Raw genomic sequence first — 57,671 nt, forward strand, 5'->3', positions numbered from 1 at the left:
CCCATGGTAAAGCGATTGGGAACCAAAAACTGTATGGGTGTGTCGGGTCCACCCAACATCCGTAAACCTCGCAGACCTACCGCACAAGCTGTGGCTCCGTCGCAGTCATAGTCTGCAACGATCAGCATTGACTCTTTCTTCTCCAAAATATCGGCGAGCAATGTTGCTGTGCTCAAACAGTTTTTGAGTTTGGGAGGGGGGATGAGGTTTTTCAGTTCAAGAGATAGCTCTTCTGGGGACTCCAGTCCACGTGCTGCATATAACCTAGCCAGCAGTGGGTGGAGACCACTTTGTTCCAACCAGGTAGCGGTTCGCTCTGAGAAAGGGCGTCGTGTAAACACGCTCATGACTGAATAATCTCTTTCCAAGTCAGTGCTTCTGCCTTTTTCCAAAAACGCCAAGTTTTTTTGATTAGATTCTTAGCGGTAAACAAGCGCTCACGTTTTTTGCCCTTTGGAAAATCAATGATGAGTAATTCATGTAATTGATCATTACTTAAGGCTTCGCACAGGGTGGGCCAAATCAATTCTGCTTGATCAAGCCAAGCAAATGCCCCATGTAACTGATTTGGATTGATATCCTGTTGATAAGGAATATTTAAAAGTTTGGATAGTCCAGCCAGCAAAGGGTGAGACCCATAAATCTGCTTGATACTTTCAAATTCTGATGGCGCTTGCACGCTACTCAATTTTCCGATGCCGCTAATCCATAAGGAATTAATGCTAGGCAAACTACGTTGTTCCCGCTCTTCATTCACGGGATCAATATGCCAGAGCATCTGGATTTCATTTTGTAATTTACGCCAGCGTTTTGCGATTCCTTCTTCATGAAAGTCGCGCGGCATCCACCAGTCAATATTGCGCCCTAAGGATTGATCGACGCTATAACTGGTCAGACTTGCAAAAGGACCCGCCGGAATAAACCAGTAATACCGATTTTGAAACAGCATTGGATGCCCGAAGTCTTCCTCAATACAAGGGAGTGCAGCTTTGAGGAGTTGGCCAGATTCAGATTCTGTGAGATCGATCTGATTTTGGCCCATCAATATGAGGTGGTCACGGGTAGCATGTAGATAAACGGGCTGCAGGCAAGCAATGATCTGATGGGGATCTACTTCTAAAGACGATTGCCCTAGCAATAGCACTGGGGCAACGGGAACTAGGTCCCCTAGCAAAAAAACGTTCGTGCGGTAGACCTTGCGGGGGTTGATCGCCAATCAGTTGATCGTCCAGGGCATCTTCCCCTGAAAGCATCAGAGTAAAGCGGCTTGTAGAGTCCTTGGAGGGGGTGCCATTTTTCATCATCCCCCTAATTTTAGGTGGCATTTGACTATTCCATCGGTTTGTCCCAGCAATTGTCTAAACTGTCGTTATGTTGAGACTTCCTATAGAGCTAGAAATTGGCTTGCGATACACCCGTTCCAAGCGCCGCAAGGCGGTGGGTAAGCGCGACGGTTTCCTTTCATTTATCTCCGGAATATCTACCGCCGGCATTGCTTTGGGAGTTGCTTCTCTGATTGTGGTGTTATCGGTCATGAATGGTTTCCAAAAGGAAGTACGCGATCGCATGCTGTCTGTGCTCTCCCATGTAGAAATCACATCCCCTGATGGCTTACCTAATTGGCAACCGCTTGCTTTACAGGTTGCGGCGCAGCCACATGTAGTTGGTGTTGCGCCCATCGTCAGTTCCCAAGGATTACTCGCTCGTGACAATGTCATGCGAGGCGTTTCTATTCGCGGCATTTTGCCAAGCGAAGAGGGCAAGGTATCCGATCTTCCAAAGCAATTTATCGCTGGAAGCATCAATGATCTTCAGCCTGGAAGTTTTGGGGTTGCCTTGGGTGCACAGCTTGCAGCTATCGTTGGCGCTCATGTCGGTGATCGCATTAATTTGATAGTTCCTGAAAGTGATTTAACGCCTGCTGGTGCAATGCCCCGCATGCGTACCTTGCAAGTGGTGGGTATTGTTGATAGCGGTCATTATGAATATGATAGTTCGCTAGCCATCATGCATTGGAAAGACGCTGCAGCTTTGTTGCGCCTTTATGATCCTTCTGGCCTGCGTGTCAAAGTAGATGATATGCAACGTGCTCCTGAGGTTGCGAATGAGTTGGCAGCCGTTGTGCCACAGGCTTTATGGGTTAGTGATTGGTCCCGATCAAACCGCAATTGGTTTGCTGCGGTTCAAACCGAAAAGAAGATGATGTTCATCATCCTTACTTTAATTATTGCAGTGGCAGCATTCAATTTAGTCTCAACTCTCGTGATGACGGTGAATGAAAAGCAAGCGGATATTGCTATTTTGAGAACAATGGGGGCGAGCCCGGGATTGATTCAACGCATTTTCTTAGTGCAGGGTCTTGCTATTGGGTTGCTGGGTTCGCTCGCTGGTGTTGGACTGGGTTTATTAATCGCCTTAAACATTGATGTCATCGTTCCTACGATTGAAGCTATATTTCGAGTCAGATTCTTGCCTCGTGAGGTGTATTTCATTAGCGAATTGCCGTCTGACGTTCGCTTGGGTGATGTTATGACCGTGGGTCTGATGGCATTTGGCTTATCAGTGCTTGCCACTTCATATCCAAGTCGTCGTGCAGCGAAGGTTCAGCCTGCGGAGGCTTTGCGCTATGAGTAATCAAAGTACCAATCACGTATTAGTTGCTAGAGGTCTAGCTAAGACTTATGGCCAGGGCTCAACAGCAGTTGAAGTCCTCAAAGCAGTTGATTTAGATGTTGCTCCATCCGAGAAGTTGGCGATCGTCGGCTCTTCAGGCTCAGGTAAGAGCACCTTGCTGCATCTTTTAGGTGGCTTGGATACCCCAACTGCTGGTTCAGTTGATTTAGCAGGATTAAGACTCAATCAATTGCCTGTTACTAAGCTTGACCGTTTGCGCAATGAGAGTCTTGGCTTCATCTATCAGTTTCATCATCTCTTGGATGAATTTAGCGCTGTGGAAAACGTGGCCTTACTGTTGCGTATTCGTGGTTTAGGTAATGATGAATCCATGGAGCGCGCAAGCAAGATGCTCAAAGCAGTTGGTCTTGCAAAGCGCGAATTACATACCCCAGCGGAGTTATCGGGAGGGGAGCGTCAGCGTGTTGCTGTTGCTAGGGCTTTGGTAGGTAACCCAGCATGCGTACTAGCAGATGAGCCTACCGGCAATCTCGATACTGAGACAGCTGATAGTGTTTTTGATCTCATGCTAGATATTGCTCGTGAACAAGGTACGGCCTTTGTGATCGTGACTCATGACCCGGTGCGCGCTAAACGTTGTGATCGCATTTTGCACTTAGAGCGCGGAGTATTAAAGACCTTTTCACAGTGACTATGAGGAATCAGAGTCCGATGTGGATGGATACTCACTGTCACTTGGATGCGCCCGAGTTCTCCAGCTCGCTGCTATCTATCATTTCGGCTGCAAAAGAAAAAAATGTGCAAGCTATCTTGCTGCCCGCAGTAAAAGTAGCAGATATTTTGCATGTCAAAGATCTTGCTAGCGAATATGGCAATCAGATTCCTGGTCTGGTTTATACCCTCGGCATTCATCCCTTGTATACCAATCAAGCCCAAGAGTCAGATATTGACCTTTTAGATAAAAAGATTGAAGCCTCTTTAAATGACCTTCGTTTTGTTGGCGTTGGAGAAATTGGCCTGGATTACTTTGTTGAAGGTTTGGATCTGCGTCGGCAAGAATATTATTTTCATGCGCAATTAGATTTGGCACAAAAATATCAGTTGCCAGTTGTTTTGCATGTACGTCGTTCACAAGATGCGATTCTCAAGGCATTACGGCAACGCAATATCCCAGGTGGAATAGCCCACGCCTTTAATGGCAGCTTCCAGCAGGCAGAGCAGTTTATTGACTTAGGATTTAAGTTGGGATTTGGTGGGGCTGCAACGTATGGGCGGGCTTTGCAAATTCGTCGACTGCTAAAAGATCTTCCGCTGGACAGTATTGTTACTGAAACAGATGCGCCTGATATTCCACCTGCTTGGTTGCGGGAGGAGGGCATTGCATTGAATGAGCCATCTTTTTTGCCCCGTATAGCTGAGCAGTTAGCCCAAATTCGTGGAATTAGTCGCTCTGACTTTGCATCAGCAGTTTGGCAAAATGCGATGCAAGCTTTGCCTCGCTGGCAATCGCTCTGTGCTAGCGATATAACCCCAAGCCAAAACTCCTAAATCATTGCGCATAGCAATTGCGGCTTTTATCGCCGGGGGATCGCTCCTGTTCTTTTTGCCGCAGTTGCCAATCAATTGGATGTGGGTGAGTGGTTGTATCGGTGCAATATGCTTAACCCTCCTAATCCATCTATCTCCAGGCACCCTAGTTAAGCAAGTCTTGGTAGGCATTTTCTTATTTAATCTGGGTTTTGCTTGGAATGCAGCTTATACCGAACGCCGTCTTGCAAATCTATTGGCCCCAGAATTGGAGGGTAAGCCATTAACTATTATTGGTAGAGTGGCTGCTCTTCCTCAGGGTAGCTCTTTTGGCGCTAAGTTTGCATTTGAGCTTGATGAAGTTTTTTTAGGCAAAGAGAAATTAGCTCAGTTTCCAAGAAAAATCTATTTAAGTTGGCAACCTGCATGGCGAAATACGCAAGAAATTCCCGAGATTGTTCCGGGTCAGCGATGGAAATTCAAAACCAAATTAAAGCGGCCATACGGATCTCTCAATCCGCATACTTTTGATTTTGAACGCTGGTCCTTTCATCAAAACTATGGTGCGAGCGGTTCTGTTCAAGCTGGAGAGTTATTGAATCCTGGGGATATTGGTTTTACTGAGTTTGAACTGCGCATGGAATTAGCCCGATGGTCGCTTCGCCGAAAAATCAAATCGCTGTTACCTGAGAATGCTCGTTATGTTGGTGTGATGATTGCTTTGGTCATGGGCGATCAAAATGCCATTGATCAAGAGGATTGGCGCGTTTTTAACGCAACTGGAATAGGGCATCTCATTTCCATATCGGGTTTGCATGTCACGATGTTAGCTGGTGTTGGCGCAATGCTTGCGGCAGGTTTTTGGCGACGTCGTCACTGGCCTATTCTGATTCCTGTTAGTAAGTTTGCTGCAGCCGCTGGGTTTTTGACTGCGTTTATTTATGCATGGTTAGCGGGATTTCAGATTCCAGCCCAAAGAACTATGTATATGGTTGGAGTCGTTGCATTTGCGCTGTGGACTGGCCGAAATCCAAGATCATTTGATATTTGGTGGTGGGCTTTGGCATTTGTTTTGATTATTGATCCAATGGCGCCGTATACCCCGGGCTTTTGGCTTTCCTTTGGGGCGGTTGCTGCCATTCTGTATGCAATGGGGGATTCTGCTGGGCTACTAGGAATCCCCACCGGCAAGGAGTTGGATGTTGATTGGTGTCAGAGGATTAAGCAGGCTCTACGTGAAGCGTGTCGTGTTCAAGCGGTTGTCACTATTTCGCTATTGCCTTTTACTTTATTTTGGTTTTATCAAACATCTGTTGTGTCACCACTAGCAAATGCATTGGCAATTCCATTGGTAAGTTATGTCGTTACCCCACTTGCCATTGCAGGTGCTTTACTACCGGATTTTATTGGGCGCTTGTTGCTGACTCTTGCTCATGACTCAATGCAATATCTAGCCCTTGTCTTGGAATGGATGGCTGGTTGGAGTTGGGCGGTGATATGGTCTAGCCAGCCTGCTTGGTGGGTGATAGTAATTTCATGTATCGGCATTGTCTATTCCATTCGACCCGGGGTAATGCTGGATGATTGGTTCAAAAGACTGATTGCATTATTTCCCTTGGCGATCATGTTCATGCCAGCGTTTGGTTCAACAGCCAAGTCACTTAACTCAGGTGAGTTTAGGGCGACTATTTTGGATATTGGGCAAGGTACAGCGGTGTTAATTGAGACAGCGCATAAGAAATTGCTTTATGACACTGGTCCCATCCAAGGAAAAAAAGATGATGCAGGTAAACGCATCATTCTTCCTTATTTGCAAGGTAGAGGAATTGATCACATTGATCGAATGGTAATTAGCCATAGTGATAGCGATCATGTTGGCGGAGCTGTATCTTTGATACAGAATCTCCAATTTGATTCTATGATGGGGTCTTTGCCTACTCACAATTTTCTGTTAGAGAATTTACGAGCAAGAAAAATTCCAAGCATACCTTGTCGCTATGGGCAGAGCTGGAGCTGGGATGGAGTAGATTTCTTTGTCTGGCATCCACATGAAGAAACGTTATTTCAATCTGAATACCCGATGAAGCCAAATGAAATGAGTTGTGTGCTGGAGGTGCGGAATCAGCAGTCATCTCTATGGCTTACTGGTGATGTTGAAAGACTGGGGGAGGAAGAAATCATCGGCCGCCTTGATCAAGATGCTCTTCATGAAATCAGAGATAGAGAATTAATTTTGATGGCGCCACACCATGGCAGTAAGACTTCCTCATCTCAAGAGTTGTTATTTAGATTGAGCCCTAATTTTGCATTTGCGCAAAACGGATATCGCAATCGTTACGGACATCCGCATCCATCGGTAACTTCTCGGTATGAGAGCTTACATATCCCTTTTTATCAAACCCCTAAAACAGGTGCACAAATATGGACATTTAGAGCAAATGAAAAATCATCGACTCAATTTTGGCGACATGATATAAAACGTATATGGCACCGAAGTGCTGATTACTAATTCATCAATCTAATGATGTTGGTAACGAGAGGATTTGAAAATGAATAAGTTATTAACCCTTACTGCATTAACTACGGCAGTTCTTGTGGGTTGTGCGGGTGCTGATGTCCGGCCGATCGTAGATATGAAAGGCGTGAATGAGTCTGCGTATGAAAAAGATTTGCAGGAATGTCAGGCATACGCAAAAGATCAATCGGGCATGGGTTCAACAGCAGCTAAAGGTGCTGGGGCTGGTGCAGTAGTTGGCGGTCTTTTGGGGCTGGTCACCGGTGGAAATGCATCTGGTATTGCTCAGGCGGCTGGTGCGGGCGCTGTTATTGGCGGAGCAGGCGGCGCTTTTTCGGGAAATCAGTCCCAAGAGGCTGTAGTGAAGAGATGTTTGAGTGGCAGGGGTTACAGGGTTTTAAATTAACCCCCCAAGCAAGATGCGGGCAAAGACTAGGTGATCAAACTTTTTTTGATTGCCTAAAAAGCAAAAAGCCCTTAAAAATTGAGGGCTTAGAACAGAATTACTGGTTGCGGGGGCAGGATTTGAACCTACGACCTTCGGGTTATGAGCCCGACGAGCTGCCAGACTGCTCCACCCCGCGTCTCTGTCTCTGTCTGAATTCCGAAATTCTACCATTTTTTGGGGCTCTCTGTCGAGGTTTTCCTGCAAATAACGCTTAAATAGGCGGTTTTTTGCCATTTGACTGGCATTTATAGGGAGTAATATATTGCCTATTGCCACGCAATAACCCGCTAGGATCGATATATGTCTGTCAGTAATCCGGAGTTTTCTGAATCATCACTCTTAAGGCCGGTGGAGATTTCTCGCGAAGGTCATTCCCATAAAAAAAAGGGGGCTTCAATTGCGCTCATGTTTGCTGCCATTGGTGTGGTCTTTGGTGATATTGGCACCAGCCCACTGTATGCCCTTAAAGAATGTTTTAGCCCTGATCATGGCATTCCATTTTCTGCGGATGCTGTATATGGCGTTATCTCCATGGTGTTCTGGGCTTTTGCGATTGTAGTGTCGCTGAAATACGTATTGTTTGTGATGAGAGCAAACAATCATGGTGAGGGTGGTATTTTGGCTCTGATGGCACTTGCCTTGAGAACAGCGCCCACTGGTTCCAAGAGATCTTTATTAATCATCATGGCTGGCGTCTTTGGCGCATGCATGTTTTATGGTGATGCAATTATTACCCCGGCCATTTCGGTTCTTTCAGCGGTCGAGGGGTTAGAGGTAATCTCCCCAGATCTGACTCGTTATGTGATGCCGATCACAATTTTGATATTGGTTATCTTGTTTTTCATTCAAAAAACAGGAACTGATGTTGTGGGTAAGTTGTTTGGGCCCATCATGGTGATTTGGTTTGTTGTTATTGGTTTAATGGGTTTGCATCAGGTGGTTCAGAACCCAGCTATTTTTGGTGCGGTTAATCCCATGCACGCTATTCGTTTTATGGATGAGCATGCCCTACAAGGCTTTATTGTTCTAGGTGCCGTATTTTTAGTATTGACAGGAGCCGAAGCCTTATATGCTGATATGGGCCACTTTGGAATTAAACCAATTCGTATGGGTTGGTTTTTTATCGTGATGCCATGCTTGCTGTTGAATTATTTTGGCCAGGGTGCCATGTTCTTGAATAATCCAGAAACGATTAATAATCCCTTTTTCTTGATGGTTCCCGAGGGCTTCGTCTTTCCCTTGGTTATATTGGCTACTGCTGCCACAGTGATTGCTTCTCAGGCTGTCATTTCTGGTGCGTTCTCAATGACCAGTCAGGCCATCTTGCTCGGTTTTGTGCCACGTATGAAAGTGCGCCATACCTCTGATCGTGAGATTGGTCAGATTTATATGCCTTTCGTTAATTGGATGCTGTTGATTTTGGTAGTTGCTGTGGTGTTGGCGTTTAAGAAATCAGAAAACTTGGCCGCTGCATACGGCATTGCTGTAACTACCACGATGATTGTGACTACTTTCTTGGCTGCCATTGTGATGCGGGTTGTTTGGCATTGGAGTCGTTTGCTGGTGACCTTGTTGATTGGTGCTTTTTTGGCTGTTGACCTCGCCTTTTTGACCGCTAATCTTTTGAAAATCATGGAGGGCGGTTGGTTTCCTTTGCTGCTTGGCTCTGCCTGCTTTTTATTGCTCATGACTTGGTATCAGGGTCGCAAATTGCTGCGTCAAAACGCCGTCAATAATGGTATTGAACTCAAGGGCTTTATTGAAGCTTTAATGCAGCACCCACCTCATCGCGTAGAAGGTACGGCCATATTTTTAACTGCCCACGTCGATTATGTGCCGGTTTCTTTTTTTCATAACCTCAAGCACAACCATGTGCTGCATGAGAGAGTCTTTTTCCTCAAGGTCAGCATTTGGGATGTTCCTTATGTAAAGGATGAAGAGCGCATTACTTTCCGTGATCTCGGAAATGGCGTTTATGTGGTGCGTGCCGTATACGGCTTTAATGAAACGCCAGACATGGGTCAGATCATCGAACTATTACAGAAGGCGTCTGATTTGAAGTTTGACATGATGAACACTTCTTTCTTCCTTTCTCGAGACACGATTATTTCAACCGAGATTCCAGGGATGGCTATGTGGCGTGAGCGCATATTCTGTTGGATGTATCAAAATGCTGGTCGTCAATCTGACTTCTTCAAAATTCCAGCCAATCGATTAGTGGAATTAGGTGCGAAAGTCGAGATTTGAGAAAAGAACTTTGTCTTCGTGCGAAAATATTCGCAGGAATATTTTTATTGCTCAGTGCTTTCAGTGGGATTGTTTCGGCAACTCCTGCTGAGCAGGCTGAGTTAGATCAATTAAACAAAATTGAACAAGAGTTAGAGCTTCAGCGGGACTGGGCCAAGTATCGCTGGAATAAGGCGTTAACTGACTGCTACCAAAATTATTGGGTCAATAATTGTTTAAGTAATGCGAGAACTCAGTATCGTAAAGAAATTGATCCGATTACCGAGCAAGAACGCGCATTGCATGAAGTTCAGCGTGGCTTGCGAAAAAGTCTAAAAGATCAGGAGGATGTTAAGCGTGCGGCTGAGCGTGCATCACCTGAAAAAGCGGCTGAGCGTGCTAAAAATCAAAGTGACTTTGAAGAAAAGCAAAAAGCAGCAGCTGCTAGAGCGGCAGACCTGGAGCAGCGTCGCAAGGACGCGCCTAAGCGTGCTCAAGAAAATAAAGCTGGCACTCAGCTTGATTAATATACTCAATAATTTAATACTGAGATAGCTCTTGGCTAAAGTTAAAACGGTTTATATCTGCCAGTCCTGTGGCGGAACATCTGCTAAGTGGCAAGGGCAGTGCCCATCTTGTCAAGCCTGGAATACGATGGAAGAGGGTCTTCCAGAGACTATCTCCAACTCTCGTTTTCAGGGTCTGGCGCAATCTTTACCAAGACAAAAATTATCTGCGATTAGCGCCGAAGATTTGCCGCGCTTTAGTACGGGTGTTGAAGAGTTTGATCGCGTATTGGGTGGCGGTCTTGTTCCTGGTGGAGTAGTTTTGCTTGGTGGCGATCCGGGTATTGGTAAATCTACATTACTTCTACAAGCGCTTGCAGAGATGAGTACTGCCGGCATGAATGTTCTTTATAGCAGCGGCGAAGAATCTGCGGCACAAATTGCTCTGCGTGCTAAACGTATTGCGCTAGATGCGCCTCAGCTTGAAGTTCTAGCTGAAATCCAGCTGGAAAAACTGATTTCGATAATGGATACCGTTAAGCCTCAGGTTCTAGTAGTTGATTCGATTCAAACCTTGTACTCTGAGGTGTTAAGTTCTGCACCCGGATCAGTTGCCCAGGTGCGAGAGTGTGCGGCGCAGTTAACCCGTGCTGCCAAAGCCAGCGGTATTTGCGTATTGATGGTGGGTCATGTGACCAAAGATGGTCATTTGGCTGGGCCGCGCGTTTTAGAACATATTGTTGATACGGTTCTCTATTTTGAGGGGGATACCCACTCCTCTTTCCGTTTGGTGCGTTCCATTAAGAATCGTTTTGGAGCTGTCAATGAATTGGGCGTATTTGCGATGACCGAAAAAGGTCTTCGAGGAGTCACCAATCCATCGGCTATCTTTTTATCTCAGCACGAGCAGATGGTTCCGGGCGCGTGCGTGCTCGTGACTCAAGAGGGAAGCAGGCCATTATTGGTTGAGATTCAGGCTCTGGTGGATACTGCGCATGTTCCCAATCCACGGCGCCTCGCTGTTGGCTTAGAGCAGGCTCGCTTAGCAATGCTTTTAGCGGTTCTACACCGCCATGCTGGAGTCGCTTGTTTTGATCAAGATGTGTTTTTAAATGCGGTTGGTGGCGTCAAGATCTCCGAGCCAGCCGCTGACCTTGCCGTACTATTAGCGATTCAGTCATCGATTCGTAATCGTGCATTACCAAAAGAATTGATTGTGTTTGGTGAGGTTGGCTTAGCTGGTGAGATTCGTCCATGCCCAAGAGGCCAGGAGCGCTTAAAGGAGGCTGCCAAGTTGGGATTTACTGTAGCTATTATTCCAAAAGCCAATGCGCCTAAGACAAAAATCCCAGGACTCAAAGTCATCTCCGTTGAGCGCATCGATCAAGCAATCGCTGCAGCGGCAGAGTTGAGCTAAATTTTTTATCTCAAGTCTTCTGCTTGTATCAGCAGCACTTGCTCTTCCCCTGCGGATACTTCCATCCAGATTGCCGGTATTTGTGGAAACGCTTTTTTAAAGTTTTCGTACTCGTTGCCGATTTCTAATAATAGAGCACCACGTTCAGAGAGGTAATCTGGAGCATGGGCAATGATTTTGCGGATTATGTCCATGCCATCATCACCTCCCGCCAAAGCTAGAATAGGTTCGGCATGATATTCCGGTGACAGCGAGCTCATGGAGTGAGCGTTAACGTAGGGTGGATTGCAAATAATGAGGTCAAATAGATTTTCTTCATTGGGCTCTGGTAATGCCTCCCATAGATCACCATCAAGCAATTCTACTTGAGAGCTTAGTCCATGACGATCAACGTTACGAGCTGCAACTGCCAGCGCAGGCATGCTGATGTCGCATGCGCTCACGTGAATATCGGGGCATGACAGTGCGAGTAAGATTGCTAATGAGCCATTGCCTGTACATAAGTCGAGGGCTTTGCCATCAGCAGGTAGCCAAGGTTCTAATGAACCATCAACAATTAATTCAGCAATCCATGAACGCGGAACAATGCTTTGCTCGCTACAGAAAAATGGCACACCCATTAACCATGCTTCGCCCAAAATGTAGGCGAGTGGTTTACGAGAGCTTATTCTGGTTTGCGCTATGGCTATAGCTTGTTGATGCTGGTGATCGGATATTGAATCTTCCAAATGGTCGAGTGTTTCGGCGGGACTGAGATCGAGTTGCTTACTGACAATCCACAAAGCTTCGCTGTGCGCATCAATTGCGCCATGCCCATAATATAAATCGGCTGCATCTAGTTTTTGTGCAACTTCATCGATGCACTGATTGACGGTAAAGGCTTGAGAAGGCTCAGGGTCCATGATGGATTGGGTATGGTTTGATGAAATCGGTGGGCAGAATCTTAAGCAATCAATTGCTCAAGTGTATTGCGATAAATGTTTTTGAGTGGCTCAACGTCGTCAACGATCACGCACTCATCAATTTTGTGACTAGTAGCATTCAATGGCCCGAATTCCACAACTTCTTTGCAGATTTTGGCAATAAAGCGACCATCACTAGTGCCGCCAGTAGTCGATAGTTCTGTATCTATTTGTGTTTCAGCCTTGATCGATTGGCGCAGAGCACCTGCTAAGTCACCATCGCCAGTGATAAAGGGGTTGCCACCTAAAACCCAATCAATCTCAAAATCTAAACCAGCATTTTTCAAAATGGTTTCAAGACGCTCGCGCAATTGCTCTGGCTTGCTCTCTGTGGAGAAGCGAAAATTAAAGTCAATCGTGAGTTCGCCAGGAATCACATTGTTGGCACCAGTACCAGCATGAATATTCGAGATTTGAAAGCTAGTGGGCTGGAAGTATTGATTGCCTTTATCCCATTCTGTCTGTACCAAGGAAGCAATTGCGGGTGCAGATAAATGAATCGGATTTTTGCCCAGATGTGGATAGGCAATATGCGCCTGAATTCCTTTGATTCTGAGTTTTCCGGATAAAGATCCACGACGACCATTTTTGATCATGTCACCTAAGCGATCGACGGAAGTAGGTTCGCCAATGACGCAGTAATCCAAGCGCTGACCATGCTTTTGAAGGCGCTCACACATGATTAAGGTACCATCGTTCGCTGGACCTTCCTCATCGCTAGTGATTAAAAAAGCAATAGAGCCTTGATGATCTGGATGGCTGGCGATGAATTCTTCGGTGGCTACTACGAAGCCTGCTAATGAGGTCTTCATATCTGCAGCGCCGCGGCCATAAAGCATGCCATCACGAATCGTCGGTGTGAATGGATTGCTTGTCCACTTTTCTAGAGGGCCAGTTGGCACTACATCAGTGTGACCGGCGAACATGAGTACTTTGCCTTGGTCACCTGCAGAACCTTTTTTAATGGCCCAGAGATTGGTTACCTGAAAATTCTCAGGCCCACTAATAACACTCTCAGTATGAAAACCAATTGCCTGAAGCCTTTTTGCAATCAGATCTTGGCAGCCACCATCAGCCGGAGTAACGGAATGACAGGCTATGAGAGCTTTAGTTAGCTCAAGGGTGGCACTCATGATTTATGTTTTGTCTTAGTCGCGCAGCAGTTCGTTGATGGCAGTTTTTGCTCTAGTTTGAGCATCTACTTTTTTCACAATGATTGCAGCATACAAACTGTATTTACCGCACGCAGATGGAAGCGAGCCTGGAACTACCACTGAGCCAGCTGGAACTCGGCCGTAATGTACTTCACCAGTTTCACGATCGTAAATTTTGGTACTTTGACCGATGTATACGCCCATAGATAAAACAGCGTTTTCTTCAATCACTACGCCCTCCACAACCTCAGAACGGGCGCCAATGAAACAGTTATCTTCAATGATTACTGGACCAGCTTGAATTGGCTCGAGAACCCCGCCAATACCTACGCCGCCAGAAAGGTGAACATTTTTACCAATTTGTGCGCAAGAACCCACGGTTGCCCAAGTATCAACCATGGTGCCTTCACCTACATAGGCACCAATATTGACGTAGGAAGGCATTAAAACAGCGTTTTTGCCGATAAATGAGCCGCGGCGAGCTACAGCAGGGGGAACCACACGGAATCCACCTGCTGCAAAGTCAGCTGCGGTGTAATTCTCAAACTTACTTGGAACCTTGTCGTAGAACTGGGTATAGCCCCCAGCGCTCATTGGCTGGTTGTCCTCAAGGCGGAAAGAAAGCAAAACAGCCTTCTTAACCCATTGATTTACTTCCCACTTGCCAACGCTCTGGCGCTCTGCAACTCGAATAGTGCCAGCATTTAAGCCTTCTAAGACTGCATTTACAGCGTTTCTGATATCCCCAGGGACACTGTTTGGTGAGAGGTCTGCGCGGTTTTCCCAGGCTTGTTCAATGATGCTTTGTGGTGATTGGCTCATGCTTTTATGTTAACTATAAGATTGTTAAGGGATTTTGTCCCTGAAGGTAGATTTATCATTGTATCGATGGGGCAAAAACGCGTCTAAGGAGCCCCAAGCTTGCTATCATCTTCCCACTTTAGCTGTAAATTTTTTACCTTCTTATTTGAACCCTTTTTTCCCTGCAAAGTACGTCCCTGCAAAGTACGCCGTGCAACTGAAATCCATCAAACTTTCCGGCTTTAAGTCGTTCGTTGACCCAACTCACTTTGAAATGCCCGGCCAATTAATTGGCGTGGTGGGACCTAACGGTTGCGGAAAGTCGAACATTATTGACGCTGTTCGTTGGGTTTTGGGTGAATCTCGCGCTAGTGAGTTGCGTGGTGAATCCATGCAGGACGTTATTTTTAATGGTTCAGGTTTGCGCAAGCCATCTGGACGTGCCAGTGTAGAGCTCATTTTTGACAATTCAGAGGGTCGTGCACAAGGTCAGTGGAGTGCCTTTACTGAATTGGGTATTAAACGTGTTCTCACGCGTGATGGAAATTCTAGTTACTACGTCAACAATCAAGTAGTACGTCGCAAGGATATTCAAGATATTTTCTTGGGCACTGGTATGGGTCCAAGAGGTTACGCCATTATTGGTCAAGGTACGATCAATCGCATCTTAGAAGCGAAGCCTGAAGAGTTGCGGGTATTTCTGGAAGAAGCGGCTGGTGTCTCTAAATATAAAGAGCGTCGTAAAGAGACTGCAGCACGCTTAGAAGATACTGTAGAGAACTTAACGCGCGTTGAAGATATTCTGCGTGAGCTTGACCAACAGTTAACCCGCTTAGAAAAACAAGCTACGGTTGCTGAGCGTCATGCCGAGCTTTCAGCGCAAATGAAATCACAACAACAATTATTGTGGTTTGTGCGTCAGACTGAGGCTGGTAAAGAGCAGGAGCGTCATGCCAATGGTATTCGTGATACCCAGGTCAACCTGGAAGAGCAGACTGCAAAGCTGCGCCATGCTGAGTCAGAGCTTGAAACTATGCGTACTCAACAGTATGCTTTGCAAGACAAAGTTTCTGAAGCTCAAGGTGAGTTGTATCAAACCAATTCTGAAGTGAGCCAGGTTGAATCTCAGATTCATTATGTGCAAGAAGCGCGTCAACGTCTGCAACAACAAACTCAAGATCTGCAAGCTCAATTACAACGTTGGACGGTGCAAGAAACAGATGCTGCTCAAGCGCAACGTACTGCTGAATATGAGCTCAGCGAGGCTTCAGAAAAAGAACAAGCGTTGCTCATTGAATTGAATGGTTTGCAAGAGCAGATGCCTGCTCGCGAAGAAGATTATCAGTCTGCTACTCGCGACCTTAATCAAGCGCGTGATACACTAGCCTCTATTGACCAACGTTTGGCAAGTTTGGGTGAGCGTATTCGTGCAATGTCTGCGCAGTCAGATGAGCTCAAAGGTCGCGAGTCACGTTTGATTAATGAGCTTGATGGGATGCGAAGACCAGATGCAGAGGCATTGCAAATGGCTAACGATCGTCATGTGATGGCGCAACGTAAAGTTGAGGAAGCTAAGCAGCGCGCAGGCGAGACTCAGCAACGCGTTCCCGCTGCTGATGAGGCCCGTAATGCTGCTCAACAAAAGATTCAGACTGCTAATCAAGATTTGGCACAAACCGAAGCAAAATTAACTGCTTTGGCTGCCTTGCAGGCAAGCGTACAAGCTCAAGGCAAGATTGGCCCATGGCTTGAAAGCAAAGGCCTAAAAGAGAGCAAACGCCTTTGGCAAGAGCTAAAGGTAGAGAGTGGTTGGGAAGCAGCGCTGGAGTCTGTGTTGCGTGAGCGTTTGGCTGCAGTAACTGCAAAGAGTGTTCAAGAAACTTTAGCTTTGGCTAATGATGCTCCGCCAAGCCGCTTAGCCATTCTATTAACTGAAGAAATTACCCCTGCGCATACGTCAGCGCCAGCGGATTTCACTCCATTGCTCAGCCGCGTACAAAGTGCGGGCGCGGCAAGACTGACATTTGTATTGCAAGAGTGGTTAGACAATATCTATATTGCCTCTAGTCTCGAAGATGCTTTGCATCGTCGTGAAAAATTACCGGCTGGCGGTGCGTTTGTTACTCAACAAGGCTATTTAGTTAGTCGTGTTGGTGTTCAGTTGTATGCGGCTGACTCTGAGCAAGCAGGCATGTTGGCTCGCGCGCAAGAGATGGAAAGCTTGGAAAAGCAATTGCGCGCACAACAACTCATGCAAAGCGAATTGCAGGGTGAGTTAGACCAATGTGTTGCTAATTACCAAGCCGCTCATCAAGCAGCTGAGCAAGCGCGTTTGAATGCTGAGCATGCTGTTCAAGAAGCCCATGGTTTTGAAGTAGAGAGAATGCAGTTGACTCAAGCTGAAGAGCAATACAGTCAACGTGCCGCACAGATTCAGGGTGAGCTTGCCGAGTTGCGTCAGCAAAGTGAGCAACTGACTCAGACTCAAGAGCAGGCCACAAGAGAGCTGCAAGAATCAGAAGATTCCAAGCAAGGTTTGCAAGAGGCTTTGGCATTAGCTCAAGAAAAATTAGAGCTGGCTACTCAAGAGCGCGATCGCTTGCGTGAGTCATTGCGCGTTGCTGAAATGGCAGCCCAAGAAGCAGCATTTGCGACACGCTCATTGCAGCAACGTATTGCCGATTTGCAGCGCGATCAGAGTACGGCTCGCACTCAAATCATGGAAATTCAAGATAAGTATGATCTGGCAACTCAAGAGCTTGAGACTCTGAGTGACGAAGAAGCGCAAGATAAGTTGCAAGGTTTATTATTGGCTCGTAGTGCTAAAGAGGCTGCTCTCGCAAACGCTCGTACCGAACAAGATGCGCTGTTACATCAATTACGAGAAGCTGATGAGGCTCGTATGCAGGTTGAGCGTAGCTTGCAGCCAATGCGTGACAAGGTTGTTGATTTGCAATTACGTGAACAAGCTGCTCGTTTGAATTATGAGCAATTTGCTACTTTGTTGGCTGATGCTGAAGCTGATCTCACAGCGCTGGAAGCAAACTTTAGCCCCGACCTGAAAGTGGGCGCACTGCAAACTGAAGTTAATCGCTTGAATACTGAGATTCAGTCTTTAGGTCCAGTTAATATGGCTGCCTTGGATGAATTGGCTAGCTCACGTGAACGTAAGCAATTCTTAGATGCGCAATCTGCCGATTTGAATGAGGCAATGCAGACCCTGACTGATGCGATTGCGAAGATTGATGCAGAAACTCGCGATCTCTTGCAGGGCACCTTTGATCAAGTGAACGGCCACTTTGGAAAACTCTTCCCTGAGTTATTCGGCGGTGGTCATGCTGAGCTGGTAATGACTGGTGAAGAGATTTTAGATTCCGGTGTTCAGGTAATGGCTCAGCCTCCAGGCAAGAAGAACAGCAGTATCTACTTGCTCTCGGGTGGTGAAAAGGCTTTAACTGCAATTGCATTGGTCTTTTCACTCTTCCTTTTAAATCCAGCACCATTCTGCTTACTCGATGAGGTCGATGCACCATTAGATGATGCAAATACCTTGCGCTACGCTCAGCTAGTTGCCAAAATGTCAGATAAGACCCAGTTTTTATTTATCTCACACAACAAGATCACTATGGAAATTGCTCATCAGTTGATTGGTGTCACCATGCAAGAGCAGGGCGTCTCCCGCATTGTTGCGGTGGATATTTCATCGGCTGTATCGATGGTGGAGGCTGCTTAAGTGTACGTAGAACAAATCATGACGATGTTGGGTTTGTCTGATTTGCAATTTGCACTTGCTGCTATCGGTTTATTAATACTAGTGTTAGTGGCGGTAATGAATATTCGATATTCACGTGCTCGTCGCAAGGCAGTTGAGCAAAGTGAGTCCACCGCTTCGGATCGCTTTGGTCGCGAACCCAGTTTTGGTACAGGGTTTGCTGATAGCGATACGGCCGATCGCATTGAGCCAGGTTTTTCTCCTGCCGTAGTTGCAACCCCTGCCATTCCAGAAAAATTTGTGATTGACCCACGTATTGATTGCGTCATCACATTGCGTTTTGATGAAAGCATCAGCGGCACAGAAATCCTGAATGAGCTTAAAGATTGGGCTGATATTCAAGGTCAATCCGGTGCGCGTTGGATATGTGAAGGTCTTAACGCTGATGCAGACTCTGCAGAGGAATGGGAAGAGTTAAGACCTGAGGCTTCTTACTCTGAGCTGCAATTGGCCATTCAATTAGCAAGTCGTCGTGGTGCAATTGGTGTGTTAGAGCTCTCGGATTTCTGCTCGCGTGCCCAAGCTTTAGCTGATACTTTGGGTTCGCAGATTGATATGCTTAGCGTCAATACGATGCTCGATAGCGCGAAAGAGTTGGACGCGATGGCAGCTGAAAGCGATATTCAGCTCAGCATTAATGTTTCATTTGATGAACCATGCCCTTGGGGAAATTTTGATGCCTTAATGCGTCAACGCGGCTTTCGCTTGGCTCGCAATGGTCGTCACTATGAATTCTGTAGCAACGGCGAATTGATTTTTGTAAGTGCCGATTTAGATCCCAATAAGGCAGTAAGCCAGTTGACTTTGCTTTTAGAGGTTCCTTTGATTAATCAAGAAGAGCGCGCATTTGAAAGAATGTTGGCTGAGGGTGTTGAAATTGCGCATACTGGGCACGGTCGATTGGTCGATGACAACGGTATTAATCTCAGTGGAGCTGCGATTATTAGTATCCGTCAACATCTAGATACTCTTTATGCCAATCTTGAGAAATTTGGTGTTCCAGCTGGATCTTCTACAGCTAGCAGATTATTTAGCTAGGAAATTGCTTTGTCGTCTAATGGCCCGATAAATTTAGCGGAGCGTTATGCCTTCTTGCAGGGTGAGTTAGCCCGTCTCGAGCATGCTTACTATGTTTTAGATAACCCACTTTTGCCCGATATTGAGTACGATCGCTTGTATCGCGAGTTACTCGATATTGAGGCGGCCCATCCAGAATGGATCACTCCAGAGTCGCTCTCGCAAAGAGTGGGTGGTGCAGCCCTTAAAGAATTTGACTCCGTTGAGCATACTGTTCCCATGCTCTCCTTGAATAATGCATTTGAAGATGCGGAGCTGATTGCATTTGATCGACGTTGCCGCGAAGCGCTCCATGCTGATCATGTCACTTACGCTGGCGAATTGAAGTTTGACGGTTTAGCGATTTCATTGCGTTATGAAAATGGCTCTTTAGTAAGAGCAGCTACAAGGGGTGATGGTGCTAGCGGCGAGGACGTAACGGCAAATATCAAGACTATTCGATCAATTCCCTTGAAGCTGACAGGAAAAAATATTCCGCAAGTACTGGAGGTCCGCGGAGAAGTCTTTATGTACTTAAAAGATTTTGAGAAGATGAATCGACAGGCGGCTGAGCAGGGAGAGAAGGAGTTTGCCAACCCTCGTAATGCAGCGGCAGGAAGTTTGCGTCAACTTGATTTCAAGATCACCGCTAAAAGACCACTATCTTTCTTTGCTTATGGATTAGGTGCATTAGAGCCCCAGTCCTGGTTGCCCAAAACTCATGAAGAGCTGCTCAACACTTATGCACAGTTGGGGTTACCGGTTTGTTCAGAGCGCAGAGTTCTGCACTCTGTAGAAGAAATCCTCGCCTTCTATAACGAGATCGGTGCTAAGCGTGATTCTTTGCCTTATGACATTGATGGCGTTGTTTATAAGGTCAATTCATTTGCTGAGCAGGCTAAGTTGGGATTTGTATCGCGAGCTCCTCGATTTGCGCTGGCGCACAAATATCCCGCTCAAGAAGCACTAACAACAGTTTTAGGCATCGATGTACAAGTAGGGCGCACTGGCGCTATTACTCCAGTTGCACGGCTCTCTCCCGTTGAGGTCGGCGGGGTTACTGTCACCAATGCCACGCTTCATAACGAAGATGAAGTTAAGCGCAAAGATGTCCGTATTGGCGATACAGTATCGGTTCGCAGAGCTGGTGATGTGATCCCTGAGGTGGTCTCTGTGATCAAAGATCGCCGTCCAGCAGATGCTAAAGAATTTGTCATGCCAACCCGCTGTCCGGTATGTGAATCGCATATCGAGCGACTGGCTGATGAGGCGGTGGCGCGTTGTGGTGGTGGTTTGTTCTGCGGAGCACAGCGCAAGCAGGCCTTGATACATTTTGCACAGAGACGCGCTTTAGATATTGAAGGTCTTGGTGAAAAGATTGTCGACCAATTGGTGGATCAAAATTTAGTCAGAACCCCAGCAGACCTTTATCGCTTGGGTTTTACTGCACTTGCTAATTTGGAGCGCATGGGGGAAAAGTCTGCTGATAATTTGATTCAGGCGATTAATCAATCCCGCAATACCACTTTAGCTAGATTTATTTTTGCACTAGGTATTCGCCATGTTGGAGAAACTACGGCTAAAGACTTAGCAAATCACTATCAAACTATGCATGCCTTGATGGATGCCAGCATGGATGATTTACTGACGGTGAAAGATGTAGGCCCAGTAGTCGCTGACTCCATCACAAGTTTTATGCAAGAAGCCCATAACCGCGAAGTCATTGAGCAATTGCTTGCTTCGGGAATGCAGCTTGCTGTGGAAGAGAAAAATATTAGCGCAGCTGTCTCCGGAAAAACCTTTGTGCTTACGGGAACTTTTCCTACCATGACCCGCAATGAAGCTAAAGATCTGCTAGAAAAGGCCGGCGCTAAAGTGGCCGGTTCAGTTTCTAAGAAAACAGACTATGTTGTTGCTGGAGCAGATGCTGGAAGTAAGCTGACCAAAGCAGAAGAATTGGGTGTGCCTATCATCGATGAGGCTGGGATGTTAGTGCTGTTGAAGTGAGCTAGAGGCTACAAACTAGCTCTAGCTTCCTCTGGTTTTATTTCGTTGAGATTAGGCGCCAGAAAGAGTAGCCTCGATAAGGATTTTCTAGTCGGTTAGTTAATTGAAAACTACCCTTGGGTAGTTTTTGTATGAGTAGGATATTTCTTATAGTATTTTCAGGTGGAAATTTCAGGTGAAGGTATCTAGACTTTCCCTATTTGTTATATGAATTTTCTTAAATACATTATTGCTCAGCCTCGAAATACTAAATACTCAGAAGATTGTGATGCAATTCTCTCCCTAGAGAATCCTTTTGAGCGATCTATCAAAGAGGGTCACATTACTGCTAGCGGGCTGGTTATCAAAGATGGCAAGGTTCTCTTGGTATTTCACCCATATATTAGGCGCTGGATTCAGCCTGGAGGGCATGTAGACAACATGGAACCTCCCCATGAAGCGGCTATACGGGAAGTTTACGAAGAGACGGGTCTGCTTTGTGAAATCGCCTCAAAAGATCTGTGTCCAATCGATATCGATATTCACGAAATTCCTGCCAATCTTAAAAAAGGCGAGGGATCGCACATTCATATTGATCTGCTGTATCGGTTAACTGTCTTGAAACAGGAAAAGCCTATAGAGGATATTCGCTGCGCTTGGTTTTCTTTTGAAGATATTGAAAGCGAAAGAATACGGCGAGCATTGGCTAATTTAAGCCCCCAAAGCCTCTAAGAGCTCCGTCTCCAATTGAATCTGCAGCTTTGGATTTTTACCTAAGTTGGCCGCATCTAATAGCAGGATGTCCTCAACTCTCTCGCCAAGCGTATTAATTCTTGCGGTGTGAATAGAGACTTGATGCTTAGCTAGCACTCTGGAGATCGTATAGAGTAAGCCGGTGCGGTCGCTAGCAGATAAGGCGAGCGTGTAATACCGGCCACGATCATCTGGCACCATGTGAACGCGTGGCTGAATAGGGAAAGTGCGTGATTGTCTAGACAATCTTCCCATGCTTGGGTTTGGTAGCGGATCTGCATTAGTTAATGCGGCAGTTAATTCAAACTCTACTAGTTGAATGATGTCTCGATAGCTACCACCATCATCGACCAAGTTGCTGCCTGATACTTGGAAGGTATCAAGTGCGTAGCCATGACGAGTAGTATGAATACGTGCATCCCAGATGGAGAAACCATGTCTTTTAAAGTAGGCACAAATTCGAGCAAAAAGTTCTTCCTGGTCTTTAACGTAGACAGCAACTTGCAAGCCTTCGCCAATAGGGGAGAGGCGAGCACGGACAATTGGCTGTTCACTATTGACCTTATTAAATAAATGCCGTGTTAGCCAAGCGATATCGGCTGAATCTTGTCTTAAGAAAAAAGCGACATCTAGCTGTTTCCAAAGATCCTCATAAGAATCATCATTTATGCCGTACAGACGTAGTTTGGTTCGGGAATCCTCTTGGTGTTGTGCTAACTCAGATGAGGCATCTGGTTTTGCGCCACCTAACACTCTTAATGTTGCCCGGTATAGGTCCTCAAGTAACTTGCCTTTCCAGGCATTCCAAACTTTGGGGCTGGTACCGCGTACATCAGCAACGGTCAGCAAGTAGAGTGCAGTGAGGTGACGTTCATCTCCAACCTTTTGAGCAAATGCCCACACTACATCTGGATCGGTAATATCTTGCTTTTGAGCCACCTGACTCATATTGAGATGCTCCGCAACGAGCCACACCAAGAGTTCTGTATCTTTTTTATCTAGTCCGTGGTCTTTGGCAAACTTACGCATGTCTGCCTTACCTAGTTGTGAATGATCACCACCTCTTCCTTTGGCAATATCGTGAAATAGTGCGGCGATTACCAGTAACCAGGGTTTGTCAAAGTGCGCAATCAGGCTACTGCAAAATGGAAATTCATGGGTGTGCTCCACCACCATGAAGCGCCGAACATTGCGCAGGACCATCAGGATGTGTTGATCTACGGTATAGACGTGGAATAAGTCATGCTGCATTTGTCCCACGATCTTACGAAAGGCGGGTAAGTAGCGACCCAAAACGCTGCTGCGATTCATGAGCTGGAAGGCGCGACTCACTCCTTCAGGTTGCTTCAGTATTTCAATAAAAAGTGCTCTATTAATTGGGTTGGCACGCCACTTGGCATCCATCTTCTGGCGAGCGTTATAGAGCGCTCTAAAGATGGTGGCTGAGAGGCTCTTCACATTAGAAGTTTGTGCGAACACTAAGAAGGTTCGCAGAATTTGTTCTGGATGCTTTTGATACAGTTGTGGATCGGTAATATCCAGTACACCCTGTCTTTCAATGAAATGCTCATTACCTTCGCCTGGGATAGTGTGAGTTGTCCTAGACTCTTGAGGGAAGAGTAAGGCTTCTATATTTTGTAAGAGCACATCATTTAATTGGGTAACCGCTTTGGCTGCCCAGTAATAACGACGCATGATGGCTTCGCTTGCTTGGCGAGCAGAGTCGGTCTCAATACCCATAGATCTGGCCAGAGCCGCCTGCAAGTCAAAGGCGATCACATCTTGTCTGCGACCAGCGAGTAAATGCAAATTAGCTCGCAGTGTCTCTAGAAAACGTTGGTTGCGAGTTAGTTCCGTGAGTTCACGTTGGGTAACTAAACCTGCTTGGTTTAAGTCTCTGAAGGTATTCCCAAGCAATGCAGCCTTACTGACCCAGGAGATTACTTGTAGATCACGTAATCCACCGGGGCTCTCTTTACAGTTCGGCTCTAGAGAGTAAGGGGTGTTTTGATATTTATAGTGGCGTTGAATTTGCTCTGCCAGTTTTGCCTGAAAGAAGGCCTTGGGATCCATTGCAGCTTCAAAAGCAGTTGCAAATTCTTTAAAGAGAGGCTTCTTGCCGCAGATAAGACGTGCCTCTAGTAATGAGGTACGAACAGTAATGTCTTGCTCGGATTCGGAGATACACTCAGCAACAGTTCTGACCGATGAACCAATTTCAAGGCCGGTATCCCAGCAGCTAGCTACAAATTGCTCAACTTGTTTTGATAATGATTGGGCTTCTTTTTCATCTGCTGGCAGCAGAATCAAAATATCAATATCGGAATAGGGAAATAATTCCCCTCTACCAAAGCCACCAACTGCGGCTAGAGTAGCTTCATTACTTAATCCACAATCCATCCATAATTGCGTGAGTAATTGATCGGTGAGTTTGCTTAGTTGCTTGGTGAACTTGCCAACCACCTGAGTTTTTTTAAATTCTGCATAAGCCAGTTCGCGAGCAGCGCGTAGGCCAGCCGCATCAGTAATCTTATTGGCCGCCAGAGTGCTCATAGGTTTAGGCATCTACTGATGATGGTCGAAACGAAAGACCTTTAACGCAATCCGGAGGAGGGTTGCTACCTGCAGACCAAGTTAACACCTCAACCCCAGTGTCCGTTACCAAGAGGGTGTGTTCCCACTGCGCTGACAAACTGCGATCTTTGGTTTTGACCGTCCATTGATCTGGCATTGTTCGAATCTCGCGACGTCCAGCGTTAATCATCGGCTCAATCGTAAAGGTCATGCCTGCTTGTAGCTTTTCACCAGCGCCGGGACGACCATAGTGAAGGATTTGTGGATCTTGGTGAAATACTTTGCCAATACCGTGGCCACAGTATTCGCGCACAACAGAGTAACCAGCTTTTTCAGCATGCGTTTGAATGACGTAACCGATATCGCCCAGTGATGCACCTGGTTTTACTTGTGCAATTCCTAGCCACATACATTCAAAAGTAATTTGTGTCAGGCGTTTGGCCATCACTGAAACTTCTCCAACCATAAACATGCGACTGGTGTCACCGTAGTAACCGTCCGGGGTAATGACAGTGATATCTAAGTTGACTACATCACCATTTTTGAGAACTTTTTCACCGGGAATGCCGTGGCAAATCACATCATTGACAGATGTGCAGATGGACGCAGGAAAGGGTGGGTAGCCTGGCGGTTGGTAATTGAGTGGGGCAGGAATGGTCTTTTGTACATCCCGCATGTAATCATGACAGATACGGTCTAGTTCACCAGTTGTTACCCCAGCGACAACATGCGGGGCAACATGATCCAAAACTTCGCTGGCTAAGCGGCCAGCTTCGCGCATCCCTTGGATGTCTCCTTGGATGTCTTTTTCTGCGGTAAATACACTGTTCATTGCTTGATTATCAACGACTTGGGTCGCTTTGGCTGATCATATCTGCCTAATATTTAGGCAGAAAATTCATTTTTTGCCTATGCCTATTAGAGTTTATTGATGGTTCTATTCGCACTCCTTTTGTGAGGAGTTTAGGTGGCTAGATCATTGATATTTAAGCTATAATTTTGTTCTCAAGTCCATTTTGGTCTTGAAATCGCGAGTTGAGCCTTCCAGGGTGGCGCTTTTTAGCGCAGCTAGGACTCAGCTTTAGAACCAACCCTTAGGAGAAGTTATGTCAGTGACTATGCGTCAAATGCTGGAAGCCGGTTGCCATTTTGGCCACCAAACCCGCTTCTGGTCCCCAAAGATGGCCCCATTTATTTTCGGTCATCGCAACAAAATCCACATCATCAACTTGGAAAAAACATTGCCAATGTTTCAGGACGCCCTGAAATTTGCAAAGCAAGTTGCTGCGAATTGTGGCACGATTTTATTTGTTGGTACTAAGCGCCAATCACGCGAGATCATTGCTGAAGAAGCAACTCGTGCTGGTATGCCTTACATCGACAGCCGCTGGTTGGGCGGTACGCTCACCAACTTTAAAACTGTTAAAGGTTCATTGAAGCGTTTGAAGGATATGGAAGTTGCTAAAGAAGCTGGCGACTGGGAAAAGCTCTCCAAGAAAGAAGCTTTGACTAATGACCGTGATCTCGACAAATTGCAAAAAGCACTCGGTGGTATCAAGGACTTGAACGGCGTTCCTGATGCAATTTTCGTTGTGGACGTTGGCTATCACAAGATTGCTATTACTGAAGCAAACAAATTGGGTATTCCAGTGATTGCTGTTGTGGATACCAACCATTCACCAGAAGGTGTTGATTACATCATTCCTGGTAACGATGACTCCAGCAAGGCCGTCACTCTTTACGCTCGTGGTATTGCTGATGCAATCCTTGAAGGCCGTGCAAATGCAGTGCAGGAAGTACTGACTGCTGTTAAAGAAGGTGAAGAAGAGTTTGTTGAAGAAGGGAAAGCTGAATAATGGCCGCTATTACCGCTGCAATGGTTGGCGAACTCCGCGCCAAGACTGATGCTCCAATGATGGAGTGCAAAAAAGCATTAACCGAGGCTGATGGTGACATGGCTCGCGCAGAAGAAATTCTGCGTGTAAAGCTAGGCAGTAAAGCTGGCAAGGCTGCCTCACGTGTTACTGCCGAAGGGATCGTAGCTGTGTCTATTGATGGCAGCAACGGCGCTTTACTCGAAGTGAACTGTGAAACCGATTTCGTTTCTAAAAACGATGACTTCTTGGCATTTGCAAATGATTGCGTGAAGTTGGTTGCTGAAAAGAATCCGGCCGACGTCGCAGCTTTGCTCGCATTGCCTTTGAACGGTTCTACTGTTGATGAAGTGCGTAGCGCCTTGATCGGTAAGATTGGCGAAAACATCATGCCGCGTCGCTTTAAGCGTTTTGCTGGTAGCAATAAGTTGGTTTCATACCTCCACGGCACTCGTATTGGTGTAGTGGTTGAGTTTGAAGGCGATGAGACTGCCGCTAAAGACGTCGCGATGCACGTTGCTGCAATGAAACCAGTTGCTTTATCTACTGCCGATGTTCCTGCTGAATTTATCGCGATTGAGCGCAGTGTTGCTGTACAAAAAGCTGCTGAATCTGGCAAACCACCAGAAATCGTTGAGAAGATGGTGGAAGGTTCTATTCAGAAGTACCTCAAAGAGGTTTCTTTGTTGAACCAAACTTTTGTTAAAAACGACAAGCAAACTGTTGAGCAGATGCTCAAGGCGGCTAATACCTCAGTAAAAGGCTTCACCATGTTTGTAGTGGGTGAAGGCATTGAGAAGCGCCAGGATGACTTTGCTGCTGAAGTGGCTGCACAAGTTGCTGCCGCTTCTAAGGCTACAGCCTAAATAGCCAGTCTGGGGCTTGCCCCCCTATGGTTAGCAGCGCTCTTAAGGGCATAGAAACCTGGGTTTCTATGCCCTTTCCTTTGATATTGACCAAGCCCTTTATAATTTGATGCAGATATTAAAAAGCGCTTAAAGATCAATAAGCTATGTAAACAAATTACTTAGCAAATTACGGAAAAGAACCATATGCCAGGCTACAAACGCGTCCTCCTTAAATTATCTGGTGAAGCCCTGATGGGCGACGATGCTTTTGGCATCAATCCAGTCACAATCGACTCGATGGTTTCTGAAATCGCCCAAGTGGTGCATAGCGGAGTAGAGCTGGCCATTGTGATTGGAGGCGGCAATATCTTCCGTGGTGTGGCGGGTGGAGCTGCTGGAATGGATCGCGCCACTGCTGACTACATGGGTATGTTGGCTACGATGATGAATTCCTTAGCCTTGCAAGACGCATTACGTCAAAAAGGGATTGAAGCGCGAGTGCAATCTGCGCTGCGTATGGATCAAGTAGTTGAGCCGTATATTCGTCCGCGCGCCATTCGTGCGATGAGCGAGGGTAAGGTTGTGATTTTTGCGGCTGGTACGGGTAACCCATTTTTCACCACAGATACTGCCGCTGCTTTGCGTGGGGCGGAGATGGGTGTTGAAGTTATGCTCAAGGCAACTAAGGTTGATGGAATTTACAGTGCTGATCCAGTAAAGGATCCAAGCGCTACGCTGTACAAAACAATCACCTTTGACGAAGCATTAATTAAAAACTTACAAGTCATGGATGCTACTGCTTTCGCATTGTGTCGTGACCGCAAATTACCAATCAAAGTATTTTCAATACTCAAGCCTGGCGCTTTGATGCGCGTAGTGCAAGGTGAGCCTGAAGGTACTTTGGTGCACGTTTAATAGGAGGACAGATGTTTGCAGCAGAAATTAAAACCACTACCGATCAAAAGATGCAAAAGTCTCTTGAGTCTTTGAAATCCAATCTGGCAAAGATTCGATCTGGTCGCGCTAATCCAGGAATTTTGGAACATATTCAGGTTGAATATTACGGCAATCCAACACCATTGAGCCAGGTGGCCAGTCTAGGTTTGGCTGACGCTCGCACAATTAACGTTCAGCCATTTGAAAAGAATATGGTGGCCGCTGTTGAAAAAGCCATTCGAGATTCTGATCTAGGTTTAAATCCAGCCTCACAAGGTACTGTGATTCGCGTGCCAATGCCTGCACTAACTGAAGAACGTCGTCGCGAATTGACTAAAGTAGTGAAGAGCGAGGGTGAAGATGCCAAAATTGCGGTTCGCAATCTGCGTCGTGATGCCAATGAGCACTTGAAGCGTTTAACTAAAGATAAAGAAATCTCCGAGGATGAAGAGCGTCGTGCAACAGACGATATCCAAAAGATGACTGATAAGGCAGTGGTAGATATCGACAAGATCATTGCTGAAAAAGAAAAAGAGATCATGACGGTTTAAGGCCTGATTGAGTTTTATTTTTCATGACCCAACACCTTAGTTCTACCCAGGCAATTCCAGAGGTAAGTGCCATTCCTCGCCATGTGGCAATCATTATGGATGGTAATGGCCGTTGGGCAAGCAAGCGCATGATGCCTAGGGTCGCTGGCCACTCAGAGGGTTTGGGGGCAGTACGAAAAATTGTTCAAGAGTGCCGCCGTATTGGGGTCGAGTACTTAACTGTTTTCGCCTTTAGCTCCGAGAACTGGCGTCGCCCTCCTGAAGAGGTTGGCTTCTTGATGAAGTTATTTCTCAAGTCGCTCAAAGGTGAGGTATCTCGCTTAGCAGAAAATGATATTTCTCTGCGCTTGATTGGGGATCTAAGTCGTTTTGATTCCGCCATTCAAGAGATGGTGCAATTTTCAGAAGAAAAAACGGCGAGCTGCAAAGGTCTTACCTTTACGATTGCTGCTAACTATGGTGGGCGTTGGGATATTTTGCAGGCTATGCGCCGCTGCCTTGCTGCCAACCCCAATTTACAGCCTGATGATGTCACAGAAGATTTGCTGACACCGCATTTATCAATGGCTTATGCCCCAGAGCTTGATTTGTTTATTCGCACTGGTGGCGAGCAACGTATTAGTAATTTCTTGCTTTGGCAGTTAGCGTACACAGAGCTGTATTTTACGGATGTCTTGTGGCCTGACTTTGATGAGGCTGAGTTACATAAAGCCTTTACTTGGTTCAGTCAACGCGAGCGTCGTTTTGGTCGTACGAGTGCTCAGCTGGCCTCACAGACCGCTAGCGATGCTGCTTGATTTTTAAAGTTCCCTCCCAATGCTAAAAACTCGAATCATCACTGCCCTTGTGTTAATGGCAGTTCTTTTACCAATCTTGTTTTTATTGCCGATTGTGTATGCAGGGGCTTTCTTTTTAGTTGTCTTGGTTGCTGCAGCCTGGGAGTGGAGTCGATTATTGGCAGCAGAGGCAAAGTCTGCCGCCTGGTTGTACGGATTATTTTGTTTGGCAATTATTGTGTTCTTGTTGGGAGTGCAAAATACGGATTGGCAATTAGCCATATTATTTTTGTCGGTGCTCTTTTGGTTCTTGGTGGCCCCGTTCATTCTGGCGCGAGGCATGAATCTCTCGCTAGATAAATTGCGACCTTTTTATGTAGTGCTTGGCTTGATTGTTTTACCGGCAACTTGGTTCGCATTGGTTTTTTTGCGCGAGTTAGGTCTGATCTATCTGCTGTCTACTTTGGCTCTAGTCTGGGTTGCCGATATCGGCGCTTATTTTGTGGGAAAGGCAATTGGACGACATAAGCTTGCTGTGCAAATTAGCCCAGGAAAGTCTATTGAAGGTGCGGTAGGTGGTTTATTGCTCTGCTATGGGTATGCCTTTCTATGCGTTTTTTATCTACCGTTTGAATCTACTTTATTTGGCGCGTGGGCAATTCGTTTTGGTTGGATTCCGATGTTCCTGATGGTGACGGTTCTAAATGCATTTAGTATTTTTGGGGATCTCTTTGAGTCCCAGTTAAAGCGTTTGGCAGGTGTTAAAGATAGTAGTCATTTATTGCCAGGACACGGTGGTGTGCTAGATCGAGTTGATGCTTTGATTCCAACAATGCCGATTGCTGCTTTACTAGCAGGATTGATGTAATGAGTAAGCGGCTGGCCATACTCGGTTCAACCGGATCGATCGGCGTCAATACCTTAGATGTAGTTCGTGCCCACCCGGATCGCTATACGGTGGTCGCTTTGACTGCCGGCAAGCAAGTTGATCGTTTGGCTGAGCAATGTATTGAATTTAAGCCAGCTATTGCGGTACTTTCTGAGAGCGCGGATGCTGCTCAACTCGAAAGCTTTTTACGCGCCCGGGGGAGTCAAACACAAGTCTTGTATGGACCTGATGCTTTGGTGACAGCAGTCACTGAGTCTGGGTGTGACATGGTCATGGCTGCCATTGTAGGCGCCGCTGGTTTGATGCCGGCCTTAGCCGCTGCCAAATCTGGCAAAAGAGTCTTGCTGGCCAATAAAGAGGCTTTGGTGATGTCTGGCGCTTTATTCATGCAAGCCATGAAGGCCGGAGGAGGGGAGTTGCTTCCCATTGATAGTGAGCACAATGCGATCTTCCAGTGCTTGCCAAATCAATTTGCAAAATCACCACAGGCTAGTTTGGGTGTAGAAGAATTGTGGTTAACCGCTTCGGGTGGCCCTTTTAGAAATACGCCGATCGACCAACTGGACCAGATCACTCCAGAGCAGGCTTGCGCTCATCCAAACTGGGTCATGGGTAGAAAGATTTCGGTGGATTCAGCAACAATGATGAATAAGGGTCTCGAAGTAATAGAGGCCTTTTGGCTGTTCGGCCTGCCATTGGAAAAAATTAAAGTATTGATTCATCCACAAAGTGTTATTCACTCTATGGTGCGTTATCGCGATGGATCTGTATTAGCGCAACTGGGTCAACCTGATATGCGAACTCCTATTGCTTATGGTCTTGCGTGGCCAGACCGCATTGATGCAGGTGTTGCGCCACTGAATTTGACTCAATTGGCTCATTTGAGTTTTGCAGAGCCTGATCTAGAGCGTTTCCCTTGCTTATCATTGGCTTTTGCTGCTGCCAAAGCCGGAGGAACTGCTCCCACCGTCCTAAATGCGGCTAATGAAATTGCAGTTGCTGCATTTTTGGATGCTGGTCTGCCGTATTTGAAGATTCCTCAAGTGGTTGAGGAGGTGCTTAGCGCTATGGCTGTAGTGGGCGCAGATTCTTTGGAAACGACTTTAAGTGTTGATGCACAAGCCCGAAAAGCAGCGCAGGAATATATTCATTCATTGTAAAAATTTGCATAGTTTGTATCTCAGCGAATATCTTAGTTAGGATTTTTTTTGCAAGCATTCATTACTCTTGGCACATTTATCATCACGCTTGGTGTGCTCGTGAGCTTTCATGAGTTTGGGCACTTTGTTGCAGCTCGTGCATGTGGCGTACGCGTTCTTCGTTTTGCAATCGGCTTTGGAAAGCCCCTGTTTACTTATTGTGCAAAAAATAAAACAGAGTGGGTGATTGCCGCCATCCCTTTGGGTGGGTATGTGAAGTTGCTTGATGGTCGGGATAAGACGCAAGATATCGCGCCTAACGAGCAAATCCACGCTTTCGATCAAAAACCCCCGTGGCAGCGGTCCTTGATAGTGGCGGCAGGTCCTCTGGCGAATTTTTTATTAGCGATTATTCTTTTTTCAACCATTTATATGTCGGGTGCCCCACAGCTACCCGCTGTTTTGCAAACCCCTCCAGACAGTTCCTTGGCGTTTAAATTGGGGGTAACTGGAGGTGAGCAGATCGTTGGGTGGCAAGTTTTGGAGTCTAAGACCCAGTCTTTGGGACCAATTTCGGATGAATTTGAGCCGGTCCTGAGTTGGAATGCTTTGCGCTGGTTGCTGATGGATGCTCTTGCCGGGGAATACGGTTTCGCTCTGCAACTGAAGGCTCCTGACGGTAATTTGATGGTCAAAACCTTCTTGGCCGAGGATTTGCCCCCGATGCGTCAAGATAGTGATCCTATGTTACGCCTAGGTTTATTGCTAAAGCCAACCCTTTAGCTGACTGGAAAGAGCTCAAATTAAGCCCTTTTGAGGCTCTAGGGGCTGCATCCCAAAGAGTTTGGTTGGTCAGCAAGTTATCCCTCAGGCTAATGGCGGGAATGTTCACCGGAAAGACTTCTATAAAGCAGTTGGGCGGACCCCTTAGCATTGCTGACATGGCCGGCAAGTCAGTCCAGGTTGGGTGGCAGCCATTTTTTGCATTTTTGGCACTACTAATAAGTATTAGTATCGGGCTGCTCAATTTGCTCCCTTTTCCCATGCTTGACGGGGGTCAGCTCCTGTATGATGCATGGGAGTTGGTCGCTGGAAAGCGGATTTCGACTTCAACACAGGAACAGCTGCAAAAAGTAGGCTTTTTCTTGTTAATTTCTTTCTCTATTCTGGCTTTGTTTAACGATTTACAACGCTATTTGTCGCCTTGAATTTTTTGACTCTTTCCCCTTCGATGTTTACACGCTTACTTGCTCGACTGCTGATGATGGTAGCTTTGGGTCTGAGCATTCCTGTTTATGCAGCAGATTCCTTTGTTGTCAAAGATATTCGCGTAGAAGGTTTACAGCGGGTTGAGCCAGGTACTGTATTTAGTTATTTGCCCGTTCAAGTAGGCGACACTTTCACCGAGGAAAAAGGGGCTGAGGCTATTAAGGCCTTGTATAGCACCGGGTTTTTTAGGGATGTGCAAATTCAAGCTCAAGGTGATGTATTGATTGTCATCATTGAAGAGAGACCAACAATTTCACGTATTGAATTTACTGGGATGAAAGAATTTGACCCAGAGATAGTTCGTAAGTCCTTAAAAGCTGTTGGTGTTGCGGAGGCGCGTTTTTATGACAAAGCTTTAATTGATAAGGCTGAGCAAGAACTCAAGCGTCAATATGTTGGTAAGGGCATGTTTGCTGCAGAGGTTGTTGCCACCGTCACTCCGGTCGAACGCAATCAGGTTGCCGTTTACTTCAATATAGATGAAGGACCTGTTGCCAAGATTCAAGAAATTAATTTCATTGGCAATAAAGTATTTAGTGAGAGTACTTTGCGCGGCGAGATGCAACTGAAGACTGGCGGTTGGCTATCTTGGTACAGCAAGGACAATCTCTATTCAAAGCAAAAACTTACGGCAGATTTAGAAACGATTCGCTCTTATTATTTAAATCGTGGCTACTTAGAGTTTGTTATTGAATCAACACAAGTTTCGATTACTCCCGACAAAAAAGGGATTTACCTCACCATCAGTATTCGTGAAGGTCAAAAATTTACAGTTAAAAATGTTCGTTTGGCCGGTGAGCTATTGGGCAAAGAAAACGAGCTAATGCAGTTGATCGTACTGAAGCCTGGTGATACTTTTTCTTTCGCTAAATTAACTGAAAGCTCCAAAGCAATTGCAGAGGTCTTGGGTTCCTATGGCTATGCTTTTGCAACCATTAATCCGCAACCAGATATTCGCCGCGAACAAGCAGAAGTAGATCTCACTTTAGTAATTGATCCAGGTCGACGAATCTATGTTCGTAAGGTAGATATTTCTGGGAACGCCAAAACACGTGACATGGTGATTCGGCGTGAGATGCGTCAGTTTGAGAGCTCCTGGTTTGATAGTGACAAAATTGATCTATCGAAGAAGCGCTTGAATCGTTTGGGCTATTTCACTGAGACTGATATCACTACTGAGGATGTTCCAGGTACTTCTGATCAGGTAGATGTGAACGTTAAAGTTACTGAGAAGCCAACCGGTGCGATTACCTTGGGGGCCGGCTACTCCTCTACAGAAAAGTTAATATTGTCTGCAGGTATTGATCAAGATAATGCATTTGGAACTGGAACTGCAATTGGTTTAAATGCTTCTCTGGGTAAGATTAATCAGAACTTGACTCTGTCTAATTATGATCCCTACTTCACTGAAGATGGAATCAGTCGATACACTGATTTGTACTACCGCCAGTCAAAACCCCTTTACTACGTGGGTGATCCCGATTACACCATTAAGTCTCTGGGCTCAAATATTAAATTTGGCGTTCCATACACCGAAGTTGATCGAGTCTTTTTTGGAACGGGCGTTGAAGCATTCCAAATCCAGACAACATACAATACGCCGCTGCCTTACTTGACTTATGCTCAAAGTTACGGAATTGCTGCACCAGGATACCCTGCAACCCTGAATACCTATAACGTACCAATCACAATCGGCTGGTCCCGTGATGGCCGTGATAGCGCGCTTATTCCCTCTGATGGATCTTTGCAACAGCTCTCTGCCGAAGCTGGAACGCCTGCTGGTAATATGACTTTCTATCGCTTGTATGGCCAGTATCAAAAGTACCACTCCTTTACAAAAGGAAATATCCTCTCATTCAACGGTGAGGTCGGTTACGGAGAGGTGTACGGCAATCATCCTTTCCCAATTACTAAAAACTACTACGTGGGTGGTATTGGATCCGTACGTGGTTATGCCCCTGGATCCTTAGGGCCGCAGTACTTTAATAGTGCAGTTGGAGCCTATCAACCGACAGGTGGTCAGTCTAAGATTGTGACAAATATTGAATACACCGTTCCCGTTCCGGGGTCTGGTGTTGATAAGACTTTGCGTGTCTTTACTTTCGTAGACGGTGGTAATGCATTTGGGCAAAATATCAACTTAGTCCTAAAATACTCCTACGGATTAGGTATATCATGGATATCACCGCTGGGACCGTTGAAGTTTAGTTATGGTATTCCGTACAAGTCTGCGCCGACGGATAATGTCCAGCGATTGCAGTTCCAGGTGGGTACGGCGTTTTAATTGTTCAAGGAAAGTTTTATGAGGTTATTACATTCTTCAAAATGGATTCAAATTGGTTTGCTAGCTATTGCAACAGTAATACTTGCGCCTGCTGCATTTGCTCAGGATGCTGGAACTCGTGTTGCTGTTGTCAATTCTGAAAAAGTTTTCAACGAGTCTAATTTGGCAAAAGCAATGCAGACTCGATTACAAAATGAATTTACTAAGCGCCAGAATGATTTGCGTGACAATGCCCAGAAAATAAAGGCAGCGGCAGAAAAACTTGATCGTGATGCTGCAGTAATGACTGAGGCGGATCGTGTGCGTCGTCAGCGCGAGCTGGCTGATCAGGACCGTGAATTACAGCGTAAGCAACGTGAATTTACAGAGGATCTCAATCAACGCACCTTTGAAGAGCGTGCCAAGATTGCTGAAAAAGCAAATTTAGTCCTCAAGCAAATTGCCGAACAAAGAAAAATTGACATCATCATCCAGGAAGCTGCATACTTGAACCCAAAGGCTGATGTAACAGATGATGTTATCAAGGCCTTAAACAGTCTTAAGTAAGTTTTATGCCCACCGCCGTCGAGCTGGCCGAACAGTTTCAAGTAAGCTTGGTGGGGGAGGCCTCCCTCGTATTCAATGGTCTTGCGCCTCTAGAGCACGCTAAGTCTAACCAAATCTCCTTTTTATCAAATCCTTTGTATCGTCATCAGGCAAGCGATAGCGCAGCTGGCGCTTTGATTCTGAGCCAGACTGATCTAGAGTTTCTTCAATCCAAATCCGATGCACATTTAGCTGGCCGCGTTTATTTTGTCTCAAAAAATCCTTACGCAACTTTTGCAAGAATGGCTCAGTACTTTGCAAAGCAGAGCGCACCCGCCTATTTACCCGGAATTCATCCAAGCGCAGTAATAGACCCTAGCGTAAGTATTCCTAGCTCTTGTCATATCGGGCCTTTTGTACAAATCGGACCTGGGGTCAAGCTTGGTGAGCGCGTTTGCATTTTGGGTAATGCAACGGTTGCCAGAAACAGTGTGATCGCGAGTGATACCTTAATTTATCCATCTGTTTCAATTTATGGCGGCACCCAAATTGGTGAGCGCTGCATCATTCATAGTGGCGCCATTATTGGTGCCGATGGTTTTGGATTTGCTCCTGACTTTTCGGCGACAGGTGGTGAGTGGGTCAAGATCCCGCAAACAGGTAATGTTGTGATCGGCGACGATGTTGAGATTGGCGCTTCAACTACGATTGATCGTGGTGCCATGAGTGATACGGTCATTGGCGCTGGTAGCAAAATTGATAATCAAGTGCAGATTGCTCACAACGTTATTATCGGTAAATGCTGTGTGATTGCTGGTTGTGCTGCCATCTCTGGAAGTACAAAAATTGGTAATTTCTGCATTATTGGAGGTGCCGCTAATTTCGCGGGACATCTCACTATTGCCGATAGAACTACGGTTTCCGGAAACACGTCGATTATTCGCTCGATTAACGAGCCTGGCCAGCACTATACGGGCGTTTATCCCTCAATGTTGCATGCTGCTTGGGAAAAGAATGCTGCAATCTTGCGTGGGCTAGATAAAATACGTCAACGCTTACGATTATTAGATAAGAACAAAAGTTCGGAGCCATAGGCTCCTTAATAACAAATTCATTATTCACTTTAAGTAGGTAATTTATGAGCAAGATCATCGCGATTGATATCAATAAAATTTTGAAGCTATTGCCCCATCGCTACCCATTTTTACTGGTTGATCGCGTCTTAGAAATTTCTCCACAGGTCAGTATTACTGCACTGAAGAACGTGACGATGAATGAGCCATTTTTTCAGGGGCACTTTCCAGACTTTCCAGTAATGCCAGGAGTTTTGATTATTGAGGCATTGGCGCAAACTGCTGCTCTGTTAACCTTTTCTGAGGAGCGTGCAGAAGATGCCATTTATTACTTTGCTGGAATCGATGGGGCACGCTTTAAAAAGCCAGTATTACCTGGGGATCAGTTGATCATGACCGCAAAGCTTGAGCGTGGTCGTGCTGGCATATATAAGTTTGCAGTGCAGGCAACTGTAGATGGTGAGATTTCCGCCGAAGCAAACATTACTTGTGCGGTACGTACGAAAGGCGCGTAATGACCCGGATTCATGCATCTGCTGTGGTGGATATCAAAGCAGAGCTCGCTAGCAACGTTGAGATTGGACCCTACTCAGTTATTGGCCCCAACGTCAAAATCGACGCTGGTACAAAAGTTGGCTCACATACGGTGATTGAGGGGCACACCACAATCGGCAAAGAAAATAATTTTGCGCACTTTGCTGCAATCGGTGGGCCGCCACAGGATATGAAATATCGTGGAGAGCCCACTCAACTGATTATTGGTGATCGCAACACTATTCGCGAATTCACAACGATTCACACTGGAACCTCACAGGATGAAGGTATTACCCGAATCGGCAATGACAACTGGATCATGGCCTATGTGCATATTGCGCATGATTGCCAAGTAGGTAATCACACCATTTTCTCAAGCAATGCTCAAATTGCTGGTCATGTGCAGGTTGATGATTGGGCGATTATGGGTGGTATGTCTGGCGTTCATCAGTTCGTTCGTATCGGACAGCATGCGATGCTGGGCGGTGCCTCTGCATTGGTACAAGATATTCCTCCTTTTGTGATTGCCGCTGGCGACAAAGCTTCTCCACATGGTATTAATGTGGAAGGCTTGAAACGCCGAGGTTTCTCAAGTGAAACAATTTCTGCATTGCGCCAAGCCTATAAAGTCTTATATAAAGATGGCCTGAGCTTTGAAGAGGCTAAGGTGGAAATACAAAAAATGGTTGCTGCAAATTCGGCCGATCCTGCTACTGCTGAAAAGCTAGCCCAGTTCCACGATTTTATTGCCGCTTCGACACGCGGCATCATTCGTTAACGTTGGGAATACTTTGCCAAAGTTAGCTTGTGTAGCTGGCGAACCTTCTGGCGACTTACTTGCTGCGCCAGTATTAGGCGCATTAAATCAAATTCCAGAGATGGCTAGCCTTGAGGTATATGGCATTGGCGGGCCGCGGATGCAAGCAGAAGGTATGCGTTCTGATTGGCCTATGGAGACCCTGAGCGTTCGTGGTTATGTGGAAGCAATTCAACAGTTGCCTGCAATTCTGAAGCTTCGAAAAGAATTAATCGCCAATTTATTGGGGGAGGGCAGGCCCGATGTCTATTTGGGAATTGATGCGCCAGACTTTAATTTAGGCGTGGAAATGCAACTGCGAAAAGCGGGGATACCCACATTGCATTTAGTCTCCCCCTCGATTTGGGCGTGGAGAGCAGGGCGCATCAAGAAAATTTCACAAGCAGTCGAGCGCATGCTCTGCATCTTTCCATTCGAAACTGAAATTTACGATCGTGCTGGTGTGGCTTCAACTTATGTTGGTCACCCGCTTGCTAGTGAAATTCCGATAGAGCCAAACCCATCGCAAGCTCGTGGAAAAATTGCTCAAAAGTGTGCTATGAGTAATGCGTCACTTGATGGCACAGTCATTGCAGTATTGCCCGGAAGCCGAATATCTGAAATCGAGCTTATCGCGCCAGTCTTTTTTGAGACAATGCAGTTATTATCAAAAAGACTTCAAGGTCAAAAGCTACAGTTCTTAATCCCAGTGGCAACCCCGCGTTTACGAGCCCTGCTTGAGCAGCTTTTATTGGCTGTAAAAAACCAAAATCCTGATATTCAAATTCACTTGCTTGATGGCATGGCAGATGAAGTATTGGAAGCTGCTGATGTGGTATTGATTGCGAGCGGTACGGCGACTTTGCAAGCGGCATTATGGAAAAAGCCTATGGTGATTTCTTATAAAGTACCCTGGTTAACGGCTCAGATTATGAAACGGCAGGGTTATTTACCGTATGTGGGGCTACCCAATATTTTGTGCGGTGAGTTTGTGGTTCCCGAGTTATTGCAAGATGATGCGACACCCGAAAAGCTAGCTAATGCAATGCAAGATTGGCTGGATCACCCCAGTAGAGTTACTCAGCTCAAAGAGCGTTTTACTGATATGCATGAAACATTGCGTCGCCCAACGGGATTATTGGTTGCTCAGGCAGTGGCTCAAACGATTGCGAATCACCGTCACAAGTGGGTAAGTGCATGAGTATGATTTGGGTCTGTGGTGTGGATGAAGCGGGGCGCGGACCTTTGGTAGGTGCAGTGGTAGCTGGTGCAGTAGTGCTCGATCCCAATAATCCGATTGAGGGTTTAAAAGACTCCAAAAAATTAACCGCTGCTCGAAGAGAATATTTGTATGAGCAGATTATGGAAAAGGCTAAAGCCTGGGGCATAGGCGAGGCGAGCCCTCTAGAGATAGATCAGATGAATATCTTGCAGGCTACGATGCTGGCGATGCGTCGAGCCGTGGAAGATTTAACAACTCGACTAGGTGATTGGCCAAGCAGAGCGCTGATTGATGGCAACCGATGTCCTGAGTTGCCGATTGCGGCAGAAGCGATTATTCAGGGCGACGCTAAAGAGCCTGCAATTTCAGCTGCATCTATATTAGCTAAAGTGACACGTGATCGTCAGATGCAAGCTTTGCATGAGCGCCACCCTGAATATGGTTTTGCCCAGCATAGGGGTTATCCGACGCAGGCTCACTTTGCTGCATTAAAGCAATATGGTGCCTGCTCCGAACATCGTCGTAGCTTTTCTCCGGTTCGTCGGGTGCTAGAGGCGCTCGCAGATTAATCATGAACTTTGATCTCATTTCTTCAAAAGAAAATCCTTTGTTTAAGGAGGTTCGTCAATTACAGGCAACCGGTAGCAAAGGTCAGAAGGCGAGATTAGCTAGCGGCTGCGCTTTGCTTGAAGGAATTCATTTAGTGCAAACCTGGGAGGGTGATCCTGCTTTAAAGACACTTTTTACCTCAGAGCTCGGGCTAAAGAATGCAGAGATCGTGCAGGCTATGTATTCACATTTAGAGCTTTGTCCTGACACCAAGGTTTATCAATTGGATAGTGCTCTATGGGATTTGCTCAGCGATTTAGTGAATGCTCCTCATCTGGCGGGCTTATTGGATCTGCCAAAATCATGCCTTGCTTCGCCGCAGTCAATTTCAACTTTAGCTGGTGATGTGGTGATCTTGGATCGCATTCAAGATGCTGGTAATGTAGGCTCGATTTTGCGTACTGCTGCTGCCGCTGGATTTACACAAGTCATTGCCTTATTTGGATGCGCGCATTTGTGGTCCAGCAAAGTCTTGCGAGCCGGCATGGGTGCTCATCGATTATTGGATTTATACGAAGGTTGGTCAAACCAGCAAGTGCTCAGTGCCGTTACTGCACCTTTATTAGCCGCTACTGCAGATGCAGAACTTGATCTTTTTTCTATTCACAAAGAGCTCATTCATCCGGTTGCATGGGTGATGGGTAGCGAAGGTCAGGGTGTTTCCGAAGATTTATTGGCGCAAGCAAAAAGCGTCTCCATCCCCATCGACCCTCGAGTAGAATCGCTTAATGTATCAACTGCAGCTGCCGTTTGTCTCTTTGAGACAATGCGCGTGCGACTTCACTAGGTTTGTTGTTTTAGCCCAGAATTGTCTTATCAGATTTAATGGCTTGCAATACGGTGGTAGCAATCTCTTCAATCGATTTACTGGTTGTTAGTACCCATGGAATTGATTGTTTTTTCATCATTGCAGTTGCCTCGTTAATCTCATAGCGACAATTTTCTAACTTGGCGTAATTACTACCAGGTCTGCGTTCATTGCGAATCTCGGATAAACGTTCGGCATCGATCATGAGGCCAAAGATCTTTTGGCGATAAGGAACCAAATCTTTTGGCAGTTGTCCACGTTCAAAGTCTTCTGGTATCAGGGGATAGTTTGCGGCTTTTAATCCATATTGCATTGCTAGATATAAGCTCGTTGGCGTTTTGCCAACCCTAGATATACCTATCAAGATAACATTTGCCTCGGCAAGATTTTGATTGGATTGCCCATCATCATGGGCGAGTGAATAGTTGATAGCCTCAATACGGTTTTTGTAAGCCTCGGTATCCGCATTGTGGTGAAGGCGGTTCATGGCATGGGTGGATTTCATACCTAGGGCTTCTTCAAGTGGAGCCACGAAGGTCTGGAACATATCCAAAATTAGGCCATTGGCCTTAGCAACAATGGCATTGAGCTCAGAATTCACCAAAGTGGTGAAGACAATGGGCTGAACTCCATACTTACTGGCTGCCTGATTGATGCTCCTAACGGCGTCGTGGGCTTTTTCCACGCTATCCACAAAAGGTACCCGGATGTGCTTAAAAGTGGCTTCAAATTGAGCCAAAATCGACTGACTAAAGTTGTCGGCGGTGATGCCGGTACCGTCGGAGACAATAAAAACAATGCGGGTTTGGGTGGACATGGATTTGGCCTAAAAGTCAGGGTCAGCACTACAATAGAATCATATTAAAGCATGCCCTATTTTAGGTGGCCGCTAGACCAGTTTCCTTATCTTTAGAGAGTATTTTATGTCCAACCAACAGCAACAAAATAGTAGTGTGGCAGATGCCTATGTTTTGCCTTTTGAGCAACTTCGTATGACTGACGTTGAGTCAGTTGGCGGTAAGAATGCTTCCTTAGGAGAAATGATCTCTCAGTTAGCGTCCACAGGCGTTCGTGTGCCAACTGGTTTTGCAACCACCGCTTTGGCATTCCGTGATTTTCTAAAACACAATAACCTGACCGAGCGTATTCAACAGCGTCTAGAGGGTCTGAATATTGACGATGTTCGTGTATTGGCTCAGGCTGGTGCTGAGATCCGTGAGTGGATTGAGACAGCGCCATTTCAACCTAAGCTTGAAGAAGAAATTCGTAAAGCATTTGCTGTGCTAGATGATTCAGGTAAGGGGTCATTTGCTGTGCGATCCTCAGCGACCGCAGAAGACTTGCCAGATGCTTCTTTTGCAGGCCAACAAGAAACCTTCTTGAACGTTGAGGGCATCGATGATGTTCTCAAGAAAATTCGTGAGGTATTTGCTTCCCTCTACAACGATCGCGCCATCTCCTATCGTGTTCACAACGGTTTTGCTCATGCAGAAGTAGCTTTATCTGCTGGCATCCAGCGCATGGTTCGCTCAGATTTAGGCGCTGCCGGCGTGATGTTTACTTTAGATACCGAATCTGGCTTTGAGGATGTAGTGTTTATTACCTCCAGCTATGGTTTGGGTGAGACAGTTGTTCAAGGTGCGGTCAATCCCGATGAGTTTTATGTATTCAAAACTACTCTGGCGCAGGATAAGAAAGCAATCATTCGTCGCTCTTTGGGTTCTAAATTGATTCAAATGCAATTTGCACCTAAAGGATCGGCTGAAAAAGTACAAACGGTTGACGTAGCTCCTGAAAAGCGTAATCGTTTTTCATTGGAAGATGCCGACATTACTGAGTTGGCTAAATATGCAGTGATCATTGAGAAGCACTATGGTCGTCCAATGGATATCGAGTGGGGCAAAGATGGTCAAGATGGACGTATTTACATACTTCAAGCACGTCCTGAGACTGTAAAGAGTCAGGCTGCTGGTCAAGTAGAGATGCGCTATAAGTTAAAGGGTAGCTCTAAGGTATTGGCGAAAGGCCGTGCGATTGGTCAAAAGATTGGTGCTGGTCCCGTGCGTATTATTCGTGACCCTAGCGAGATGGATCGTGTTCAGCCAGGTGATGTCTTGGTTGCTGATATGACCGATCCAAACTGGGAGCCCGTAATGAAGCGTGCCTCTGCGATTGTGACCAACCGTGGTGGCCGTACTTGTCATGCGGCGATTATTGCGCGCGAGCTAGGTGTTCCGGCTGTTGTTGGTTGTACTGATGCTACCGAGCAATTGCAAGATGGCATGGTGGTCACCGTCTCTTGTGCTGAAGGTGATGAAGGTCACATCTATGATGGTTTGATCGAGACTGAGGTAACCGAAGTTTCTCGTGGCGTATTGCCAGAGATTCCAGTGAAGATCACCATGAATATTGGTAATCCTCAGTTAGCGTTTGACTTTTGTCAGATTCCGAATGCAGGTGTTGGCCTGGCTCGTCTTGAGTTCATTATTAATAACTACATTGGCGTGCACCCACGTGCAGTTTTGGAGTATCCAAACATTGATCCTGATCTCAAGCGTGCGGTTGAGAGCGTTGCTCGTGGCTATGCAAGCCCTCGTCAGTTTTATGAGGACAAGTTGGTTGAGGGTGTAGCTACGATTGCGGCGGCATTTTATCCAAAGCCTGTCATCGTTCGTTTGTCCGACTTTAAATCAAATGAGTACAAGAAATTAATCGGTGGATCACGCTACGAACCCGACGAAGAGAATCCAATGTTGGGCTTCCGCGGTGCTTCACGCTATGTCTCTGAAGACTTTGGCGAGGCATTTGCTCTTGAGTGCGCTGCTATGAAGCGCGTGCGCGAAGACATGGGTCTAGACAATGTCGAGATCATGGTTCCGTTCGTGCGCACTATCAAACAAGCCGAGCGCGTCATTAATATGATGGAAAAGTTTGGTCTGAAACGTGGTGTAAATGGTCTGCGCCTCATCATGATGTGCGAGATTCCATCCAATGCCATTTTGGCCGATCAATTCCTCGAGTACTTTGACGGTTTCTCAATCGGCTCCAATGATATGACCCAGCTTACTTTGGGTCTTGATCGTGACTCCGGTATGGAATTGTTGGCAATTGACTTTGACGAACGCGATCCAGCGGTCGAGTGCATGATTGCTCGCTCGATTGAGGCTTGCCGCAAGCAGAACAAGTACGTTGGTATTTGCGGTCAAGGCCCGTCAGATCATCCAGATTTTGCACGTTGGTTAGTAGAGAAGGGAATTACTTCCATCTCGCTAAATCCTGATAGCGTGGTAGAGACCTGGGAGATGTTGGGTAAAAAATAATCCCACAACTTTGAAGTATTCATAGGGCGCATTGATATGCGCCCTATTTTTTGCCCACTACTGAAATGATTGTTAAAAAAGGGTACATTAAGCATATTGCGTAGGTGTTTAAAGGGTGTTGTATGGAGCCGTTATCCGGATTGAAGGTGATTGAAATGGGGCAGCTCATCGCTGGTCCATTTGCCGCCAAAACATTAGCTGACTTTGGAGCTGATGTTGTCAAAATTGAGCCACCTAAAGTCGGAGATGCTCTGCGTAAATGGCGTTTACTGAAAGATGGTACATCCATCTGGTGGCAAGTACAGTCACGTAATAAGCGCTCGCTCTCTTTAGATTTGCGGCAGAGCGAGGCGCAAGATATTGTGCGCACTCTGGCCAAAGATGCCGATATCTTGATTGAAAATTTTCGGCCTGGAACTTTAGAAGGTTGGGGTCTTGATCCGAATGAATTACTGAAAATCAATCCTCGTCTCATTGTGTTGCGCATAAGCGGTTATGGTCAAACAGGACCTTATCGTGATAAGCCTGGCTTTGGTGTTGTTGCTGAAGCGATGGGTGGCTTGCGTCACTTAACTGCTGAGCCTGGAAGGGTCCCCGTGCGAGTGGGGATCAGCATAGGGGACACCTTGGCGTCTCTGCATGGTGTCATTGGCATATTATTGGCAATGCAAGAGCGTCATCACAGTGGTAAGGGGCAAGTGATTGATGTAGCTTTATACGAGGCAGTCTTTAATTGTATGGAAAGCTTGTTGCCAGAGTACAGCGCTTTCGGAGAAATAAGGCAGGCTGCTGGTAGTGCTTTGCCTGGAATTGCCCCCACCAATGCTTATCTATGCTCTGATGGGGGTTATGTTCTCGTTGCTGGTAATGGAGACAGTATCTTCAAGCGCTTAATGAAGCTAATCGATAGAGACGATTTGGGTGGCGACCCTGAGCTAGAGAATAATGATGGACGTGTGAAGCGAGTAGTGGAACTGGATCAGGCTATTGGAGATTGGGCCAAGACCCTCACTACCGATCAGGCTTTGGAAGCCTTGGATTCAGCAGCAGTACCTGCCGGCAGAATTTATACCGTAGCAGATATTGCCAAGGATCCACACTACAGAGCCAGGAGCAATATCGAAACCATTCAAATGCGAGATGGTGCCAGCTTAGATGTTCCTGGGGTATTTCCAAAGTTATCCCGTACTCCAGGCTCTATCAAAACATTGGCTCCGGATATTGGACAGAATACTGAAGAGATATTGCGCAGTATTGGCTTAAGTGAAGCGCAGATAGCCTCTTTAACAGAGCGTGGAATTGCGTTCACTAAATAATCTAAGATAAAAATATGACTAGGATTTATTTTAATGATGTAGTGACTAGAGATGGCTTTCAGATTGAGCCTAACTTTGTTCCCACGGCGGATAAGGTTCGTTTGATCGATGAAATGAGTCAGTGCGGCTTTGCCAAAATTGAAGTGACTTCATTTACCTCGCCTAAAGCGATTCCAATGCTTCGTGATGCGGAAGAGGTCATGGGAAAAATTACACGAGTACCAGGAGTTGAATATACCGTATTGGTTCCCAACCTCAGGGGTGCAGAGCGTGCACTGGAGTCTCGCGCTGATGAATTTAATTTGGTAATGTCCACTTCTGAAACGCATAATCTTGCTAACTTGCGCATGACACGTGAAAAAAGCTTTGCCGGCTTGGCTGAAGTAATTCGTTTTGTCGATGGCAAAACACCCATCAATGTTTCCTTATCGACCAGTTTTGGTTGCCTTATGGAAGGCGATGTGCCTCAAGCCGTGGTTGAGGAATTTGCGAAACGCTTTGCTGATTTAGGGGTAAGGGGTGTTACGATTTGTGACACTACTGGCATGGCTAATCCTGCCCAAGTAAGCGTAATGTCTGAATCCTTGCAACAATTATTCCCTCATCTTCAGCTCACGATGCATTTTCATAACACTCGGGGAATGGGTCTCGCTAATGTATTGGCAGCAGTTCAGTCTGGCATAACCCGTTTTGACGGATCTCTCGGAGGTTTAGGTGGTTGCCCATATGCACCAGGTGCGAGTGGCAATATTTCTAGTGAAGATGCGATTCATATGCTCGATGCAATGGGATACGACACGGGCATTAATATCCCCAAATTACTCAGTTTGGCCCGTGAGTTGCCCGCAATAGTTGGACATACTGTTCCAGGGCAAGTAGCTAAAGCAGGGCGTTCTTGTGATTTACATCCCGCACCTGAATACCTTGCTGATTTACGCGAGGTCTAAATGATTGATCATTTGGATCACTTGGTTTTAACAAGCACAAATGAGTCAGCTTGTATCGATTTTTATACCCGCGTCCTGGGTATGTCCCTGGAGTCATTTATTGGCGGTACCCCACCGGTTGAGCGCAAAGCATTTAAGTTTGGCAACCAGAAAATTAATTTGCACATCAAAGGCAAAGAGTTTGAGCCTAAAGCAAATGTACCCACTCCAGGTTCATTGGACTTATGCTTTATTGCCGATTGCCCACTTGCTGAGGTGATCGCCAAACTAGAGAAGGCGAACTGGCCTATTATTGAGGGCCCAGTTATTCGAACTGGAGCCACGGGAAAAATTAACTCGGTCTATGTTAGAGATCCTGATCTCAATCTCATTGAGATCAGCGAGCCGATCTAAAAACGAGTAATAGCGGGGTAATCCTAATTACACCCGCTTGGCAGGTTTCTTTCTAGCAACTGTAGTCTTCTTAACGGCAGTTTCTTTTCTGGGCGCCACTCTTGCCTTTGATGGCTGATGATGAATAGGGACGGCACCCATTTTTTTAGCTGGCGCTGAGATGGCGCTTGATTTATGGGCTCCACTCCAGCTTGGCTCGGCAATGGAGTTAAAGGCTGAGCGTAACTTTTCGCCCCATAATTGATGAATCATTTGGAAGTAAGGATTGGATTCATCCATCGTGACTAGTTTGCTAGCCGTGAGGGAATTTTTTTCATATACCAATAGATCTAAGGGAAGACCTACAGAAATATTACTATTTAAAGTGGAGTCCATTGAGATCAATGCACACTTGGTAGCAAGATTAAGTGGGGTGTTGTAACTCAGAACGCGATCCAAGATGGGTTTGCCATACTTCGATTCACCAATCTGAAAGTAGCAGGTCTCTGGTGTTGCCTCAATGAAGTTGCCCGCAGAATAGATATTAAATAATCTTGGTCGCTCACCTTTAACCTGACCACCAAAAATTAGATTGCAGTTGAAATCAATACCGGCCTTTTCAAGCGCACTATGGTCACGTTCATAAACTTGTTTGATTGCATCGCCAACCACAACGGCGGCATCATGAGCATTTTTCACGCTCCACAAATTACTGCCATTGAGTAGTTGGCCTTGAAGCAAAATTTCTTTCACGGCTTGGGTAATGGCTAAATTGCCTGAACTCATTAAGGCAAAGAAGCGATCTTTGTCTTTTTGGAACAAGGTCATTTTTCTAAAGGTGCCAATTTGATCTACACCAGCGTTAGTGCGGGTATCAGATAAAAAAACTAGGCCATCTTTTAGGCATAAGCCCACGCAGTATGTCATACCCCAATCCCTTTAAATTTTTTTAGAATTATCGCTGATTTACTTCAGGATAATCTCTGGATGGAGATTGTTGCGCTTAATTCTTCGCCGCCACCTCCTGACCGAACGCCTTTAACTGGCGCTGCAGAATAGTAATCTCGTCCAATCGCGAGGCGAATATGGCGAGAATCTATGATACAAGCGTGCGTAATATCGACGCTGGTCTAAATACCTTTTTCAATATCGCTGCAAAAATCAATCCAAGCATGGCTTGCTAGATTGGGTGATTCCTCTGCAAAGAAATAACCACTTACATAACGAGCTGGAATATTGGATGCACGACAAAGGCTTAACATCATGTGAGCATGATCCTGGCAAACGCCAGATTTCATAGCAAATGATTGAGCAGCAGTAGTAGCAAAATTTGTTTGGCCTGGTGAGTATTCAATAGCGTTTTGAACGGCGGATGCCAGCCTTAAAATAGCATCTACTGAGTTGTTTTTGGGAAGACTTTTAGAAAAGTAGTCCAACATCTCTTCGGTTGGCTCCGTCAGATTCGTTTGCTGAAGCAGATAATATGGGGATACTGCTTTAGGCTCGTCGATGAACTCAAATGCATCTTGGGTGCGCACTTCGCCTTCAGCCTCAATCATCATTGAGGTATAGGGACTTTCTTGCACAAATACGCTACAGGTATTACCAAATGTATCCATTGAGTTGGACGCTTTGATAGGAGTGCTAATTCTCCATTTCTCAATTTCCTGCCCAGCAACGTTTGGTGGTGTGAGACGCAGCTCTTGAATAGAGTAACGGACGGGTGTCTCGTAACGATATTCGGTGCGATGGCGTATCTTGAGGTGCATATATTTATCTTTAGATCTTAGGCCACAGCCAATGGAATGAGGTAGGCGCTACTGAATTCATCGGCAATATGATTAACGCGCTCTAAGAAGGCTTCGATAAACTCCTCTAAGCCTTGTTCAAATACTTCATCGATATCAGAGTAATCTAGACTTGCCTTCAGTTTTCCTAGCAAGCGCTCAATTTCTTTAGATTGTTGGTTCTTAACTTCGGAGATCAAGGGAATTAATTCGTTAACGCAGCAGACTAAAGAGCGCGGCATCTGCTTGTTAAAAATGAGCAGCTGCGCTACCTGCTTGGGGGTTACTTGATCGGAGTAAATCTGACGGTAAATCTCAAATGCAGAAACAGAGCGCAAAAGAGCAGCCCAATGATAGAAGTCAAAGAAATCACCATCAGTTCCATCCTCAGGGGTTTTATCGGCACCCAATACCTTGAGAGTCGGCTGATCTTCATATTTGGTCTCCAAGATACGTGCGGTATTATCTGCGCGCTCCAGTAAGGTTCCTACATTAATGAAGTAGAAGGCTTCATTCTTGAGCATGGTTCCATACAGAACGCCCCTAAATAAGTGGCAACGATGTTTTACCCACTCCAGTAGCCTGCTAGGGTCTGCTTGATGGCGCGCTTCTAGAATACGTTGCAGTTCAAGCCAAGTGGTATTTTGGGTTTCCCATACCTCGGATGTAATTTTTCCACGAATGACACGAGCATTTTCCCGAGCAGCAAATAGGCAGGACACAATGCTGGATGGATTGCTAGTTTCATAAATCATGAAATCCAATACATTTTCACGATTAATCACAGCGTACTTTTGAAGAAAGGCATCTTCAAGCTTGGAGATGGTTAATAATTTTTTCCAGCTTTGCTCTAAAAATTCAGTGGGCTGTGGCAGTAGTGAAGTTTGGTGATTAACGTCAAGCATGCGTGCGGTATTATCTGCGCGCTCGGTATAACGAGCTATCCAATAGAGACAATCTGCGGTACGACTTAACATGTTTACTCTTCCCTTATTCCTCTAGCACCCAGGTATCTTTAGTGCCACCACCTTGAGAGGAGTTCACTACTAAAGAACCTTCTTTGAGTGCGACCCGTGTCAATCCGCCTGGAACCATCTTGATGGTTTTTCCTGAGAGAACAAATGGCCTTAAATCAATATGTCTTGGTGCAACGCCAGATTCCACAAAAGTGGGGCAAGTAGAAAGGGCAAGCGTAGGTTGTGCAATATATTTATCTGGATTAGCAACGAGATGAGCTCTAAACTCCTCAATCTCCGCTTTGGTAGAGGCTGGGCCCACTAGCATGCCGTAGCCACCTGCACCATGAGTCAGCTTGACGACAAGTTTCTCTAAATTGGCGAGCGTGTATGCCAAATCATCGGCTTTGCGGCACTGAAAGGTGGGAACGTTATTCAGAATGGGTTTTTCGCCAAGATAAAACTCAATCATCTCTGGGACATAGGGATAGATTGACTTGTCATCCGCGATGCCGGTACCAATCGCATTTGCTAAGGTGACATTACCCGCGCGATGTGCGGACAGCAATCCCGCAACACCCAAAGTTGAATCTGAGCGGAAGGCGAGTGGATCTAAGAAGTCATCATCTACGCGACGGTAAATCACATCGACTCTCTCGGGTCCTTGAGTGGTTCGCATGAAGACCTGCTCATTCTTCACAAACAAGTCTTTGCCTTCCACCAATTCGACGCCCATTTGCTGAGCTAGGTAACTGTGCTCAAAGTAAGCAGAGTTGTACATGCCAGGCGTCAGTACTACGACATTAGGTTTTTTGACGTCATCAGGCTTCACGGACTTTAAGCGCTCCAGCAAAAGATCTGGGTAGTGCTCTACCGGTGCAATACGATATTTTTGAAAGAGATCAGGAAAAAGGCGCATCATCATTTTGCGGTCTTCAACCATGTAAGACACGCCTGATGGCACGCGCAAGTTGTCCTCTAGGACATAGAACTCGCCTTCGCCGGCTCGAACAATATCAATACCAGCGATTTGTGCATAGATGTCGCGCGGAATGCTGACGTTGCGCATTTCCGGGCGATATTGCGCGTTGTTATAAATTTGTTCTGCAGGAACAATACCAGCCTTGATAATTTCTTCATCGTGATATACGTCGTAGATAAACCGGTTTAGGGCTTTAACGCGTTGACGCAAGCCTGCTTCAAGCTGCTCCCATTCTTTCGCTGTAAAAATGCGGGGCACCTGATCAAATGGAATGGTTCTCTCTGAACCAAGGTCATCACCATAAACAGCAAAGGTAATACCAACGCGTCGAAAGATTAGGTCTGCTTCAGCCCGTTTGAGACCCATAAGAGTATCGCTCTGCTGCTTTAACCAGTTATGAAAAATTTGGTAGTGGGGACGCGCTTTTCCTGCGGCGTCGAGCATTTCGTCAAAAGGCAATTTCATAACTACAAAACTAATGCCTTTAGAAAAACGGGATTCATGAGTTTGTTGCGGCTTGGTGCCATAACGCACTAAATTAGTGCAAAAATGCTACGACATGCTAGGTCTGCTAGACAGTTTTGCAAATTCAGACGCATTTAAGCGTTTAAGTCGCCCCTGGCGATTCTGCCTTTTTGTACTTCCCACTCGCGCTCTTTAGTGGCTGCGCGCTTGTCGTGCTGTTTTTTGCCTCTAGCTAGACCAATCTCGCATTTGACATTTCCTTTGGAGAAATGCAGATTCAGCGGTACTAGTGTGTAGCCCTTTTGCTCTACTTTACCAATGAGTTTGCGGATTTCGATTGCATTTAGCAGGAGTTTTCTAGTGCGAGTGCTATCTGGGACGATATGCGTAGAGGCTGATAGTAAGGGGGTGATGTGGCAACCAATCAGGAAAAGCTCCGCCTTGCGAATGACTACATACGCTTCTTTGATATGCACACGACCTGCGCGAATGGCTTTTACTTCCCAGCCCTCAAGCACAAGCCCAGCCTCAAATCGTTCCTCGATAAAATAATCAAAGAAGGCTTTTTTGTTATCGACGATACTCATATTTATTTAGCTTCCAAGATCGATTATGGCAGACGTCTACAAGACCGTTTTAATTGGCCAGTCCGCTGACCGTATGTATGGTCTGGTGACTGATGTAGCGAGATATCCTGAGTTTTTGCCTTGGTGTGGCGGGGTTGAAATCTTCGAGCAGACTGAGACTGTGCTGGACGCCAAAATCAACATCAGTTTTAAGGGTATTTATCAGTTCTTTCATACCCGCAATGTCAATCATCGTCCCGAGACCATTGATATGGTTTTTGTCGACGGCCCGTTTAGACATTTTTCGGGACAGTGGAACTTCATTCCTTTGCGTGAAGATGCCTGCAAGGTGGAATTTAAGTTGCACTGGGAATTTAAGAGCATCATCCTAGACAAAATCATTGGGCCTGTCTTTGGGCATATTGCAGGAACCTTTGTAGATTGCTTTGTAAAGCGCGCAGAAGAGCTTTATGGCTGATCAAGTTCTGAATATCTGGATTTGTGATGCTAGGCAGGGTAAGCCGGTGATAAGTCCGTTTGAGCTCCATTTTGCCTCTGATGAGCAACCTACTGTTGGCTTGGCAATTACTCAGGCAGCAATAGCCTTGGGGCCAGAAGATTCCGTATTGGCTCGAAAGGGCTGTTTTGGGGTTTTTGGGAAGCGCAAAGAATGGGATAGCCCAATTTATGCTGGTGACCGTCTTGAGCTCTACTCACCCTTGTTAATTGACCCCAAGGCCGTCAGACGCAAGAAGGCTAACCAGAACCAAGACGCCAAATTCCAGGCCGCGGCAGCCAAAAGGAAGGCTAGGAGGCTATAATCTGATCTGTTTTTGCGACTAGGGGTTTTCTAGGCTAGGGGTTTTCTAGGGGTTTTGCATGCGACTCATTCAAAAAGCACTCACTTTTGACGATGTGCTCCTCGTACCGGCTTATTCTGCGGTACTCCCTCGAGATGCCAGCTTGGCAAGTAAATTAACTCGAGATATTTCCTTAAATACACCTCTGGTGTCTGCTGCGATGGATACCGTCACAGAAGGTCGGCTTGCAATTGCTATGGCTAGTGAGGGTGGTATTGGCATCATCCACAAAAATTTAAAGCCTGCAGATCAAGCACGCGAAGTTGCCAAAGTAAAACGCTATGAGTCTGGTGTATTGCGTGATCCAATTACCATCGGCCCGGATGTTACTTTGCGTCAAGTTATTCAACTTTCCCGCGAGCATGGGTTCTCGGGCTTTCCAGTTTTAACTGGAAAGGAAGTGGTTGGAATCATTACAAACCGCGATTTGCGTTTTGAAGAAGATTTAGACGCACCAGTAAAAACCAAGATGACTCCACGTGAGCGTTTGGTGACTGTGAAAGAAGGATGTTCATTAGATGAAGCAAAACGCTTAATGAGTCAACACAGACTCGAGCGTGTTTTAGTGGTCAATGACAACTTTGAATTACGTGGTCTGATTACTGTTAAAGATATTCTGAAAGCTACTGAGCATCCGAATGCCTGCAAAGACAGCGAAGGTAAGTTACGTGTTGGAGTAGCTGTAGGTGTTGGCCCTGATAATGATGAGCGCATTGAACTCTTGGTGCGTGCTGGTGTAGATGTCATCGTGGTAGATACTGCCCACGGCCACAGCCAAGGTGTTTTAGATCGTGTGAAATGGGTCAAGAAAAATTACCCTCACGTGCAAGTCATCGGCGGAAACATTGCAACTGGTGATGCAGCAAAAGCATTAGCTGATCATGGTGCTGATGGTGTAAAGGTGGGTATTGGCCCCGGCTCAATTTGTACTACCCGTATTGTTGCTGGTGTGGGTGTTCCACAAATCACTGCGATCGTGAATGTGGCAACCGCATTGAAAGGCACCGGCATTCCATTGATTGCTGATGGTGGCGTGCGTTACTCTGGTGATGTGGCCAAAGCATTGGCTGCAGGTGCAAGCTCTGTCATGATGGGTGGTATGTTTGCCGGCACTGAAGAGGCTCCTGGCGAAGTATTCCTTTATCAAGGACGTTCATACAAGAGCTATCGCGGCATGGGCTCTTTAGGCGCGATGGCAGATGGTTCTGCTGATCGTTATTTCCAAAGCGATATCGTTGCTAATGCTGAAAAACTGGTTCCCGAAGGAATTGAGGGTCAAGTCCCTTATAAGGGTAGTGTTTTGGCAATTTTGCATCAGCTCACTGGCGGCATTCGTTCTTCAATGGGTTACTTGGGTTGCAAGACGATTGCCGAATTGCATGAAAAAGCGAATTTTGTTGAAATCACTTCTGCGGGTGTGCGTGAGTCACACGTTCATGATGTGAAGATCACGAAGGAAGCGCCCAATTACCACATTAATTACCACATTGATTAAGACTTTAATTAAGACTGTTTCTTACGTGCACGACAAAATACTGATTCTCGACTTTGGTTCACAAGTAACTCAATTAATTGCTAGACGTGTACGTGATGCACGAGTGTATTCCGAGATCCATCCCTATGATTGTGATCCTGAGTTCATTCGTAAATTCATTCAAGAGCAGGGTGGCAAAGGCATCATTTTGTCTGGTGGTCCATCTTTAGTTACTGAAGAAGGTAGTCCTCGTGCTCCGCAAATCGTATTTGAATTAGGAGTTCCCGTTTTAGGTATTTGCTACGGAATGCAAACCATGGCAACCCAATTAGGTGGTGCAGTAGCATCTGCTGAGTCGCTCGGTAAAGCGCGTGAGTTTGGCTATTCAGAGGTGCGTGCGCATGGCCACACTGATTTGCTGAAAGGTATTCAGGACTTTTCTACTGGCGAAGGTCACGGCATTCTCAAGGTCTGGATGAGTCACGGTGACTCAGTAACGAGTATGCCGTCAACTTTCAAGTTGATGGCTTCTACTGAGTCTTGTCCTATTGCCGGTATGGCAGATGAAGAGCGTCGTTTCTATGCATTTCAGTTTCATCCAGAAGTTACTCATACTATTCAAGGCACAGCTATTCTTGAGCGCTTTGTTCATCAGATTTGTCATTGCAAGCCCGATTGGGTAATGGGTGATTACATTGCAGAAGCGGTTGAAAATATTCGTAAACAAGTTGGGGATGAAGAAGTCATTCTTGGCTTATCAGGCGGTGTAGATTCAAGTGTTGCCGCAGCGTTGATCCATCGTGCGATTGGCGACCAGTTGACTTGCGTCTTTGTAGACCATGGCCTGTTACGTCTCAATGAAGGTGATCTGGTGATGGAGATGTTTGCCAGAAATCTTGGCGTCAAAGTGATTCGCGTTGATGCAAAAGACACCTTCATGGGTAAGCTTGCAGGGGTTTCTGATCCAGAGGCTAAACGCAAAATTATTGGTAAAGAGTTTGTAGAAATTTTCCAAAGTGAGTCTGGAAAAATTAAAAATGCCAAATGGTTAGCACAGGGCACGATTTATCCAGACGTGATTGAGTCTGCGGGTAAGGGCAAGAAAGGTGCGCATACCATTAAGAGTCACCATAATGTTGGCGGTTTGCCTGAGGATATGCATCTCAAGCTTCTTGAGCCACTGCGTGAGCTCTTTAAAGATGAAGTTCGCGAACTTGGTGTTGCTCTCGGATTGCCACGTGAGATGGTCTATCGTCACCCCTTCCCGGGTCCTGGTCTTGGTGTACGTATACTGGGTGAGGTTAAGGCTGAGTATGCAAGCTTGCTTCAGCGTGCCGATGCAATCTTTATTGAAGAATTGCGAAATACGATTGATGAGATTAGTCAAAAATCTTGGTACGACCTCACTAGCCAAGCATTTGCAGTGTTCTTACCCGTCAAATCTGTAGGTGTAATGGGCGATGGCCGTACTTACGAATATGTTGTGGCCCTCAGAGCAGTCCAGACGCAAGACTTTATGACTGCACACTGGGCTCACTTGCCCCATGAATTACTCGGCAAGGTTTCTAATCGCATCATTAATGAAGTGCGTGGAATCAATCGCGTGGTATATGACATCAGTGGAAAACCGCCAGCGACGATCGAGTGGGAATAAAAAATCCACCTTAGTAATTTAATTATTGAGAAATATCCCTCTTCAAGTTTTTGTTACTCGTTCCCTATGGATTGATTTCATTGACTTAACAAGTGAAATCTTCTTTAAATTGATTTTAGTAATACTGTCATCAGCATTCTTTACAGTTGGAATGTTGAGGTTGATTGATTCCTCAACTTACTAATGTGAAATGCTGATGAAGAAAAAAATATTTGATGTCCTTATAAGTATTAAGGCTCGGTTGTCTAGATTGTTTAAGGCAGCAGAGTCAGATTGTCAACAGCCAGTCGCCACTCCTCCTGTAGAGCCTTTAGCGCCTGTAGCAAACGAGGAGACCGTCAATACTCACAATGAAGAGTTTGAAGCTGCGCAAAAGAGTCCGTTAATTACGCGTCTGATCAGTACTAAAGCTGCCAAAGTCTTACAAGAGACCCGATACTTTCTAATTGAGAACCAAGTAAATCCTAGAAAAATTGCCTATACCGTATCAGGGGATCTAGATGCAGAAAATATTTTGATCTGTTTACCGGGTCTACTGGAAACCAAAGCATCTTTTGCAGTAATTCATGCTTACTTTTTGAGGTTTGATAACTGCAAGGTGATCAGTGTTGATTTTTCTGGTAGAGGTGACTCTGACTATATTGGCAGTGGCGATTACAAAATGTCCTTATATCTATCAGATATAAGCGAGCTCATTCGAGGTGTGGCACTGGGTAAAGAAAAAATGCGTCAGCGAATAACGATACTAGGCACCAGTATGGGTGGTGTATTGGCCATGTACCTTACCCAAATTTTTGGCAAAAAAATTGATGGGATCATTTTGAACGACATTGCGCTTACAGTTAATTGGGCCTCACTATATGCGCTTTATAAATCAATGAGGAATGAACTAGGATTTAGAGAGACGCGTGAATTAGCAAAAGAGCTAAGTGTTGATCAGAAAGCTATTTCTGATGCTCAACTTCCCAGTCATTTTGATCTTTCCTATCAGGCGGATATTTGGGGTATGAATTTTCATGAATCTCTTGAAAATTTCAAAGGAAAGGTAGCGCTTATTTACGGAGCTGACTCAAAGATTTGCACAAAGCAGCGCGTACAGGACGCTAGAAGCTATATCCCCCACATGCAAACCCTTGAGGTTCCAAATGCAGGTCATCCAGCGCCATTTAATTTGTTAGTTTGCGACTTTATTCAATCTCAAATGGGCGTTTAATCCTCAGGTGGTTTTTCTAGGCGATAGAGTCCATTTTTTAATTCAGAAATCGTCTTGCCAAGCTCAGAGAGCACTTTTCCTTGTCTCCTCTCAATTGCTTTCTTTTTGGCCTTGAGTTCTTCACTGCAGGCCATCTCTTCGGCTTCTAGATTTTTGTCTTTCGATAGATTCATAAAAGTGATTCCAAAAAAATCCCAGCCTGAGCTGGGATAAGTCGTCGTGACAAGGAGCATTTCTTATGGAAAGCAGGATCATCATCCATTTTGAATGTGGCAATTTGATGAATCTTGAATCATTTTTTTTACACGGAATGCATCAGACACTCATTTTGGATCGAGATTTGCACGCCTTCAAACTGTCATACTCTTTGGTCAAGATTGATGTGGGTAAATTTAGATAGGACTGCAATGTTAAAGGGTAAAAGAGGTTTGGTTTTTGGTGTTACAAACGATAAAAGTATTGCTTATGCTGTAGCAAAAAAGTTATCTCTAGAGGGCGCTGAAGTCATTGCTACCTGCTTGAACCAAAAGGCCTACGATGCAATTGCTCCTTCTATGATGTCAGAAGGTATTCGCATTCAGGCATGTAATGTGGAAGAGCCGGATCAGTTAAAAGTGTTTATTGACTTTGCTCTGCAACACTTAAACCAATTTGATTTTATCGTCCACTCTATCGCATGGGCTCCCTTGGAAGATTTACATGGCCGTGTAATTGATAGCTCGAGTAATGGATTTGCTCGCGCAATGACCATCTCTTGTCATTCGTTCGCTCAAATTGCACATCTCTGTGTGCCGTACATGAAACATGGTGGCAGTCTAGTAACGATGAGTTATTTGGGGGCTGACGAAGCGGTCCCCCACTATGGATTAATGGGTCCTGTTAAGGCGGCCCTGGAGTCATTGGTTCGATATATGGCCTTAGAGTTGGGTCCATCAGGGGTACGTGTTACTGCAGTGTCGCCTGGACCCATATTAACGAGGGCTGCCTCAGGCATTGAAGGATTTGATGACTTGATGAGACGTGCAATCGAAAAGGCGCCATTGGGAAGACTAGTTACTACTGATGAGGTAGCAAACCTGACGGCTTTCCTATGTGATGATATATCTAGCGGGATGACAGGCCAAACCATTTACGTTGATGGCGGATGCCATGCAGTGGCTTAACAATGTTGCCAGAAAATTCTCTGACCGATCTTCATTTAAATGAAGATATTCATGAATTGAATATTGAAATTGTTCGATTAGCCTATTTTTTTAAACATTGATCTTGAGAATGAATCTGAAGTAGATCGCTTG

General features: G+C 45.9%; 54 protein-coding genes and 1 tRNA gene (2 of these 55 only partly in view). 40 read left to right on the top strand and 15 right to left on the bottom strand.

Going from position 1 to position 57,671, the window contains the following annotated elements; genetic code table 11:
* Positions 1-347, bottom strand: partial view of a single-stranded-DNA-specific exonuclease RecJ gene (recJ, locus tag DXE33_RS00925; protein WP_114638245.1) — the 5' portion only. The gene continues 1,417 nt to the left of window position 1, outside the view; only the first 347 of its 1,764 coding nucleotides appear in the window; its start codon is at positions 345-347; the stop codon falls past the left edge of the window.
* Positions 344-1,174 carry a hypothetical protein gene (locus tag DXE33_RS00930; RefSeq protein ID WP_231970276.1) on the bottom strand — a complete coding sequence of 277 codons (831 nt, stop codon included), beginning with the start codon at positions 1,172-1,174 and terminating at the stop codon, positions 344-346. Before DXE33_RS00930 ends, recJ begins: the two co-directional genes overlap by 4 nt.
* A 197-nt stretch (positions 1,175-1,371) precedes the next feature.
* On the opposite strand from DXE33_RS00930, the gene DXE33_RS00935 reads away from it, so the two are divergent.
* From DXE33_RS00935 to DXE33_RS00955, 5 genes are read left to right on the top strand one after another with little or no spacing between them, the layout of a single operon-like run.
* A complete protein-coding gene (locus DXE33_RS00935) occupies positions 1,372-2,634 on the top strand; it encodes a lipoprotein-releasing ABC transporter permease subunit (RefSeq protein WP_114638246.1) in 1,263 nt (420 codons plus the stop codon).
* A complete protein-coding gene (locus DXE33_RS00940; protein ID WP_114638247.1) occupies positions 2,627-3,325 on the top strand; it encodes an ABC transporter ATP-binding protein in 699 nt (232 codons plus the stop codon). The genes DXE33_RS00935 and DXE33_RS00940 overlap by 8 nt, the downstream gene beginning before the upstream one ends.
* Before the next feature lie 20 nt (positions 3,326-3,345).
* On the top strand, positions 3,346-4,182 hold the full coding sequence (locus tag DXE33_RS00945) for a TatD family hydrolase (protein WP_114638248.1): 837 nt from the start codon (positions 3,346-3,348) through the stop codon (positions 4,180-4,182).
* A 55-nt stretch (positions 4,183-4,237) separates the two neighbouring features.
* Positions 4,238-6,670 carry a DNA internalization-related competence protein ComEC/Rec2 gene (locus DXE33_RS00950; RefSeq protein ID WP_231970277.1) on the top strand — a complete coding sequence of 811 codons (2,433 nt, stop codon included), beginning with the start codon at positions 4,238-4,240 and terminating at the stop codon, positions 6,668-6,670.
* A 40-nt stretch (positions 6,671-6,710) separates the two neighbouring features.
* Positions 6,711-7,082 (top strand): glycine zipper family protein, encoded by a 372-nt coding sequence (locus DXE33_RS00955; protein ID WP_114638249.1) that lies wholly within the window; start codon positions 6,711-6,713, stop codon positions 7,080-7,082.
* A gap of 101 nt (positions 7,083-7,183) precedes the next feature.
* Here DXE33_RS00955 and DXE33_RS00960 read toward each other — a convergent pair.
* Positions 7,184-7,260: transfer RNA gene (locus DXE33_RS00960), tRNA-Met, on the bottom strand.
* Between the two features lie 269 nt (positions 7,261-7,529).
* Here DXE33_RS00960 and DXE33_RS00965 point away from each other — a divergent pair.
* Genes DXE33_RS00965 through radA form a run of 3 tightly spaced genes read left to right on the top strand, consistent with a single transcriptional unit; the run spans position 7,530 to position 11,273 of the window.
* Positions 7,530-9,371, top strand: coding sequence for a potassium transporter Kup (locus DXE33_RS00965; protein ID WP_114639677.1), 1,842 nt, complete (start codon positions 7,530-7,532; stop codon positions 9,369-9,371).
* A 47-nt stretch (positions 9,372-9,418) separates the two neighbouring features.
* On the top strand, positions 9,419-9,877 hold the full coding sequence (locus tag DXE33_RS00970; RefSeq protein ID WP_231970278.1) for a hypothetical protein: 459 nt from the start codon (positions 9,419-9,421) through the stop codon (positions 9,875-9,877).
* A gap of 31 nt (positions 9,878-9,908) precedes the next feature.
* The gene (gene radA, locus DXE33_RS00975) at positions 9,909-11,273 is read left to right on the top strand and encodes a DNA repair protein RadA (protein ID WP_114638251.1); all 1,365 of its coding nucleotides are present in this window, start codon (positions 9,909-9,911) and stop codon (positions 11,271-11,273) included.
* A gap of 5 nt (positions 11,274-11,278) precedes the next feature.
* Here radA and prmB read toward each other — a convergent pair whose 3' ends face one another.
* From prmB to dapD, 3 genes are read right to left on the bottom strand one after another with little or no spacing between them, the layout of a single operon-like run.
* Positions 11,279-12,175, bottom strand: coding sequence for a 50S ribosomal protein L3 N(5)-glutamine methyltransferase (gene prmB, locus DXE33_RS00980; protein WP_114638252.1), 897 nt, complete (start codon positions 12,173-12,175; stop codon positions 11,279-11,281).
* A 41-nt stretch (positions 12,176-12,216) separates the two neighbouring features.
* A complete protein-coding gene (gene dapE, locus DXE33_RS00985; protein ID WP_114638253.1) occupies positions 12,217-13,368 on the bottom strand; it encodes a succinyl-diaminopimelate desuccinylase in 1,152 nt (383 codons plus the stop codon).
* Positions 13,369-13,383: 15 nt separating this feature from the next.
* Positions 13,384-14,211 carry a 2,3,4,5-tetrahydropyridine-2,6-dicarboxylate N-succinyltransferase gene (gene dapD / locus DXE33_RS00990; protein ID WP_114638254.1) on the bottom strand — a complete coding sequence of 276 codons (828 nt, stop codon included), beginning with the start codon at positions 14,209-14,211 and terminating at the stop codon, positions 13,384-13,386.
* Positions 14,212-14,401: 190 nt separating this feature from the next.
* Here dapD and smc point away from each other — a divergent pair, with 190 nt between their 5' ends.
* The 4 genes from smc (at position 14,402) to DXE33_RS01010 (ending at position 21,736) form a co-directional block, all read left to right on the top strand.
* Complete coding sequence (gene smc, locus DXE33_RS00995; RefSeq protein ID WP_114639678.1) at positions 14,402-17,923, top strand: chromosome segregation protein SMC; 3,522 nt, start codon at positions 14,402-14,404, stop codon at positions 17,921-17,923.
* Positions 17,924-19,000 (top strand): cell division protein ZipA C-terminal FtsZ-binding domain-containing protein, encoded by a 1,077-nt coding sequence (locus tag DXE33_RS01000; protein WP_231970279.1) that lies wholly within the window; start codon positions 17,924-17,926, stop codon positions 18,998-19,000. It begins immediately after the preceding gene.
* A 9-nt stretch (positions 19,001-19,009) separates the two neighbouring features.
* Positions 19,010-21,025: an NAD-dependent DNA ligase LigA gene (gene ligA / locus DXE33_RS01005; protein WP_114638255.1), complete on the top strand. Its 2,016-nt coding sequence runs from the start codon at positions 19,010-19,012 to the stop codon at positions 21,023-21,025.
* Between the two features lie 207 nt (positions 21,026-21,232).
* Entirely contained in the window at positions 21,233-21,736 is a 504-nt protein-coding gene (locus DXE33_RS01010; protein ID WP_114638256.1) for an NUDIX hydrolase, read from the top strand.
* Here DXE33_RS01010 and DXE33_RS01015 read toward each other — a convergent pair.
* Positions 21,716-24,322, bottom strand: a complete 2,607-nt coding sequence (locus DXE33_RS01015; protein WP_114638257.1) for a [protein-PII] uridylyltransferase — start codon at positions 24,320-24,322, stop codon at positions 21,716-21,718. The two genes, DXE33_RS01010 and DXE33_RS01015, sit on opposite strands and share 21 nt — an antisense overlap.
* Positions 24,315-25,163, bottom strand: a complete 849-nt coding sequence (gene map, locus DXE33_RS01020; RefSeq protein ID WP_114638258.1) for a type I methionyl aminopeptidase — start codon at positions 25,161-25,163, stop codon at positions 24,315-24,317. Before map ends, DXE33_RS01015 begins: the two co-directional genes overlap by 8 nt.
* A 274-nt stretch (positions 25,164-25,437) precedes the next feature.
* Between map and rpsB the strand changes: the two genes are divergently transcribed.
* From rpsB to DXE33_RS01100, 17 genes are all read left to right on the top strand, one after another.
* Complete coding sequence (gene rpsB / locus DXE33_RS01025) at positions 25,438-26,187, top strand: 30S ribosomal protein S2 (protein ID WP_114638259.1); 750 nt, start codon at positions 25,438-25,440, stop codon at positions 26,185-26,187.
* Positions 26,187-27,071 (top strand): translation elongation factor Ts, encoded by an 885-nt coding sequence (gene tsf, locus DXE33_RS01030; RefSeq protein WP_114638260.1) that lies wholly within the window; start codon positions 26,187-26,189, stop codon positions 27,069-27,071. Before rpsB ends, tsf begins: the two co-directional genes overlap by 1 nt.
* Positions 27,072-27,257: 186 nt before the next feature.
* Positions 27,258-27,968, top strand: coding sequence for a UMP kinase (gene pyrH / locus DXE33_RS01035; protein ID WP_114638261.1), 711 nt, complete (start codon positions 27,258-27,260; stop codon positions 27,966-27,968).
* A gap of 11 nt (positions 27,969-27,979) precedes the next feature.
* Positions 27,980-28,540, top strand: coding sequence for a ribosome recycling factor (frr, locus tag DXE33_RS01040; protein WP_114638262.1), 561 nt, complete (start codon positions 27,980-27,982; stop codon positions 28,538-28,540).
* A gap of 23 nt (positions 28,541-28,563) precedes the next feature.
* A complete protein-coding gene (gene uppS / locus DXE33_RS01045) occupies positions 28,564-29,337 on the top strand; it encodes a polyprenyl diphosphate synthase (protein ID WP_114638263.1) in 774 nt (257 codons plus the stop codon).
* A gap of 19 nt (positions 29,338-29,356) precedes the next feature.
* Positions 29,357-30,184 carry a phosphatidate cytidylyltransferase gene (locus DXE33_RS01050; protein ID WP_114638264.1) on the top strand — a complete coding sequence of 276 codons (828 nt, stop codon included), beginning with the start codon at positions 29,357-29,359 and terminating at the stop codon, positions 30,182-30,184.
* Positions 30,184-31,365 carry a 1-deoxy-D-xylulose-5-phosphate reductoisomerase gene (gene ispC, locus DXE33_RS01055; RefSeq protein ID WP_114638265.1) on the top strand — a complete coding sequence of 394 codons (1,182 nt, stop codon included), beginning with the start codon at positions 30,184-30,186 and terminating at the stop codon, positions 31,363-31,365. Before DXE33_RS01050 ends, ispC begins: the two co-directional genes overlap by 1 nt.
* A 48-nt stretch (positions 31,366-31,413) precedes the next feature.
* Positions 31,414-32,127: a site-2 protease family protein gene (locus DXE33_RS09920; RefSeq protein ID WP_231970281.1), complete on the top strand. Its 714-nt coding sequence runs from the start codon at positions 31,414-31,416 to the stop codon at positions 32,125-32,127.
* Between the two features lie 65 nt (positions 32,128-32,192).
* Complete coding sequence (locus DXE33_RS09925) at positions 32,193-32,552, top strand: M50 family metallopeptidase (RefSeq protein WP_231970282.1); 360 nt, start codon at positions 32,193-32,195, stop codon at positions 32,550-32,552.
* Between the two features lie 53 nt (positions 32,553-32,605).
* On the top strand, positions 32,606-34,897 hold the full coding sequence (bamA, locus tag DXE33_RS01065) for an outer membrane protein assembly factor BamA (protein ID WP_231970284.1): 2,292 nt from the start codon (positions 32,606-32,608) through the stop codon (positions 34,895-34,897).
* A gap of 18 nt (positions 34,898-34,915) precedes the next feature.
* A complete protein-coding gene (locus tag DXE33_RS01070) occupies positions 34,916-35,443 on the top strand; it encodes an OmpH family outer membrane protein (RefSeq protein WP_114638267.1) in 528 nt (175 codons plus the stop codon).
* A 5-nt stretch (positions 35,444-35,448) separates the two neighbouring features.
* Entirely contained in the window at positions 35,449-36,516 is a 1,068-nt protein-coding gene (lpxD, locus tag DXE33_RS01075) for a UDP-3-O-(3-hydroxymyristoyl)glucosamine N-acyltransferase (RefSeq protein WP_114638268.1), read from the top strand.
* Positions 36,517-36,560: 44 nt separating this feature from the next.
* Positions 36,561-37,010 (top strand): 3-hydroxyacyl-ACP dehydratase FabZ, encoded by a 450-nt coding sequence (gene fabZ / locus DXE33_RS01080; RefSeq protein ID WP_114638269.1) that lies wholly within the window; start codon positions 36,561-36,563, stop codon positions 37,008-37,010.
* Positions 37,010-37,807, top strand: a complete 798-nt coding sequence (gene lpxA / locus DXE33_RS01085) for an acyl-ACP--UDP-N-acetylglucosamine O-acyltransferase (protein WP_114638270.1) — start codon at positions 37,010-37,012, stop codon at positions 37,805-37,807. Before fabZ ends, lpxA begins: the two co-directional genes overlap by 1 nt.
* Positions 37,808-37,820: 13 nt before the next feature.
* Complete coding sequence (lpxB, locus tag DXE33_RS01090; protein ID WP_114638271.1) at positions 37,821-39,026, top strand: lipid-A-disaccharide synthase; 1,206 nt, start codon at positions 37,821-37,823, stop codon at positions 39,024-39,026.
* Complete coding sequence (rnhB, locus tag DXE33_RS01095) at positions 39,023-39,616, top strand: ribonuclease HII (RefSeq protein WP_114638272.1); 594 nt, start codon at positions 39,023-39,025, stop codon at positions 39,614-39,616. The genes lpxB and rnhB overlap by 4 nt, the downstream gene beginning before the upstream one ends.
* Before the next feature lie 2 nt (positions 39,617-39,618).
* Positions 39,619-40,443, top strand: coding sequence for a TrmH family RNA methyltransferase (locus DXE33_RS01100; RefSeq protein WP_114638273.1), 825 nt, complete (start codon positions 39,619-39,621; stop codon positions 40,441-40,443).
* A gap of 10 nt (positions 40,444-40,453) precedes the next feature.
* Here DXE33_RS01100 and ppsR read toward each other — a convergent pair whose 3' ends face one another.
* A complete protein-coding gene (ppsR, locus tag DXE33_RS01105) occupies positions 40,454-41,281 on the bottom strand; it encodes a posphoenolpyruvate synthetase regulatory kinase/phosphorylase PpsR (protein WP_114638274.1) in 828 nt (275 codons plus the stop codon).
* Between the two features lie 106 nt (positions 41,282-41,387).
* Here ppsR and ppsA point away from each other — a divergent pair, with 106 nt between their 5' ends.
* From ppsA to DXE33_RS01125, 4 genes are all read left to right on the top strand, one after another.
* Positions 41,388-43,784, top strand: coding sequence for a phosphoenolpyruvate synthase (gene ppsA / locus DXE33_RS01110; RefSeq protein ID WP_114638275.1), 2,397 nt, complete (start codon positions 41,388-41,390; stop codon positions 43,782-43,784).
* Positions 43,785-43,906: 122 nt separating this feature from the next.
* Positions 43,907-45,100 carry a CaiB/BaiF CoA transferase family protein gene (locus DXE33_RS01115; RefSeq protein ID WP_114638276.1) on the top strand — a complete coding sequence of 398 codons (1,194 nt, stop codon included), beginning with the start codon at positions 43,907-43,909 and terminating at the stop codon, positions 45,098-45,100.
* A 14-nt stretch (positions 45,101-45,114) separates the two neighbouring features.
* A complete protein-coding gene (locus DXE33_RS01120) occupies positions 45,115-46,047 on the top strand; it encodes a hydroxymethylglutaryl-CoA lyase (RefSeq protein ID WP_114638277.1) in 933 nt (310 codons plus the stop codon).
* Positions 46,048-46,440 carry a VOC family protein gene (locus DXE33_RS01125; RefSeq protein ID WP_114638278.1) on the top strand — a complete coding sequence of 131 codons (393 nt, stop codon included), beginning with the start codon at positions 46,048-46,050 and terminating at the stop codon, positions 46,438-46,440.
* Between the two features lie 27 nt (positions 46,441-46,467).
* Here the strand turns inward: DXE33_RS01125 and DXE33_RS01130 are convergent, their stop codons facing one another.
* The 5 genes from DXE33_RS01130 to smpB form a co-directional block, all read right to left on the bottom strand.
* Positions 46,468-47,346, bottom strand: coding sequence for a proteasome-type protease (locus tag DXE33_RS01130; protein WP_114638279.1), 879 nt, complete (start codon positions 47,344-47,346; stop codon positions 46,468-46,470).
* 203 nt (positions 47,347-47,549) lie between these two features.
* Positions 47,550-48,188, bottom strand: coding sequence for a transglutaminase family protein (locus DXE33_RS01135; RefSeq protein WP_197711957.1), 639 nt, complete (start codon positions 48,186-48,188; stop codon positions 47,550-47,552).
* A gap of 17 nt (positions 48,189-48,205) precedes the next feature.
* Positions 48,206-49,183 carry an alpha-E domain-containing protein gene (locus DXE33_RS01140; protein WP_114638280.1) on the bottom strand — a complete coding sequence of 326 codons (978 nt, stop codon included), beginning with the start codon at positions 49,181-49,183 and terminating at the stop codon, positions 48,206-48,208.
* A gap of 13 nt (positions 49,184-49,196) precedes the next feature.
* Positions 49,197-50,609, bottom strand: a complete 1,413-nt coding sequence (locus DXE33_RS01145; protein WP_114639680.1) for a circularly permuted type 2 ATP-grasp protein — start codon at positions 50,607-50,609, stop codon at positions 49,197-49,199.
* Positions 50,610-50,743: 134 nt separating this feature from the next.
* Positions 50,744-51,196, bottom strand: coding sequence for an SsrA-binding protein SmpB (gene smpB / locus DXE33_RS01150; protein WP_114638281.1), 453 nt, complete (start codon positions 51,194-51,196; stop codon positions 50,744-50,746).
* A 25-nt stretch (positions 51,197-51,221) separates the two neighbouring features.
* Between smpB and DXE33_RS01155 the strand changes: the two genes are divergently transcribed.
* From DXE33_RS01155 to DXE33_RS01175, 5 genes are all read left to right on the top strand, one after another.
* Positions 51,222-51,653 carry a type II toxin-antitoxin system RatA family toxin gene (locus tag DXE33_RS01155; protein WP_114638282.1) on the top strand — a complete coding sequence of 144 codons (432 nt, stop codon included), beginning with the start codon at positions 51,222-51,224 and terminating at the stop codon, positions 51,651-51,653.
* Entirely contained in the window at positions 51,646-51,996 is a 351-nt protein-coding gene (locus DXE33_RS01160; protein ID WP_114638283.1) for an RnfH family protein, read from the top strand. The genes DXE33_RS01155 and DXE33_RS01160 overlap by 8 nt, the downstream gene beginning before the upstream one ends.
* 58 nt (positions 51,997-52,054) lie before the next feature.
* Positions 52,055-53,530 (top strand): IMP dehydrogenase, encoded by a 1,476-nt coding sequence (gene guaB, locus DXE33_RS01165; RefSeq protein ID WP_114638284.1) that lies wholly within the window; start codon positions 52,055-52,057, stop codon positions 53,528-53,530.
* 25 nt (positions 53,531-53,555) lie between these two features.
* Positions 53,556-55,163 (top strand): glutamine-hydrolyzing GMP synthase, encoded by a 1,608-nt coding sequence (gene guaA, locus DXE33_RS01170; RefSeq protein WP_114639681.1) that lies wholly within the window; start codon positions 53,556-53,558, stop codon positions 55,161-55,163.
* Between the two features lie 241 nt (positions 55,164-55,404).
* Positions 55,405-56,376 carry an alpha/beta fold hydrolase gene (locus tag DXE33_RS01175; RefSeq protein WP_162785387.1) on the top strand — a complete coding sequence of 324 codons (972 nt, stop codon included), beginning with the start codon at positions 55,405-55,407 and terminating at the stop codon, positions 56,374-56,376.
* Here DXE33_RS01175 and DXE33_RS01180 read toward each other — a convergent pair.
* Positions 56,373-56,549 (bottom strand): hypothetical protein, encoded by a 177-nt coding sequence (locus DXE33_RS01180; RefSeq protein ID WP_162785388.1) that lies wholly within the window; start codon positions 56,547-56,549, stop codon positions 56,373-56,375. The two genes, DXE33_RS01175 and DXE33_RS01180, sit on opposite strands and share 4 nt — an antisense overlap.
* Before the next feature lie 234 nt (positions 56,550-56,783).
* Here DXE33_RS01180 and DXE33_RS01185 point away from each other — a divergent pair, with 234 nt between their 5' ends.
* Together DXE33_RS01185 and DXE33_RS01190 are read left to right on the top strand one after the other, a co-directional pair.
* Positions 56,784-57,539 carry an enoyl-ACP reductase FabI gene (locus tag DXE33_RS01185; RefSeq protein ID WP_114638287.1) on the top strand — a complete coding sequence of 252 codons (756 nt, stop codon included), beginning with the start codon at positions 56,784-56,786 and terminating at the stop codon, positions 57,537-57,539.
* 129 nt (positions 57,540-57,668) lie between these two features.
* Positions 57,669-57,671, top strand: the 5' end (the start) of a protein-coding gene (locus DXE33_RS01190; RefSeq protein ID WP_162785389.1) for a hypothetical protein. The gene runs 192 nt beyond the window's last position; the window shows 3 of its 195 coding nt (coding positions 1-3); it begins with the start codon at positions 57,669-57,671; the stop codon falls past the right edge of the window.

Origin of the sequence: Polynucleobacter necessarius (assembly GCF_900096765.1) — a bacterium.
Classification (GTDB): Bacteria; Pseudomonadota; Gammaproteobacteria; order Burkholderiales; family Burkholderiaceae; genus Polynucleobacter; species Polynucleobacter necessarius_F.

Excerpts from the sequence above, each read along its gene's own strand:
- DXE33_RS01010 (WP_114638256.1), top strand. The coding sequence starts at position 21,233 with ATGAATTTTCTTAAATACATTATTGCTCAGCCTCGAAATACTAAATAC.
- DXE33_RS01140 (WP_114638280.1), bottom strand. The coding sequence starts at position 49,183 with ATGTTAAGTCGTACCGCAGATTGTCTCTATTGGATAGCTCGTTATACC.
- ppsA (WP_114638275.1), top strand. The coding sequence starts at position 41,388 with ATGTCCAACCAACAGCAACAAAATAGTAGTGTGGCAGATGCCTATGTT.
- DXE33_RS01145 (WP_114639680.1), bottom strand. The coding sequence starts at position 50,609 with ATGAAATTGCCTTTTGACGAAATGCTCGACGCCGCAGGAAAAGCGCGT.
- DXE33_RS01120 (WP_114638277.1), top strand. The coding sequence starts at position 45,115 with ATGACTAGGATTTATTTTAATGATGTAGTGACTAGAGATGGCTTTCAG.
- DXE33_RS00965 (WP_114639677.1), top strand. The coding sequence starts at position 7,530 with ATGTTTGCTGCCATTGGTGTGGTCTTTGGTGATATTGGCACCAGCCCA.
- smpB (WP_114638281.1), bottom strand. The coding sequence starts at position 51,196 with ATGAGTATCGTCGATAACAAAAAAGCCTTCTTTGATTATTTTATCGAG.
- dapE (WP_114638253.1), bottom strand. The coding sequence starts at position 13,368 with ATGAGTGCCACCCTTGAGCTAACTAAAGCTCTCATAGCCTGTCATTCC.
- ppsR (WP_114638274.1), bottom strand. The coding sequence starts at position 41,281 with ATGTCCACCCAAACCCGCATTGTTTTTATTGTCTCCGACGGTACCGGC.
- pyrH (WP_114638261.1), top strand. The coding sequence starts at position 27,258 with ATGCCAGGCTACAAACGCGTCCTCCTTAAATTATCTGGTGAAGCCCTG.
- DXE33_RS01185 (WP_114638287.1), top strand. The coding sequence starts at position 56,784 with ATGTTAAAGGGTAAAAGAGGTTTGGTTTTTGGTGTTACAAACGATAAA.
- lpxD (WP_114638268.1), top strand. The coding sequence starts at position 35,449 with ATGCCCACCGCCGTCGAGCTGGCCGAACAGTTTCAAGTAAGCTTGGTG.
- DXE33_RS01155 (WP_114638282.1), top strand. The coding sequence starts at position 51,222 with ATGGCAGACGTCTACAAGACCGTTTTAATTGGCCAGTCCGCTGACCGT.
- bamA (WP_231970284.1), top strand. The coding sequence starts at position 32,606 with ATGATGGTAGCTTTGGGTCTGAGCATTCCTGTTTATGCAGCAGATTCC.
- rnhB (WP_114638272.1), top strand. The coding sequence starts at position 39,023 with ATGAGTATGATTTGGGTCTGTGGTGTGGATGAAGCGGGGCGCGGACCT.
- rpsB (WP_114638259.1), top strand. The coding sequence starts at position 25,438 with ATGTCAGTGACTATGCGTCAAATGCTGGAAGCCGGTTGCCATTTTGGC.
- ispC (WP_114638265.1), top strand. The coding sequence starts at position 30,184 with ATGAGTAAGCGGCTGGCCATACTCGGTTCAACCGGATCGATCGGCGTC.
- DXE33_RS00935 (WP_114638246.1), top strand. The coding sequence starts at position 1,372 with ATGTTGAGACTTCCTATAGAGCTAGAAATTGGCTTGCGATACACCCGT.
- DXE33_RS01070 (WP_114638267.1), top strand. The coding sequence starts at position 34,916 with ATGAGGTTATTACATTCTTCAAAATGGATTCAAATTGGTTTGCTAGCT.
- DXE33_RS01115 (WP_114638276.1), top strand. The coding sequence starts at position 43,907 with ATGGAGCCGTTATCCGGATTGAAGGTGATTGAAATGGGGCAGCTCATC.
- DXE33_RS01100 (WP_114638273.1), top strand. The coding sequence starts at position 39,619 with ATGAACTTTGATCTCATTTCTTCAAAAGAAAATCCTTTGTTTAAGGAG.
- tsf (WP_114638260.1), top strand. The coding sequence starts at position 26,187 with ATGGCCGCTATTACCGCTGCAATGGTTGGCGAACTCCGCGCCAAGACT.
- fabZ (WP_114638269.1), top strand. The coding sequence starts at position 36,561 with ATGAGCAAGATCATCGCGATTGATATCAATAAAATTTTGAAGCTATTG.
- lpxA (WP_114638270.1), top strand. The coding sequence starts at position 37,010 with ATGACCCGGATTCATGCATCTGCTGTGGTGGATATCAAAGCAGAGCTC.
- guaB (WP_114638284.1), top strand. The coding sequence starts at position 52,055 with ATGCGACTCATTCAAAAAGCACTCACTTTTGACGATGTGCTCCTCGTA.
- DXE33_RS01015 (WP_114638257.1), bottom strand. The coding sequence starts at position 24,322 with ATGCCTAAACCTATGAGCACTCTGGCGGCCAATAAGATTACTGATGCG.
- DXE33_RS00945 (WP_114638248.1), top strand. The coding sequence starts at position 3,346 with ATGTGGATGGATACTCACTGTCACTTGGATGCGCCCGAGTTCTCCAGC.
- prmB (WP_114638252.1), bottom strand. The coding sequence starts at position 12,175 with ATGGACCCTGAGCCTTCTCAAGCCTTTACCGTCAATCAGTGCATCGAT.
- DXE33_RS01050 (WP_114638264.1), top strand. The coding sequence starts at position 29,357 with ATGCTAAAAACTCGAATCATCACTGCCCTTGTGTTAATGGCAGTTCTT.
- DXE33_RS01135 (WP_197711957.1), bottom strand. The coding sequence starts at position 48,188 with ATGCACCTCAAGATACGCCATCGCACCGAATATCGTTACGAGACACCC.
- DXE33_RS00940 (WP_114638247.1), top strand. The coding sequence starts at position 2,627 with ATGAGTAATCAAAGTACCAATCACGTATTAGTTGCTAGAGGTCTAGCT.
- map (WP_114638258.1), bottom strand. The coding sequence starts at position 25,163 with ATGAACAGTGTATTTACCGCAGAAAAAGACATCCAAGGAGACATCCAA.
- DXE33_RS00955 (WP_114638249.1), top strand. The coding sequence starts at position 6,711 with ATGAATAAGTTATTAACCCTTACTGCATTAACTACGGCAGTTCTTGTG.
- dapD (WP_114638254.1), bottom strand. The coding sequence starts at position 14,211 with ATGAGCCAATCACCACAAAGCATCATTGAACAAGCCTGGGAAAACCGC.
- DXE33_RS01125 (WP_114638278.1), top strand. The coding sequence starts at position 46,048 with ATGATTGATCATTTGGATCACTTGGTTTTAACAAGCACAAATGAGTCA.
- DXE33_RS01130 (WP_114638279.1), bottom strand. The coding sequence starts at position 47,346 with ATGACATACTGCGTGGGCTTATGCCTAAAAGATGGCCTAGTTTTTTTA.
- DXE33_RS01180 (WP_162785388.1), bottom strand. The coding sequence starts at position 56,549 with ATGAATCTATCGAAAGACAAAAATCTAGAAGCCGAAGAGATGGCCTGC.
- uppS (WP_114638263.1), top strand. The coding sequence starts at position 28,564 with ATGACCCAACACCTTAGTTCTACCCAGGCAATTCCAGAGGTAAGTGCC.
- DXE33_RS01160 (WP_114638283.1), top strand. The coding sequence starts at position 51,646 with ATGGCTGATCAAGTTCTGAATATCTGGATTTGTGATGCTAGGCAGGGT.
- frr (WP_114638262.1), top strand. The coding sequence starts at position 27,980 with ATGTTTGCAGCAGAAATTAAAACCACTACCGATCAAAAGATGCAAAAG.